A 57,369-nucleotide genomic window follows, 5' to 3' on the forward strand; every position below is an offset into this window, starting at 1 on the left:
CCGGTCGTCCTGCTCGACGAGATCGACAAGGTCGGCTCCGACTACCGGGGCGATCCGGCCGCCGCCCTGCTGGAGGTGCTGGACCCGGCGCAGAACCACACCTTCCGGGACCACTACCTGGAGGTCGAGCTCGACCTCTCCGACGTCGTCTTCCTCGCCACCGCCAACGTGCTGGAGTCCATCCCCGGGCCGCTGCTCGACCGGATGGAGCTGGTCCGGCTGGACGGCTACACCGAGGACGAGAAGGTCGTCATCGCCCGCGACCACCTGCTCCCGCGCCAGCTGGAGAAGGCCGGTCTGGGCGGCGGGCAGGTCACCGTGGACGAGCCGGCGCTGCGCAGGCTCGCCGGAGAGTACACCCGGGAGGCGGGCGTCCGCACCCTGGAGCGCTCGATCGCCCGGGTGCTGCGCAAGATCGCCGCACAGGCCGAGCTGGGCGAGCGCGAGCTGCCCGCCGCGGTCGGCGCCGAGGATCTGCGGGCCCTGATCGGCCGGCCGCACCACGTGCCGGAGTCCGCCCAGGAGCCGGCCGAGCGCCGTACCGCCGTCCCCGGCGTGGCCACCGGCCTCGCGGTGACCGGCGCCGGCGGCGACGTCCTCTACATCGAGGCCTCGCTGGCCGACGCCGAGACCGGCGGCACCGGGCTGACCCTCACCGGGCAGCTGGGCGACGTGATGAAGGAGTCCGCGCACATCGCGCTCTCCTACCTGCGCTCGCGCGGCGCCGAGCTGGAGCTGCCGGTCACCTCGCTGCGCGACCGCGGCGTGCACCTGCACATCCCGGCCGGGGCCATCCCCAAGGACGGGCCGAGCGCCGGCATCACCATGACCACGGCGCTGGCCTCGCTGCTCTCCGGGCGCAAGGTGCGCACCGACGTGGCGATGACCGGCGAGGTGTCGCTGACCGGGCGGGTGCTGCCGATCGGCGGGGTGAAGCAGAAGCTGCTCGCCGCCGACCGGGCCGGGGTCACCACGGTGATCATCCCCAGGCGCAACGAGGCCGACCTGGACGACGTCCCGGCCGAGGTGCTGGAGCGGCTCACCGTCCACCCGGTGGCGGACGTCCGGGAGGTGCTGGAGCTGGCGCTGGAGCCGGCCGGGGCCGCGGTGCTGGTCGCCGCCTGACCGGCTCGCCCCGGCCGCCGCTCCGACCGCCGCCCGGGCCGCCCGAGCGGCGGTCCGGGCGGCCCGTCGGCGCTCCGCGGGGGCCGCGGCGGTCTGCGGGGCCGACGGCACCCCCGCGTGCGAGACTGCGGAGATGCCGTCCCCCACGCAGCGGGCCCTGGCCCGGGTGCCCGCGCGGCTGCGCCCGTTCCTGGTGCGGCACCGCCGGCTGGTGAAGTTCCTGCTGGTCGGGAGCGGCTGCTTCGCGCTCACCACGGTGATCGACTTCGAGCTCAAGTTCACCGTGCTGGAGCACAAGCCGGTGGTCGCGCTGACCGTCGCGACGGTGATCGGCACCGTCGTCTCGTACGTGCTGAACCGCCGCTGGGCCTTCCGGGCCCTGCGGGCCGACGGCCGGCGGCGCGAGGTGCTGGTGTTCATCCTGGTCAGCGCGGTGGCGATCGCCGTCAACGACGTCCCGCTGGCGGTCTCCCGGTACCTCCTGGACCTGCGCGAGCCGTACGTCGACCCGCTCCGCCAGGAGGTCGCGGACTTCCTCAGCGGGATGGTCGTCGGCACCTTCGTGGCGATGCTGTTCCGCTACTGGGCGATCCGGCGGTGGGTCTTCCCGCCCGCCGGGACGGCCCCGGCCGAGCCCGTCCCGGTGCCGACGACGGTGCCCCCGGAACCCGGCTACGCTGCACCCGAGATGCCACGGGATGTGCCGTAAGGACGTAAAAGGGGCGAGGTGAGCCTTGTGCACGAGTCCGACCCCGCCCGGACCGGGCCCGCCAGCCAGCAGGGGATGCGCCGGGCCAACCTGGCCCTGGTGCTCGGGACGATCGCGAGCGGGCCGCGCTCGCGCGCCGAGGTGGCCGCCGGGACGGGGCTGACCAGGGCCGCCGTCTCCTCGCTGGCCGAACAGCTGATCGCCGCCGGCCTGGTGGTCGAGGAGGGCCCCGCCGCGCCCAGCGGCAAGGTCGGCCGCCCCGGCACCGCCCTCGGCCTCAACCCGGCCGGGCCCGGCGGCCTCGGCGCCGAGATCGGCGTGCGGCACCTGGGCGCCTGCGTGGTCGACCTGCGCGGGGAGGTCCGCGCCTGGCGGCGCCGGGAGGTCTCCAACCACGGCCGCGAGCCCGCCGCCGTGATGGCCGACCTCGCCCACCTGCTGCACGAGGCCGTCGCCGAGTCGGGGCTGCGCCCGGCCGCCCTCACCCTGGCCGTGCCCGGGCTGGTCGGCGGCTCCGGCGGGATGCTCCAGCGGGCCGCCAACCTGGGCTGGCAGGACGTCCCGCTGGCCGCCGCCCTGCGCCCCGCGCTGCGGACGGCCGGGGGCGGACTGGCCGACCTGCCGATCGAGGCGGACAACGAGGCCAACCTCGGCGGACTGGCCGAGCGCTGGCTGGGCGAGGGCCCGGAGGACTTCCTGTACGTCTCCGCCGAGGCCGGGGTCGGCGCGGCGATCGTGGTCGGCGGCCGGCTGCTGCGCGGGGCGGGCGGCTTCGCCGGCGAGTTCGGCCACGTGCCGGTCCACCCCGACGGGCTCCGCTGTGCCTGCGGGGCGCACGGCTGCCTGGAGCAGTACGCGGGCGAGGCGGCGGTGCTGCGGGCGGCCGGCCTGACCGGGGCCCGCGGCGACTGGGTGGCCCTGCTCGCCGACCGCGCCGGGGCCGGGGACCCGGCCGCCCGCGCGGCGCTGGCCGGGGCCGGTACGGCGCTCGGCACCGCGGCCGCCGGCGCGGTCAACCTGCTGGACCCGGCCGAGGTGGTGCTGGGCGGCGGCTACGCCCGGCTGGCGCCCTGGCTGCTGCCCGCGATGTGGGCCGAGCTGGCCGCCCGGGTGACGGTGCGGCCCTGGTCGGAGGAGCGGCTGACGGTCTCCCGGCTGGGCCGCCGGGGCCCGCTGCTGGGCGCGGCGGTGCGGGTCGTCCGGGCCGTCGTGGCCGACCCGGGCCCGGTCGGGTAGCGGCGCGCCCCGGCGGCGAACGCGCCCGAGCCCCCGGCCGTGGCGGCCGGGGGCTCGGTGACGATCAGGCGGGTGCGGGGCTCAGCCCTCGGCGGCGGCCAGTTCGCGGCCGCCGGAGCGCGGGCCGCGCAGCACGGCCAGCAGGGCGACGCCGATGCCGATCAGTGCCCAGACCACCATGACCAGGATCGGCAGCCCCAGGTTGGTGGAGCCGAAGTAGGCGACCGACTTGGTGGCGGTGGTACCGGCGCCGTTGGGGATCCAGGAGCCGATCGCCCGCCAGAACGGCGGCGTCATCGGCGCCGGGTAGACCCCGCCCGCGCTCGGGTTGCCGAGCACCACGAAGATCAGCACCGCGACGCCGATCCCGAGGATGTCGAACAGGCACTGCAGCGCCATGGTGAACGCGCCGACCGTGAACACCACCAGGGCGCCGATGGCGCTCAGTCCGAGGACCGAGCCCGGCAGGGCGTCCAGCACCGGCCCGGCGATCACCGTGCCGAGGACGCCGGCGCCGACCGAGTACACCGCGAGGACGCCGAGGCGGATCAGCAGGCGGTGGGTGTTGGCCGGCTTGGAGCCCGCGCTGATGCCCAGGATCGAGGCGACCAGGTAGCCGCCGACGCACCAGCCGATCACCAGGTAGAAGGCGGAGAGGCCGTTGGTGTCGCCCTTGGCGAGCGGCACCACGTCGTGGACCTTGACCGTACGGCCCTGGGACTGGTCGATCGCGGTGGTGATGGACTCGGCGGCCTTGGCGGCGGAGGTGCCGCGGGCGCTGCCGACCAGCAGGGTGTCCTGGGTGGAGGTCGGGTCCACGACCAGTGCGGCGTAGAGCTTCTGGTCCTTGATCAGCTGGGTCGCCGTCTCGGCGTCCGGCGCGGTGCTGGCGCGGACGGCGTCGTTCGGCACCGACTCCAGCGCGCCGACCAGCTTGGGGGCGACCTGCGGCGGGGCGACCACCGCGATGGAGAGGTTCTGCGGGGCGGGCTTGTGCAGCGCCCCGATGTAGGAGGTGATGAAGCCGAGCTGGAGCAGCAGCACGCCGATCACGAGCAGTGCCGCGCGCGGGGTGACCGCGCTCTTCAGTTCGGCGATGAAACCCTGCCCCGGGGCTGCCATCCACATCTCCTCGTGTAATGGGGAAAAACGGTACTTCCAGAACCGATACTTCATACCATGAAGTAGTTGGCTTGTCGCACCGGCCGCGCCGGGCCGCCGCCGGTGTCGCTGCGCGATACTGGCGCGGTGAGTGACGAGGAATCCCTGGTGGCGGTGGAGCGCGAGGTCGCGCTGATGTTCCGACGGGGCCGGGCCAGAGTGGCGGAACTCTCACGGCGGGTGCACCCCGGGCTGGAGGGGATGGCGTACAGCCTGCTCGGCTACATCGAGCAGGCCGGGCCGGTGCGGGTGACCGACGTCGGCGCGCACTTCTCGGTCGGCAAGGCGACGGTGAGCCGGCAGGTCCGGACGCTGGAGGAGCTGGGCCTGGTGGCCCGGGAGACGGACCCGCTGGACCGCCGGGCCGCGCTGGTCTCGCTCACCGAGGACGGGCGGCGGCGCTACCTGGCCGCGCAGGGCGTCCGGATGCGGCGGGTGCGCGAGGTGATGGGCGGCTGGTCGCCGGAGGACGTGACCCGTTTCGCGGAGCTGCTGCACCGCTTCAACGACGTGCTGGGGGAGTCGGCGGCCGACTGACCGGGCGGTCCCCGGCGGTGCGACAGGGCCCGTAGCTGCGGGTTTTACTTGCCCTTGAAGAAAGTTGCCTTATTCAACCATCTCGTTTTATGGTTGCTTACGGCAACGAAATTTCATGATCCGCGCATCCCGCCCGCCCGCCGAAGGACCCAGATGACCGTGACCACCGAGGCCGCGAGCGGAACCGCCGCCGCGGCCGACAGTCCCCAGATGACGCACCGGCAGGTGATGGAGGCGCTCTCCGGCCTGCTGCTCGGCCTGTTCGTGGCCGTGCTCTCCTCGACCGTCGTCTCCAACGCCCTGCCGCACATCCTGGCCGACCTGCACGGCGGCCAGTCCGCGTACACCTGGGTGATCACCGCGGCCCTGCTCACCCTCACCGCCTCCACCCCGATCTGGGGCAAGCTCTCCGACCTCGTCAGCAAGAAGCTGCTGCTCCAGATCGCCCTGCTGATCTACATCGGCACCTCGGCGCTGGCCGGCCTCTCGCAGAACACCGGCGAGCTGATCGCCTGCCGCGCGCTCCAGGGCGTCGGCGCCGGCGGTGTCGTGGCGCTCGGCCAGATCTGCCTGGCCGCGATGGTCCCGCCGCGCGAGCGCGGCCGGTACAGCGGCTACTTCGGCGCGGTCTTCGCGCTCGCCACCATCGGCGGGCCGCTGATCGGCGGCGTCATCGTGGACACCTCCTGGCTGGGCTGGCGCTGGTGCTTCTACGTCGGCATCCCGTTCGCGCTGGTCGCGATCCTGGTGGTGCAGCGCACCCTCAAGCTGCCGCTGGTCAAGCGCAAGGCGAAGATCGACTACCTGGGCGCGCTGGTCATCACCGCCTCGGTCAGCCTGCTGATGATCTGGATCACCCTGGCCGGAAAGAACTACGCCTGGCTGTCCTGGCAGACCGCGGCCATGGTCGGCGGCGGCCTGGTGCTGGGCGTCCTGGCCGTCGTGATCGAGCGCCGCGCCGCCGAGCCGATCATCCCGCCGAGCCTCTTCAAGTACCGCACCGTCACCCTGGCCGCCATCGCCAGCGTGCTGGTCGGCGTCGGGATGTACGGCGCGACCACCTTCCTCAGCCAGTACTTCCAGCTGGCCCGCGCCAAGTCCCCGACCATGGCCGGCCTGATGACCCTGCCGATGATCCTCGGCCTGGCGGTCTCCTCCGCGGTGGCCGGCCGGCTGATCACCAAGTACGGCAAGTGGAAGGCCTACCTGGTCTCCGGCACCGCGCTGCTCGCCATCGGCTTCGGCCTGCTGGGCACCGCCCGGGCCGACACGAACTACGCGCTGCTCTCCCTCTACATGGCGATCACCGGCGTCGGCCTCGGCCTGACCAGCCAGAACCTGGTGCTCGCGGTGCAGAACACGGTGCCCCGGCACGAGCTCGGCGCGGCCAGCTCGGTGGTCACCTTCTTCCGCACCATGGGCGGCGCGATGGGCGTCTCCGCGCTCGGCGCGCTGATGACCAACAAGGTCGGCCACTACCTGGCCGAGAACCTGGCCGCGGCGCACGTCCCGGCCTCGCCCGCGGCGACCGGCGGCGGCATCCCGGACCTGGCCAAGCTGCCGGCCCCGATCGTGCCGCTGGTGACGGACGCCTTCGGCCACGGCGTCGGCACCGTCTTCCTGTGGGCCGCCCCGTTCGCGGCGCTGGCCTTCGTCACCGTCCTCTTCATCCGGGAGACCGTGCTGAGGACCACCCAGGAGGGCTGACCGGCCGGCGGGACCGACCGCGGCAGGGATGCGCGAACGGGCCGGGGAGTGTGGAGACACTCCCCGGCCCGTTCCGTCGTGCGCGGTGCGTGCGGTGGCTAGTGGCCGGCGATCAGGGACAGCCCGTAGAGGACGACCCCGCCGCACAGGGCGAAGCAGACGTACGCGCCGGCCAGGGCCAGCCGCCCGCCGCCCGCGGCTCCGGCGGTGCCCTCGCCCGTACCGGCGGCGCTCACCGCGGCCTCGCGGCGGGACAGCGCCAGGATGCCGAGCGCGAAGACGGCGACCACGGCGACGGTGATGCCGAAGCTGAGACCGGCGGTCTGGGCCAGGGCGTTCCACTTGATGTGCATGGTGAGTGCTCCTCAGCCGGTGGCGCTCAGGCCGCGACGGTGGTCGAGGCGGGGGTGGGGGTGTTCGCGGTACCGGCCGGTGCGACCTCGACCGGGGTGACGTCGACGTCGTTGACGTTGTCCGCTCCGACCGGCTGGCGGCGGGAGATCACCCACATCGCGGCCGCGCCGGCCACCAGCACGGCACCGACCAGGGCGACGCCCCAGCTGCCCTGCTCGGCCAGCAGGGCGGCGCCGCCGGAGACCACCGCGGCGGCCGGCAGGGTCAGGCCCCAGGTGTAGACCATGCGGCGGACCAGGCTCCAGCGCAGCTCGCCCTTCGGGCCGCCGAGGCCGGCGCCCATGATGCCGCCGGAGCAGACCTGGGTGGTGGAGAGGCCGAAGCCCATGTGCGAGGAGGTCAGGATGACGGTCGCGGCGGCCGACTCGGAGGCGAAGCCCTGCGGCGGGCGGATGTCCGCCAGGCCCTTGCCCATCGAGCGGATGATCCGCCAGCCGCCCATGTAGGTGCCGAGCGCGATCGCCGCGCCGGCGGAGACGATCACCCAGGTGGGGGGCAGCGCGCCGTGCGGCAGGGCGCCGACCGAGACCAGGGTCAGGGTGATGATGCCCATCGTCTTCTGGGCGTCGTTGGTGCCGTGCGCGAGCGAGATCAGCGAGGAGGAGAAGACCTGGCCGGTCTTGAAGCCCTTCTCGGTGGTCGCGGTGTTGCCCTTGCGGGTGATCGCGTAGGCCAGCTTGGTGGCGCCCCAGGAGGCCAGTCCGGCGACGAAGGGGGACGCGACGGCCGGGATGAGGATCTTGGTGACCACGGTGTCGAAGTTGACGCCGCTCGTGCCGACGCCGACGATCGTGGCGCCGATCAGGCCGCCGTACAGGGCGTGCGAGGAGCTGGACGGCAGGCCGCGCAGCCAGGTCAGCAGGTTCCAGAGGATCGCGCCGGCCAGGGCGGCGAAGATGATCTCGGGATGGACGCCGGCCTTCTCGTTGACGATGCCGCCGGAGATGGTGGTGGCGACCTTCACGGACAGGAACGCGCCCGCGAAGTTGAGCAGGGCCGCGATGGTGACCGCGACCTTCGGACGAAGGGCCCCGGTCGCGATCGCGGTGGCGGCCGCGTTGGCGGTGTCGTGGAACCCGTTGGTGAAGTCGAAGGCGAGCGCCGTGATGATCACAACGGCTACCAGGAACGAGATGTGTTCCATACCCAAACAATCGTCGTAGTTGTCGCACGGACGTTGGTGACGTCGCGACCGTAGGTCTGCTTGGTAAACGGAAGGTGAACTGGGTCGGGAATCGTGGTTCCAATGGTTGACTCGCAGTGACCACTGGGTTTCGTCGGGGTGACATACGGCGCGCTGAACTGGACATTAGCGAAGAACGCGCCGGTTCGACCCGGTTTGCTGAGAGCTGTCTCACAGGTCAATCGAGAATTAACCTCCCAGTCCGCATGCGCCCTGTTTCCGGTGAGTAACCCGTGGGAGGATCTGCGGGATCCGGGAAGCCGGGACAGGGGCAGTGCGCGGCGGGGAGGACCAGCCATGGGCGGGGCGGGACAGAGAGCGGAGACGGCACGCGTACGGCCCTGGGTACGGGCGGCACTGCGCTGCGGAGCCGTCCTCGCGGCCGCGGCGCTCGCGCTGCCGGTCGGCGCGGCGGCCGCCTGGGCCGCACCCGACCCGGGGGCCGGGCAGGTCGTCGCCGGCGCGGACCCGCTCGCCGACGCCAAGGCCACCCTCGGCCCGCTGCTCGACCGGCTGCACGCGCTGTACCAGAGCGCCGAGGCCGCCACCGAGCAGTACAACGGCGCCGTCGCCAAGGCGGCGGAGCAGCAGACCTCGCTCACCGACCTCCAGGGCCGGCAGGACCGCCAGCAGAAGCAGGTCGACGCCGGCACCGACATCGCCTCCCAGCTCGCCGCCGCGCAGTACCGCAACGGGTCCGCCTCGGCCTACGCCGAGCTGCTGCTCTCCAAGGACCCGTACGAGGCGGTCGTCATCGCCGAGCTGCTCGCCTCGGCCAGCCGCTCGCAGTCGGAGTTCCTGGACAAGCTGAAGAGCGACCGGGACGCGCTGGACGGGCTGAAGAAGCAGACTGAGGAGGCGCTGAAGACCTCCCAGGCGCTGGTCGCCCAGCAGGACGCGGCCAAGGCCAAGGCCGCCTCCGACCTGGCCGCCGTCGAGCAGACGGTCGCCACCCTGACCGGCGCCCAGCGGGCCGAGCTGGAGCAGCTGGAGAAGGCCAAGGCGGACGAGGCGCAGCTCGCGTTCCTCGCCTCCGGGGCGCTCGGCAAGGGCGAGCGCACGCCCTCCCAGCAGGGGCGCGGGGCCATCGCCTTCGCGCTGGCGCAGGTGGGCAAGCCGTACCTGTGGGGCGGCACCGGCCCGGACGCCTACGACTGCTCGGGCCTCACCTCGCAGGCCTGGCTGCACGCCGGCCGGCCGATCCCGCGCACCAGCCAGGAGCAGTGGGCGCAGCTGCCGCACGTGGCGCTCAACCAGCTGCGGCCCGGCGACCTGGTGGTGTACTTCCAGGACGCCTCGCACATCGGGATGTACATCGGTGGCGGGCTGATCGTGCAGGCGCCGCGGCCCGGGGCGTTCATCAAGATCTCGCCGATCGGCTCGATGCCGATCCTCGGCGCCGTCCGGCCGGACCCGACCGGTGCGGCGGACGAGGCCGGCGGCGCCTGGAAGGTGCCCGACCTCCCGGCGAACTGGGACTCCGTGACGCCGATCGCGCCGAGCCCGGCCAACCAGGTGCCGGCCCCGCCGGCCACGGGCGGCACGGTGACGCCGCCGGCCGTGCCGGGCACGCCGACCGACCCGGGCACGCCGAGCACGCCGGGCGGGACCGGTACGCCGACCGACCCGGGGACGCCGTCGGGCGGCACGCCGACCACGACCCCGACCACGACCCCGACCGGGACGCCGACCGGGCCGGGCACCCCGAGCGGGACCGGCACGCCCACCCCGACCGGGACGGGCACCCCGACGGGGAGCCCGAGCGGCACCGGTTCGGCGACCGCCACGGCCGCGGGCAGTGCGACGGCGACGCTGCCGCTGGGCACCCCGACGCACTGACGCGCCGGACAGGCAACGAGGAGGCCGCCCCACGTCACCGGACGTGGGGCGGCCTCCGTGCTGTCCGGGACGGCTAGGCGCCGCTGTCGGGGGCGAAGCGGATCACGACCGCCTTGGAGGTCGGGGTGTTGCTGATGTCGGCGGTGGAGTCCAGCGGCACCAGCACGTTGGTCTCGGGGTAGTAGGCCGCCGCGCCGCCGCGGGCGACGGGGTAGTGGACGACCCGGAAGTGCGGGGCGCGGCGCTCCACGCCGTCGCTCCACTCGCCGACCAGGTCGACGTACCCGCCGTCGGTCAGCCCCAGCTCCTCGGCGTCCGCGGGGTTGACCAGGACCACCCGGCGGCCGCCCTTGATGCCGCGGTAGCGGTCGTCGAGGCCGTAGATCGTGGTGTTGTACTGGTCGTGCGAGCGCAGGGTCTGGAGCAGCAGCCGGCCCGGCGGGACCTCGGGGGCGGTCAGCGGGTTGACGGAGAAGTTGGCCTTCCCGGTCGCGGTCGGGAAGGTGCGGGTGTCCCGGGGGCCGTGCGGCAGGGTGAAGCCGCCGGGGCGGCGGACCTTCTCGTTGAAGTCCTCGAAGCCCGGGACGACGCGGGAGATCCGGTCCCGCAGGGTGTCGTAGTCGGTGGCGAAGTCCTCCCACGGCACGGTGTCCCGCGGCCCGAGCACGGTGCGGGCCAGCCGGCAGACGATCGCGGTCTCGGAGAGCAGGCCGGGGGCCGGCGGGCGCAGGCCGCCGCGCGAGGCGTGCACCTGGCCCATCGAGTCCTCGACGCTGACGAACTGGGCGCCGCGTGCGCTGACGTCCCGGTCGGTGCGGCCGAGGGTGGGCAGGATCAGGGCGCGGGCGCCGGTGACCACGTGCGAGCGGTTGAGCTTGGTGGAGACGTGGACGGTCAGCCGGCAGTTGCGCATCGCGGCCTCGGTGACCTCGGTGTCCGGGGTGGCCGCGACGAAGTTGCCGCCCATCGCGAAGAAGACCCCGATCCGGCCGTCGCGCATGGCGCGGATGGTGTCCACCGAGTCGAGGCCGTGCTCGCGCGGCGGCTCGAAGCCGAACTCCCGGCCCAGGGCGTCCAGGAAGGCGTCGCCGGGGCGCTCGAAGATGCCCATCGTCCGGTCGCCCTGGACGTTGCTGTGCCCGCGCACCGGGCAGACCCCGGCCCCGGGGCGGCCGACGTTGCCGCGCAGCAGCAGGAAGTTGACCACCTCGCGGATGGTCGGCACGGCGTGCTTGTGCTGGGTGAGGCCCATCGCCCAGCAGACGATGATCTTCTCGGACTTCAGCACCAGCCGGCCGAGCTCCTCGATCTGCTCCCAGGGCAGGCCGGTCGCGGCGAGCACCTCGGCGCGGTCGGTCCGCCGCGCCTGGGCCTCGAACTCCTCGAAGCCGTAGCAGTGTTCGGCGACGAAGTCGCGGTCGACGCCGTCCTGCTCCAGGACGATCCGGTTCAGCGCGCGGAACAGCGCGAGGTCCCCGCCGAGGCGGATCTGCAGGAAGAGGTCGGTCAGCTTGGTGCCGTGGCCGACCAGGCCGCGCGCGTGCTGCGGGTTCTTGAACCGCTCCAGGCCGGCCTCCGGCAGCGGGTTGACGCTGACGATCGTGGCGCCCGCCCGCTTGGCGCGCTCCAGCGCGGAGAGCATCCGGGGGTGGTTGGTGCCCGGGTTCTGGCCGGCCACGATGATCAGGTCGGCCTGGTAGAGGTCCTTCAGGCTGACGCTGCCCTTGCCGACGCCGAGCGTCTCGGTGAGCGCCGAGCCGGAGGACTCGTGGCACATGTTGGAGCAGTCCGGCAGGTTGTTGGTGCCGAGCCGGCGGGCGAACAGCTGGTACGCGAAGGCGGCCTCGTTGCTGGTCCGGCCGGAGGTGTAGAAGGCGGCGCCGTCCGGGGTGTCCAGGGCCTTCAGCTCCTCGGCGACGAGCGCGAAGGCGTCGTCCCAGGAGACCGGCGTGTAGTGGGTGGCGCCCTCGTCCAGCAGCATCGGCTGGGTGAGCCGGCCCTGTTGGCCCAGCCAGTAGCCGGAGCGCTCGGCCAGGTCGGCGACCGGGTGGGCGGCGAAGAACTCGGCGCGGACGCGGCGCTCGGTGGCCTCCTCGGCGACGGCCTTGGCGCCGTTCTCGCAGAACTCGGCGGTGTGCGGCTTGTCCGGCTCCGGCCAGGCGCAGCCGGGGCAGTCGAAGCCGTCCTGCTGGTTGACCTTGAGCAGGGTGGCCAGGGTGCGGCGGGCGCCCATCTGCTCGGCGGCCATCCGCAGGCTGTGGCCGACGGCGGGCAGCCCGGCGGCGGCGTGCTGGGGCGCGGACACCTCGGGGGCGTCCTGCGCCGGGTCGCTCTGCGGGGCCTGCTTGGCCATGGCCGCTCTCCTCGGGCTCTGCTGGTGCGTACCGCCGCCTTCGTGCGGGGGTTCGATTCCATCCTTCCACCTGGCCGGGGGCCGGGGGAGGGGCGGGCGGGGAGGGGCGACGGCGGGGCGAAGGGCGGCGGCCGGCGTCGGTAGAGTCTGGGCGTCATGGCGGGAGGGGAGCGCGCGTGCGAGTCGGGGACGTCCTGGACGGCCGGTACGAGCTGGTGGAGAAGCTCGGGCAGGGCGGGTTCGGGGTGGTGTGGCGGGCCGAGGACACCCGGATGGGGCGGCCGGTGGCGGTCAAGGTCATCGGGCACCACGGCGGCGACCGGGCGAAGGCCGCGCTGCGGTTCGTCCGGGAGGCCGGCGCGGCCGGCAACCTCTCGCACCCGCACATCGTCACGGTGCACGACCTCGGGCAGTGCGAGCTCGGCGGCGAGGAGGTCACCTACCTGGTGATGGAGCTGCTCACCGGCCGCACCCTCACCGAGGTGCTGGAGGCGGGGGTGCCCGAGCCCGGGCTCAGCCTGCGCTGGGGGCGGCAGATCAGCGGCGCGCTGGCGGCCGCGCACGACGCGGGCATGGTGCACCGGGACATCAAGCCGGACAACGTGATGATCACCGACGCCGGGCACCTGAAGGTGCTGGACTTCGGCATCGCCCAGCTGGACACCGGCGCGGGCGGGCTGACCACCACCGGGACGATCGTCGGCAGCCCGGCGTACATGGCGCCCGAGCGGTGGACCGGCGGCCGGGTGGACGGGCGGGCCGACCTGTACGCGCTGGGCTGCGTCCTGGTCGAACTCTTCACCGGGGCACGGCCGTTCGGCGGGGACTCGACGCCGGTGCTGATGTACCAGCACCTCAACGAGGTGCCCGCGCCGCTGGACCCGGCGCAGTTCGGGCTGCCGCCGCAGGTGGCCGGGCTGGTCGCGGAGCTGCTGGCGAAGGACCCGGCGGACCGGCCGGCCGACGCCCGTACGGTCGAGCGGCGGCTCGCCGAGCTGGCCGGGTGGGCGGGCGGCCGGGCGGGTGCGCCGGCGCCGGCACCGACGGTGGTGGAGCGGCCGGCGCCGGTGGAGCGTCCGACGCCGGTGGTGCCGCCTCCGCCGAGCGCCCCGCCGGTCGTCCCCGCGCCCGCCGTTCCCCCGCCTGCCGTTCCCGTTCCCGTTCCCGCCGCGCCGCCCGCCGTCCCGTCGGTGCTGCCGCCGCTGACCACGCCGCCGGTGACGGCCGCGCCGCCCTCCGAGGCCGTACGGGCCGGGCTGCGCGAGCGCCGGTCGGCCGCGTACCGGGCGGCGACGGCCGGCGAGTCGGCGATGCTCCTGCAGACCGTCGCCCAGGAGTGCGTGACCGTGCTCGGCGCGAGCGACCGGGACACCCTGTGCACCTGGCGGGACTTCGCGTGGTACCTCAGCCGGACCGGGGACCTGAACGGCGCGATCCGGCTGCTGACCGCCCTGGTGGGCGACATGCGCTCGGCGCTCGGCCCGCTCGACCCGGACACCCTCGGCGCCCGCTACCACCTGGTCTGGTGCGTCGGCGAGAGCGGTGCGCCGATCACCACGATCCGGCTGATGCACGAGCTGCTGCCCGACCTGCACGCCGCCTGGGGCCCGTACGACCCCCGGGTCCTGAAGGCCCGGCACGACCTCGCGCTGCACCAGGCCAACCGGGGCGACCCGCAGGGCGCGGTGATCCAGCTGCACGGGCTGCTGCCGGACCTCGCCCGGGTGCTGGGCGAGCAGCACCCGAGCACCGTGCAGGCCTGGCAGGACCTGGCCGGGTACCAGCGGCAGCTGGCCGAGGCCGGCCGCAAGGGGCCGGGGCCGCGCCGCCGGACGCCGCGGATGAGCCCGATGGAGGCGCTGGTGCTGGTGCGGCGGCTGCGGGTGTGGGACTTCGCCACCGACGAGCAGGCCCGGGCCTGCATGGACGCGCTGGACCGGGGGATCGGCCTGAAGGGCGTCGCGGACGTGGTGTTCGACGCGCCGGACCACGTCTCGGACGAGGACCTGGTGGAGGAGATCTTCGGGGCCTGAGCGCCGCCGCCACGGCGCCCAGGCCACGCCGGTGCCGTCGCCGCGGTGCTCAGGCCGATACCGCCGTCACCGTGCGCACGCCGCCAGCGCCGGGGCGGCCGCCGGGAGCGCGGCCAGGGCCCGGAGCAGGGCGCGGGCGGCGGCGTCGTTCTGCCGGAAGCCGGGGGCGTCGGTGCGGGGGCGGGCGAAGGCGGCGGCCGCGCGCAGGCTGGTGTGCGGGCCGAGGGCGGTGCGGCGCGGGTGCGGGGCGCCGCCGAGGGCCGGGTCCAGCAGCCGGCTGTCGGCGGCGGCGATGGTGACCAGGCCGGAGCGATGGGTGTAGTCCGGGTCGGTGACCACTTCCTCGACGATCCGTCCGGTGCGGTGCAGTTCGCCGAGCACCGGGTCCAGGGTGCGGGCCAGCGCGTGCTTGGGCAGGTACGCCTCGACCAGGGCCGTCGCGGTGACGTGGTGGCCGGGCACGGTGGCGCCGGAGGCCCGCCAGGTGCCGCTCGCCTCGTCCCGTTCGATCCGTACGTCCGCGCCGAGGAAGCGCACCACCCCGGCCTCGGAGAGGGCGAGCAGCTGGCGCAGCCGGAACCCGGGCGGGCCGGAGGCGAGGAAGCTGAAGTAGCCGAAGAACCACTCGTCCACCTCCTCGGCGAGGGAGCGGGCGGTGAGCCGGCCGCTGGCGACGACCCGGGGGAGCCGGCCGAACAGCGAGAGCAGGGCGAGGAAGGCGCCGAGGTCGGCGCTGTGCGCGGGGTCGGCGCGGCGGTCGGCGTCGGCGGTGACGTACCCGCGCAGGTGTGCCTGGAGCTCCTCGTCGGTGCCGAGTTCGAGCCCGGCCAGCGGGTGGTCGAGCCGTTCGAAGTCGATCCGGTCGGCCGGGTCGGGGACGGCCTCGGCGACCAGGGCGGCGAGTTCGGGGGAGTACCAGGCGTGCCGGTCGTAGCGGGCGAGGAACTCCGGCCAGGGCAGGGCGGTGCGCCCGGGGTGGGCGTGGAACAGCTCGTGGTAGTGCCCGAAGGCGATCTCCTTGGCCATCAACGGCCAGAAGTCGCGCCGCAGTTCGAGCTGTCCGCCGGTGGCGAGCACGGCGTCCACGGCGGCCTCGTCGAAGTACCGGGGGAGCGGGGCGGGCGGCCCCTGGAGCCGGTAGCCGGTCTTGGAGTGGTACGGGACGCCGCGCCGGGAGCCGAGGTGGAGCACCGGCTCGCGGCCGGAGGGGAGGTAGCGCAGCGCGGGCCCGTTCCCGGTGGGCTCGAAGCGGCCGCCGCGGCCCTCGGTGAGCAGGGCGACCAGGTCCACCGAGGCGAGGCCGAGGCCGCGCAGCACCACGTGTTCGCCGGGGGCGAGGGCGGCCAGGTCGTCGGCCGCGTCGGCGGAGTAGGCGGGCGGGAGGTGGAAGCGGCCGTGCCGGGCGGCGAACCGGGCGTCGGCGGCGTAGCGCGGGTGCGGGACGGAGTCGAGGTGGCCGAGGGTGAGCACGACGTGGTCGGCGGCGAGGGTCCGGTCGCCGAGGCGGACGGTCTGCGGGCCGTCGGCCGGGCCCTCGATCCGGTGGACGGTGTCGCGGTGGACGGTGACCGTCACGTGCGCCGGCAGTTCGGCGACGGCGCGGCGGAACACCCAGTCCAGGTAGGCGCTCTGGGCCCGGCGGGTGGGGAAGTCGGTGGGGGCGAGGGTGCGCAGCTCGGCCCGGACGGCCGGGTCGGCGACCTCCCGGTAGGGCGCGAACTCCTCCTGCCGGGGCGCCCATTCGGCGAGCGAGGGGCCGGGGCGGACCGGTCCGTCGAGGGTGGAGCGCTCGTCGGTGAACATGGTGACGTCCTCGGCCATCGAGTTCATCCGCAGCAGCGGGGACTGGTCGTGGCGCCAGATCCGGCCCGCGCCCGGCGGGTACGGGTCGACCAGGTGGATCGCCAACGGCCGGTCGGCGGGCAGGAGTTCGGCGGCGTTGGCGGCGATCCGCTCCAGCAGCCCGGTGCCGCGCGGGCCGGCGCCGACGATGACGAGCTCCGTCATGCCCGCACCACCTTGACGAGGGCCGCGCGGGCCCGCTGCAGCGGCGTGGGCGGCAGGCCGTCGCGGGTGGCGCCCCGGGCGAAGCGGCGCTCCACGTAGTACTGCCCGATGGACAGCAGGGTGGTGACCACCAGGTACCAGATGGTGGCGACCATCAGCATCGGGATGACCTGGTACGACTGGAGGTAGACCAGCTGCACCGAGTAGAGCAGGTCGGAGACGGCCAGCACGCTGACGATGCTGGTGCCCTTGAGCGCGCCGATCAGCATGTTCCCGGCGGTCGGCACGATCGCCCGCATCGCCTGCGGCACCACGATCCGGCGCAGCACCCGCCACCGGCCGAGCCCGAGCGCGGCCGCCGCCTCCAGCTGGCCGCGGTCGACGGAGAGGATGCCGCCGCGGATCACCTCGGCGGCGTACGCGGTCTCCAGCAGGGTGAGGCCGATGACGGCGGTGAGGGTGGGGCCCATCAGGTTGACGGTCTTGACCGTGACGAACTCGGGGCCGAACGGGATGCCCAGGCCGAGGGTCGGGTAGAGCGCGCCGATGTTGAAGAAGAACAGCAGCTGCACCAGTGGCGGGGTGGAGCGGAACACCCAGATGTAGCCCCAACTGAGCGTGCGCAGGACGGGGTTGTCGGACAGCCGCATGGTGGCGAGGACGGTGCCGAGCACGAAGCCGAGGGCGAGGGTGGCGGCGGTCAGCCAGAGGGTCAGGGCGAGGCCGTCGAGCACGGAGCGGGCGGTGAACCAGTCGGCGACCACGCTCCACTGGAAGGCCTTGTTGCGGACCACCGAGTTGACCGCCATCGCGGCCAGCAGCAGGGCGACGGCGGCCGCGGCCCACTGGCCGGGCTTGCGGCGGGCGACGATCCGGGCCTCGGGGGCGGGCGGCGCGTCGGGGCGGTCGAGGAGGGCGGGGGCGGGCAGGACGTCCTGCGGGGTGGCCATGGCGGCGGCTCCTGGGCGGAGTGCGGGCGGGGAGAGGTACGGCGGTGGTCACGTACGGGGGCGGCGGCCCGTGTCCCTCAACACGGCCGGCGCGTGGCACTGCACTCCGCGTCGATCGTACGCACGCGCGATCGACGGCTGTCAAGGGTGGTCGGGGGTGCCGGACGGCTTCGTCGAAGCGCGTCGAAAAACCGACAGGAGATCGCAACAGTGCGGCAATGATGGATGGTTGACGTACCGATCGGCCGACTGTTCAACTTGGGGCCATGTACGCCGAGCAGCCCCTGGTCACCCGCGACCACATCGACTTCGGTCGGGTGTGGTCCGCGGCGTGTCGCGGCTGACCCGGCAGCGGGCCGCCCGTCCGGCCTGATCCCCCGGCGGGGAGAGCCCTCCCTCGGACCGCCCCGTCGCGGCCGGATCCGTCGTCGACGACCGGCGACGCGTCAGGCCCCCGCTGCCGCCGATGACCCCGCACTGCGCTCCGGCCCTCCCGCGCTCCGGCCCTCCCGTCGTCCGGCACCTCCGCTCCCGCACCCCTCCCACCGTCACCCGCCCGACGGCCGCCCCGCCGCGGCCGCCTCCGGTGCCGCCCACCCGCGGTCCACCGGACCTCCACCCACCCCGAAAGGTTCCGCCATGCCCGTCGAATTCCTCGGAATCGCCGCCACCGGCGACGGTTCGGAGACCACCGCCCGCACCACCGCCGCCTTCGACCGCGACTACACCCTGCGGCTGGCCCGGGCGCACGAGGACCACGGCTGGGACCGGGTGCTCTTCGCGTACGGGGCCGGCGCCCCCGAGCCGGCGGCCGCGGCGGCCTTCCTCGCCTCGCACCTGGACCGCCTCCAGATCCTGCTGGCGCACCGGCCGAACGTCTCCTACCCGACCTTCGCGGCCAAGACCTTCGCGACGCTCGACCGGATCAGCGACGGCCGGCTGACCGTCCACTTCATCACCGGCGGCAACGACCACGAGCAGCAGCGCGAGGGCGACTTCCTGACCAAGGACCAGCGCTACGAGCGCACCCGCGAGTACATCGGCATCGTCAAGAAGGCCTGGACCAGCCGGGAGCCCTTCGACCACGAGGGCCCGCACTACCGCTTCAACGACTTCGTCTCGGACGTCTTCCCCGTGCAGCAGCCGCGCCCCGGGGTCTCCTTCGGCGGCTCCTCGGACGCGGCCTACGCGGCCGGCGGCGCCGAGGCGGACGTCTACTGCCTGTGGGGCGAGCCGCTGGCCCGCACCGCCGAGCAGATCGAGCGGGTGCGGGAGGCGGCCCGGGCCGCCGGGCGCACCGACGTGCCGCGGATCCAGGTGGCGTTCCGGCCGATCATCGCGCCGACCGAGGCGCTGGCCTGGGAGAAGGCGCACCGGACGGTGGCCGCGATCCGGGCCCGCCGGGGCGCCGACCGGCCGGGGACCACCCCCGAGGCCGTGACACCCGAGAACACCGGCTCCCGGCGGCTGATCGAGATCGCCGAGGCCGGCGAGCGCTACGACCGCGCGCTGTGGACCCCGACCGCCGCGGCCACCGGCGGGGCGGGCAACTCCAACGCGCTGGTCGGCACCCCGGAGACGGTCGCCCAGGCGCTGCTCGACTACTACGACCTCGGTGTGGACATCCTCTCCGCGCGCGGCTACCACCTGCTGGACGACGCGATCGACTTCGGCCGGTACGTCATCCCGATCGTCCGCGAGGAGGTCGCCAAGCGGGACGCCGCCAAGGCCGGGGCCGCCCGGGCCGAGCGCGCCGAGCGCGACCGCCACCAGCTGATCGCGGCGCAGGCGTGAGCGCGGCCGGCGGGTGGGAGTTCCGCAAGGCGTCCGTCGACGACCCCCTGGTCGAACCGCTGCTGCGCGAGCTCACCCACGAGTACGTCACCCGGTACGGCCCCGAGGCGCACCAGGAGATGACCCGCTACCCGGGCGAGGCCTTCGCCGAGCCGCACGGCGTGCTGCTGCTCCTGCTGGAGGACGGCGAACCGGTGGCCGGCGGCGCGTACAAGCGCTACGACGAGCGCACCGCCGAGGTGAAGCGGATGTGGACGCACTCCGCGCACCGCCGCCGGGGCCTGGCCCGCCGGGTGCTGGCCGAGCTGGAGCGGACGGCCGTCGCGGCCGGCTACAGCCGGTTCTACCTCACCACCGGGCCGCGCCAGCCCGAGGCCAGGAACCTCTACCTGGCGGCCGGCTACACCCCGCTGTTCGACGTCTCGGCCGATCCGCTGACCATCGGCCCGCTCCCCTTCGAGAAGCGGCTGCCGGTCCTCGGACCGCAGTCGCCCGTTCTGGCCCACACTCCCTGAAAGGCCCCCCGTGAGAACCAGCACCGTCCGCCGCCGCCTGCTCGCGACCGCCGCCCTGCTGCCGGTCCTGGCCCTGGCCGCCTGCGGCTCGGACCCGAAGATCGCGGGCGCGGCGGCGGGCGGTCCGTCCGCCGCCGCCACCGAGGACCTCGTCTCCGGCCTCAGGACCTCGCAGGCCGCCGCCGCGCTGCTGCCCGAGGACGTCCGCGCCGCCGGCACGATCAGGTTCGGCTCGTCCTTCGGCACGCCGCCCAGCGCCTTCTACACCGACCAGGCCGACCGGAGGCCCGCCGGGATCGACGTGGACTTCACCGACGCGGTGGCCAGGCTGCTCGGCCTGACCGTGCAGCGCGAGCAGGCCGCCTTCGAGACCATCCTGCCCGCCCTGGACAGCGGGAAGTACGACGTCGGCACCGGCAACTTCGGGGTCACCGCGGCCCGGCTGAAGACCATCGACTTCGTCACCTACATCGACGACGGCCAGGGCTTCGCGGTGAAGAAGGACAACACCGCGATCCAGCCGGTCACCGACCTGGTCCAGCTGTGCGGACTGACCATCGGCACCGGCGCCGGCACCACCTTCGAGACCACCCTCAACAGCCGGAAGAGCGTCTGCACCGACGCCGGGAAGAAGCCGTACGAGGTCAAGGCGTTCAGCGAGAGCGGCGCCCTGCTGACCAGCCTCCAGCAGGGCCGGGTGGACATCGAGATGTCCACCATCAACGGCCTGCGCCACCAGGTCGCGCAGGAGGCCTCCGGGACCCGCTTCCTCAACGAGTTCCACCGCCTCGACGTCGGCTTCGCCCTGAAGAAGGGCTCGAAGCTCGCCCCGGCCCTCCAGGCGGCGGTCAACCAGCTGATCAAGGACGGGACGTACGAGCGGATCCTGCGCAAGTGGGGGGTCGCCGAGTCGGCGATCAAGGAGTCGCAGATCAGCCCGCCCGAGCACGCCTGAGCGCCGGCCCGAGCGAAGGAGACCCCCGATGACCACCGCCACCACCGGGACCAGCGCGGCCCCGCCCAGCCGGCCGGCCCCGGCCGCCGCCCTCGACCTCGACCGGCTGGCCGGCCTGCGCACCGTCCCCGCCCGGCACCCCTGGCGCTGGGCCGCCGGGATCGCCGCGCTGGTCGTGCTCGCCCAGTTCGCCCACGGCCTGGCCACCAACCCCGGCTGGGACTGGGCCACCTTCCGGCTCTACTTCACCGCCGACACCATCCTCCGGGCGATCGGACGGACCCTCGAACTCACCGCCTACGGCACGGTGCTGGGCTTCCTGCTGGGCACCGTGGTGGCCGCGATGCGGCTGTCCCGCAGCGCGATCCTGCGCTCCATCGCCTGGGCCTACGTGTGGGTGTTCCGCTCGATCCCGCTGATCGTCCAGCTGGTGTTCTGGTTCAACCTCTCCTACCTGTACAAGCGGTTCGGGATCGGCATCCCGTTCGGCCCGACCTTCGGCGAGGTCGAGACGGTCGGGGTGCTCAGCGCGCTCGGCGCGGCGGTGCTCGGCCTCGGGCTGCACCAGGCCGCGTTCGCCGCCGAGATCATCCGCGGCGGCATCATCGCGGTGGACGCCGGCCAGCGCGAGGCCGCCGCCGCGCTCGGCATCCCGCGCTGGCGGCAGGGCCGGCGGATCGTGCTGCCGCAGGCCATGCGCGGCATCCTGCCGGCCGCCGCCAACGAGGTGATCTCGCTGCTCAAGGGCACCTCGGTGGTCTACGTGATGGCCATCGGCGAGCTCTTCTACCAGGCCCAGGTGGTCTACGGCCGCACCGGCCGGGTGGTGCCGCTGCTGATGGTCGCCACCGTCTGGTACGTGCTGCTGACCACCGTGCTCTCGGTCGGCCAGTACTACGTCGAGCGCCACTTCGCCCGCGGCGCCCAGCGCACCCCGCCGCCCACCCCGTGGCAGCGCGTCCGGGCCCTCGCCCGGAGCCTGCCGGACCGCACCCGGCCCGCCGCCGCCCGTACCCCCGGAGGACAGTCGTGACCACCCTGACGAAGCCCGAGCCGAGCCCGGCCGCCCCGAGCCCGGCCGCCCCGATGGTGCAGGTCCGCGGCCTGCACAAGAGCTTCGGCCGGCTGGAGGTGCTGCGCGGGGTCGACCTGGACGTCCCGGCCGGCTCGGTGACCGTGGTGCTCGGCCCGTCCGGCTCCGGCAAGTCCACCCTGCTGCGCGCGATCAACCACCTGGAGAAGCTGGACCGCGGCCACGTCGCCATCGACGGCGAGCTGATCGGCTACCGCCGCTCCGGCGACCGGCTGTACGAGCTCAAGGAGCGCGAGGTGCTGCGCCAGCGCACCGGCATCGGCTTCGTGTTCCAGAACTTCAACCTGTTCCCGCACCTCACCGTGCTGGAGAACCTGGTCGAGGCGCCGGTCTCCGCGCTGCGCCGCCCCCGGGCCGAGGCCAGGGCGACGGCGCTGGCGCTGCTGGAGCGGGTCGGGCTGGCCGACAAGGCCGCCGCCTACCCCCGGCAGCTGTCCGGCGGGCAGCAGCAGCGGGTGGCGATCGCCCGGGCGCTGGCGCTGGAGCCGAAGGTGCTGCTGTTCGACGAGCCGACCTCGGCGCTCGACCCGGAGCTGGTCGGCGAGGTGCTGGACGTCATCAAGGACCTGGCCCGCAGCGGCACCACGATGATCGTGGTCACCCACGAGATCGGCTTCGCCCGCGAGGTCGCCGACACCGTGGTCTTCATGGACGGCGGCGTGGTGGTCGAGCAGGGCCCGCCCGCCGAGGTCCTGGACCGGCCGCGGCACGAGCGCACCCGGGCCTTCCTGGCCAAGGTCCTCTGACCTTCCCCTTCCCCAACCCCCCTTCACCGAGCAGGAGTTCCGCCATGTCCCTACCCCGTCGCGCCCTCGTGACCGCCGCCGCGCTCACCGCAGCCCTCGTCCTGGCCGGCTGCGGCAGCGGCGCCACGGGCGCGGCGGGGGAGCTCGCCCCGGCCAAGGGCAGCACCGCGCCGGACGGCACGGTGGTGAACCTGTCGCCGAACCAGGAACGGGTCACCACGCCCAAGGTCGACGCGATCGCCGCGCTGGTCCCGGAGGAGATCAGACGGAAGGGGGCGCTGAGCGTCGTCGACTCCATCGGCTCCACCCCGCCGCTGGACTTCTACGCCAACGACGACAAGACGATCATCGGCGTCGAACCGGACCTCGCCCTCCTGATCGGCAACGTGCTCGGCCTCAAGGTCGAGTTCAACCCGGTCTCCTGGGAGAACATCTTCGTCGGCCTGGACAGCGGCAAGTACGACGTGGGCCTGTCCAACATCACCGTCACCGAGGCGCGCAAGGAGAAGTACGACTTCGCCACCTACCGGCTGGACGTCCTGGGCTTCGAGGCGAAGAAGGGCGGCGGCCTCAAGGTCACCGGCCCCAGGGACCTCGCGGGCAAGACGGTCGGCGTCGCCACCGGCACCAACCAGGAGAAGCTGCTGGTCTCCTGGAGCGAGGAGAACATCAGGAACGGCCTCAAGCCGATCGACATCAAGTACTTCCAGGGCACCGAGTACTACCTGGCGCTCTCCTCCGGCCGGATCGAGGTCTACACCGGCCCCAACCCCAGCCTGGCCTTCCACGCCGTGCAGACCGGCGAGACCGAGGTCGTCGGCACCTACTCGGGCGGCGGCGCGGACGTCCTCGGCAAGATCGCGGCGACCACCCGGAAGGACAACGGCCTGGTCAAGGCGTTGAACGGGGCGATCGACGAGGTGATCAGGAACGGCACGTACGGGCAGGTGCTCAAGCGCTGGGGCCTGGACAACGAGGCCGTGAAGAGCTCCGAGATCAACCCGCCCGGGCTGCCCAAGCCGTAGCTGCCGGAAGTGGGCCCGGCTCGTTCACCCGTTCGTCCCCGCCCGCCGCTATGGTGACCCCTCCGACCCCTCCGGCGGCGAACGCCGAGCGGGCGCGGTCGGGTTGGGGGAGGGAATGGAGAAGGGCGAGGTGCTCGGCGGCCGCTTCCGGCTGGAGCAGGAGCTGGGCCGGGGCGGCTTCGGCGTGGTCTGGCGGGCGACCGACACGACCATCGACCGGCCGGTCGCGGTCAAGGTGCTGCTCGCCGAGCACGCCACCGACCGGGAGGCGGTCAGCCGGTTCGTCCGCGAGGCCCGGACGGCCGGCGGCCTCAACAACCCGCACATCGTCACCGTGTACGACTACGGGTGGACGGAGTCCGGCTCCGGGAAGATCCCGTACCTGGTGATGGAGCTGGTCCGCGGCCGGGCGCTGTCCGAGGTGCTCAAGGACGGCCGGCCGGACCACAAGCAGGGGCTGCGCTGGATGCGGCACGTGTGCAAGGCGCTGGACGCCGCGCACCGCTCGGGGATCGTCCACCGGGACATCAAGCCCGAGAACGTGATGATCGTGGAGGACGGGGAGCGGGCCAAGGTCCTGGACTTCGGCATCGCCCGACTGGTCACCCAGACCGTCCGGCTCACCTCCACCGGCAACGTGGTCGGCACCGTCCCGTACCTGGCGCCCGAGTGCTGGTCCGGCGGCCCGGTGGACGGCCGGGCCGACCTCTACGCGCTCGGCATCATGCTGTACGAGGTCTGCACCGGCACCCGCCCGTTCCGCGCCGCCTCGGCCGCCGAGTACATGTACAAGCACCTGGAGGAGGTCCCGCCCCGGGTGCGCGGCAAGGACCCGGCCCTGGCCGGGCTGGTCGCCGAACTGCTCGCCAAGCGGCCCGGACAACGGCCGGCCGGCGCCGCCGAGGTGCTGGAGCGGCTGCGCGCCATCCGGCCCGGGATGCTGCGCCCGGACGACCCCAGCCCGGAGCAGCTGCGCCGGCGGGCCGACCGGGCCTGGCGGCACGGGGAGGCCGGCGAGGCCGCGGAGGCGGTGGAGATCCTCACCGCGCTCGTCCCCGACTTCGCCCGGATCTGCGGCCCGGAGGACCCGCGCACCCTGCGCACCTGCCACGACCTGGCCCTCTGGCTGGCCCGGGACGGCAGCCCGGGCGCGGCCGCCGCCCTGCTGGACGAACTGGCCCAGATGCCCGGCGCCACCCCGGAGGCCCGGGCGGACGCCCGGCGCGACCTCGCGCACTGGCAGCGGGAGGCCGCCCGGCTCGGCCCGGGCCGGCCGCGGGCCGTCGCCCTGGCGGCGCTGCTCGGCGGCGGCGCGCAGGACGGCTGAGCCGCCTCCGCACGGTCGGCCCCCGGGGTGTCAACCGTGCGGGCCGCCGAGCCGGGGCGGCGGCCGGAGCGCCAACCGGGAGGATTTCGCCCATCGGGACGGTCTGGCCCGCCGCCCCGGCGCGTTGGTATACCTCGTTGCCGGACTCGGGAGCGGCCTCCGGGCCGCCCCGGTGAGCTGCGACGAAAGGCTGGTGACGGATCGATGAAGCTCCTGCGCGTCGGACCCGCGGGCGCCGAGCGCCCGGTCGTCCTGGGCGAGGACGGCACCGCGTACGACCTCTCGGGGCGGACCCGCGACCTCGACGGGGCCTTCCTGGCCGGGCTGGACCCGGCCGCACTGGCCCGGGACGCGGCCGCCGGCGTCCTGCCGGTGCTGGACCTCGACGGCCTGCGGGTGGGCGCACCGGTGCCCCGGCCGGGCAAGGTGGTCGGCATCGGGCTCAACTACCGCGACCACGCGGCCGAGGCCGGGGCCGCGATCCCGGCCGAGCCGGTCATCTTCCTCAAGCCGGGCTCCACCGTGGTCGGCCCGTACGACGAGGTGCTGGTGCCGCGCGGCGGCGAGAAGACCGACTACGAGGCCGAGCTGGCCGTCGTGATCGGCCGCACCGCCCGCTACCTGGACTCGCACGCCGAGGCGGCCGGGGTGATCGCCGGGTACACGATCGCCAACGACGTCACCGAGCGGGCCTTCCAGTTCGAGCGCGGCGGCCAGTGGGACAAGGGCAAGTCGGCGGAGACCTTCACCCCGCTCGGGCCCTGGCTGGTCACCCCCGACGAGGTGGCCGACCCGCAGGCGCTGACCCTGCGGCTGTGGGTCAACGGCGAGCGGCGGCAGCACGGCAGCACCGCGGAGATGGTCTTCCCGGTGCTCGAACTGGTCCGCTACGCGAGCCGGTTCATGGTGCTGGAGCCCGGCGACGTGGTCATCACCGGCACCCCGGCGGGGGTCACCCTGGGCCGCCCCGGCACGCCGTACCTCGCCCCGGGCGACGTGGTCGAGATCGAGGTCGACGGGCTCGGCCGCCAGCGCCAGGTGCTCGGCAAGGCGTAACGGCGCGGGCCGCCCGACCCTTGGCACGGGGGTCGGGAGGGGCGCCGGGACCGCTCGGGTGCGGCCGCGCCGCCTAGGAGCCGCCGCCCAGCACCGCCCGCAGCCGCTCCGCCCGCTCCGGCCGCGGCCCCTCCAGCGCCAGCACCCCCGCCAGCACCTCGGCCGTCTGCGGGTCGTGCAGCGCCGTCGCCGCCGCCATCGCCGTGAACTGGTCCACCAGCCAGTCGCGCAGCTCCGCCACCGGCAGCGCGCGCCCCTCGTCCAGCCAGCTCAGCGACGCGCCCTCGACCACCGCGATCCAGGAGCGCACCAGCAGCGTCAGCCGCGGCCCGGCCTCCCGCACGCCCAGGTGGCGCAGCGTCCGGCGCAGCGCCTCCCGCCGGACGTCGTCCACGATCGCCGAGGTGCGGGCCGTCTCCACCACCGAACCGCCGCGCAGCAGCGCCGAGTAGCCCGCGTCGTGCTCGGCCACGAAGGCGAAGTAGCCGTCCAGCACCGCCGACAGCTGCTCGGACGGCGTCCCGCTCAGCCGTACCGCGAAGCGGCTGCTCAGCTCGTCCGCCGCGGTGCGCAGCGCGGCCTCGTACAACTGCTGCTTGCCGCCCGCGAAGTAGCGGTACACCAGCGGGCGGGAGGCCCCGGCGGCCTCGGCGACGTCGTCCAGGCCCACCTCCTCGGGCGGCCGGGAGGCGAACAGCTCCAGGGCGACCGCGATCAGCTGCTCGCGCCGCTGCTGGACCGGCAGCCGCCGGTAGCCGGTGCGGCGCGGGCGCGGCTCGGGTGCGGCCGGGGCGGGGCTGGCTTCCATGGCGGCCAAGCGTAATGGGCGCCGGACGGATCGGATCCGGTCGCGCCGAACGGATTTTCGCAGGCGAACCCGGCTCGCAAAGGGGTTGCAAAGCTGCCGCGCCACGAAATGATGTCCGAATGCGTGAAGAACTGATCACCGCCGACGGCGCCACCCCTCGCCGCATCGCCGACGACCACGTCCGCGAACTGGCCGAGCTCGACCCGCTGACCGCGGTGTACCTCGGTCTCAACCTTGACGACGACCGGCTTCCCGACCTCTCCCCGGCCGGTCCCGAGGCCGTCGCCGACCTCGCCCGCCGCACCCTGGCGAAGCTCGACGAGGCCGAGCGGGCCGGTGCCGCCGACGACGAGGCGGAGCGCCGCTGCGCCCGGCTGCTGCGCGAGCGGCTGACCGCCGAACTCGCCGTCCACGAGGCGGGGGAGAACTTCCGCTCGCTGCGCAACCTGGGCTCCCCGGTGCACGACGTGCGGGAGTCCTTCACCCTGATGGGCACCGACACCGAGGCCGAGTGGCAGGTGATCGGCCGCCGGATGGCGCGGCTCCCGGAGGCGTTCGCGCAGTACCGGCGCACGTTGACGGAGGGCGTCGAGCGCGGCCTGCTGTCCGGCCCGCGCCAGGTGGCCACGGTGCTCGGGCAGTTCGCCGAGTGGCTGGGCGAGGACGCGCCCGCCGCCGAGCGGGTGCCCGGCGCCTGGTTCGGCACCTTCGTCCAGGGCGCGCCGGAGGGCCTGCACCCCGAGCTGTCGAAGCACGCGGTGGCCGCCGCCGAGGCGCTGGCGGAGCTGCGGGACTGGCTGCGCGACGTGTACGGCCCGGCCGCGGCCGGCGCCCCGGACACCGCGGGCCGGGAGCGCTACGTCCGCTGGGTGCGCTACTGGACCGGTGCCGACCTGGACCTCGACGAGGCCTACGCCTGGGCCTGGAGCGAGTTCCACGACCTGCTGGCGCAGATGGAGACCGAGGCCGAGAAGGTCCTGCCGGGCGCGGGTCCGCTCGCGGCGATGCGCTGGCTGGAGTCGGACGGCCCGGCGATCGAGGGCGCCGAGGCCGCCCGGGAGTACCTCCAGGGCCTGATGGACCAGGCCGTCCGGGACCTCCAGGGCACCCACTTCGACCTGGCCGAGCCGGTCACCCGGGTCGAGTCGAGGATCGCCCCGGCGGGCAGCGCCGCCGCGCCGTACTACACCGCGCCCTCGCTGGACTTCAGCCGCCCCGGGCGGACCTGGCTGCCGCTGGTCGGCCGGGACCGCTTCCCGGTCTGGGACCTGGTCTCCACCTGGTACCACGAGGGCGTCCCGGGCCACCACCTCCAGCTCGCGCAGTGGAACTACGTCGCCGACCGGCTCTCCACCTACCAGGTGAGCCTCGGCGGGGTCAGCGCCAACCTGGAGGGCTGGGCGCTGTACGCCGAGCGCCTGATGGACGAGCTCGGCTACCTCACCGACCCGGGCCACCGCCTGGGCTACCTCAACGCGCAGATGATGCGCGCGCTGCGGGTCATCGTCGACATCGGCATGCACGTGGGCCTGGACTTCCCGGCGGACTCCCCGTACCGGCCGGGCGAGCCGGTCGCACCGGAGCACGCCCGGGAGTTCTTCGGCCTGTACTGCGGCCTGTCCGCCGACTTCCTGGACAGCGAGCTGGTCCGCTACCTGGGCCTGCCCGGCCAGGCGATCGGCTACAAGCTGGGCGAGCGCGCCTGGCTGCGCGGCCGGGCGGCGGCGAAGGCGGCGCACGAGGCGCGTGGCGAGGAGTTCGACCTCAAGGCCTGGCACATGGCGGCGCTCTCGCAGGGCTCGCTGGGGCTGGACGACCTGGTCGAGGAGCTCTCGGCGCTCTGAGCCACCACGCGGCGCGAGCCGTGGAACCAGGCCCCCGGGACTCGGTCCGCAGTCCCGGGGGCCTGGTTCTTTTGTTCCGAAGGTCTGATTTGGTGAGGTTTTTCCTTGCCATCCGTCCGGAGCGGGGTTTGGCTGGAAGGCGACTGCGTGACCTCTCCGCCCCACTCCGGAAGGCTCGACCAGTGACTGCGAGAACCGTCGCCGGTCATGAGGACGCGGACCGCCGCCGCTGGTGGGCGCTGGCCGTCATCGCCACCGCCCAGCTCATGATCGTGCTCGACATCACCATCGTGAACATCGCACTGCCGTCCGCCCAGCGGGACCTGGGCATCTCGGACGCCGACCGGCAGTGGGTGATCACCGCCTACACGCTGGCCTTCGGCGGCCTGCTGCTGCTCGGCGGCCGGCTGGGCGACCTCTTCGGCCGCAAGCGCGTCTTCACCGTCGGCCTGCTGGGCTTCGCCCTCGCCTCCGCCCTCGGCGGCGCGGCGGTCGGCCCCGCCATGCTCTTCGGCGCCCGCGCCCTCCAGGGCGCGTTCGGCGCCCTGCTCGCCCCCTCCGCGCTGGGGCTGCTCTCCACCACCTTCTCCGATCCGCGGGAGCGCAGTACGGCCTTCGGCATCTTCGGCGCGATCGCCGGCGGCGGCTCCGCGATCGGCTTCATCGCCGGCGGCCTGCTGACCGAGTACCTGGACTGGCGCTGGTGCCTGTTCGTCAACGTGCCGATCGCCGCCGTCACCGCCTTCGCGGCCTTCAACGTGCTGAAGCGCGACCACGTCGGGAAGGGCCGCCGGCTGCGGCTGGACCTGCCCGGGGCGCTGCTCGGCTGCGGCGGCCTGCTGGCGATCGTCTACGGCACCTCCGAGGCCGTGACCAGGGGCTGGGGCGACGGCCTGGTGATCGGCCCGCTGGTCCTGGGCGTGGCGCTGCTCGCGGCGTTCGTCCTGGTCGAACGGCGCACCGCGCACCCGCTGCTGCCGCTGCACATCGTCGCCGACCGCAACCGCGGCGGCGGCGCGCTCTCGGTGGGCCTGGCGATGGTCGGCATGTTCGGCCTCTTCCTGTTCCTGACCTACTACCTCCAGGCCATCAAGCACTTCTCGCCGATCGTGTCCGGCCTGTCCTTCCTGCCCATGACGGTCGCCATCGTGCTGAGTTCGACGGGCTTCGCGGCCCGGATGATGACCAGGGTGCCGTCCCGGAACCTGATCGGCCCCGGCCTGCTGCTCGCCGCGGGCGGCATGGCCTGGCTGACCCAGATGCGGGTGGACAGCCCGTGGGCCGGCATGGTGCTGCCCGCCGAGCTGCTGATCGGCTTCGGCATGGGCCTGGTGTTCATGCCGGCCATGAGCCTGGCCACCCTCGGGGTCGCCCCGAACGAGGCCGGCGCGGCCTCGGCCACCATCAACTCGGCGCAGCAGGTGGGCGGTTCGGTCGGCACCGCGCTGCTGAACACGGTCGCCGCGAGTGCCACCGCGAGCTTCCTGGCCACCCGGATCGCCGCCGACCCGGCGGTGCGCGCCCAGGGCGCGGTGCACGGCTACGTGGTCGCGACCTGGGTGGCGATGGGCGTGCTGCTGGCGGCCGCGCTGGTCGCGGTGCTGATGATCGACCACCGGCCGACGCCGGTCGCGGCCACCGCCGTCGAGGGCGGGGCGGCATCGGCGTCCGCCGTACGGGCGGTGGACGGGCGGCCGAGCCCGCGGGCCGTGGCCCGGGCCGACGTCCGGGCGAACGTCGAGACCGGGGCCGAGGTCCGGGCCGAGGCGGGTCCGGAGCGGCCACCGGCCGATTGAAATTTGCAGCAAGTCCTTGCAGTCAACCTCCGGCGCCTGCTTGACTCCTGGGCACTGCCCAGGGACCAAGGAGGCGCCGCCGTGCTGCCCGAGACCGTGCCGTCCAGCGCCACAGCGCCCGAGTTCGACCTGCTCGTCGTCGGCGGCAGCGGCGTGGACACCATCGTCCGGGTCGAGCGGCTGGAACTCCCGCCCGGCGACTCGCGGTTCGTCGAGCCGGTGCGGGACTACGTCGGCCACACCGGCAACGGCGTCGCCCTCGGCGCCCACCACCTCGGCCTGCGCACCGCGTTCATCGACTTCCTCGGCGACGACCCCCAGGGCGACCTGGTCCGCGCCCACTACGCGCGCCACGGACTGCACTTCGCGCACCTGGTGAGCCCGTACGGCACCCCGCGCGGGGTCAACCTGGTGGACCCGGCCGGCCGCCGGTTCTCCTTCTTCGACGGCCGCCACCCCGCCGACCTGCGGCTGCCGCGCGACTTCTGGCTGCCGTACGCCGAGCGCAGCCGGCACGTCCACCTGTCCATCACCGGCGTCAACCGGGACATGTACGGCGACCTGCACCGCCTCGGCCGCACCACCTCCACCGACCTGCACGACTGGGACGGCGCCGACCCGCACCACCGCGACTACGCGCTCGGCTCCGACCTGGTCTTCCTCTCGGTGGCCGGCTGCCGCGGCCGGCACGAGGAGGTGATGCGCGCGATCCTCGCCGAGGGGCGCGCGCGGGTGGTCGTCGCCACCGCCGGTGCCGGGGGCTGCCACCTGCTCACCCGGGACGACCCGGCGCCGCGCCGGCTGCCGGCCGTCGACCCGGGCCGTCCGGTGGTGGACACCAACGGCGCCGGGGACGCCTTCGTGTCCGGCTTCCTGTACGCCTGGTTCCAGGGCCGCCCGCCATTGGACTGCGCCCGGGCCGGTACGGTGGCCGGGGCCTTCGCCTGCACCGCCGCCGGGACGCACACCGCTTTCGTCGGAGCCGCAGAACTGGACGCGGTGCTGACGCGCTGACGGTATTTCTCATCGAGCTCCAAGGAGCCGGTCACGCCCTTTCCAGGCTGAGGCGCCATAGTCGTTCACCGAACGACGCCACCGACCGCCCCGGCAGGAGAGACAGGCATGGGCAAGCACCGCCGCGAGGGCTCGCGCCGCCGCAGACTCCTGGCCCCGTCCCTGTTCACCGCGCTGTCCGCGGTGGCGGTCGCTGCCGTGCTGACCGGGACGCACGGGCTGGACCTGTCCGACACGACGGCCGCCGGGAAGGCGGCCCGCAGCACCCGTGCCGCCGTGCCCGTCCCGGCCACCGACCCGGCGGCGGTCGCCCCGCCCGCCCCGGTCGCGGCCCCCACGCCCTCCGCGGCCCCGACCGCCGACCCGACGGCCACCGCGACGGCCACTCCCGCCGCCGCGCCGGCCGCCCCGACCACCACCGCCGCCGACGTCGCGCTCGGCACCACCGCCCCGGCGCCGGCCGGCGACCGCGAGACCGGGACGGTCGGCGCGCTGTTCAGCGGCACGCCGACGGCCGGCGACCACTTCTGCACCGCCAGCGTGCTGCACAGCGCCACCGGCAACCTGCTGCTGACCGCCGCGCACTGCCTCAGCAGCACCGACGGCGTCACCTTCGCCCCCGGCTACCGCGACGGCTCCGCCCCGTACGGCACCTGGCGGGTGACCGCGATCCACACCACCGCCGGCTGGTCCCAGAAGGGCGACGAGGACGAGGACTTCGCGATCCTGGAGACCGCCCCCAGCAACGGCCGCAACGTCGAGGACGTGGTCGGCGGCAACCGGCTGGGCACCGACGAGCCGTTCGGCGCCACCGTCCGCCTCTACGGCTACCCCGCCGACGCCGAGGCGCCCGTCCTGTGCACCAACACCACCGGGCAGCAGAGCGCCTACCAGCGGGTCGTCCACTGCCCGGCCTACCCGGGCGGCACCAGCGGCGGCCCGTGGATCAACACCGCCACCGGCGACGTGATCGGCGCGATCGGCGGCTACCAGCAGGGCGGCGACACCGACGACATCTCGTACAGCGCCCTCTTCGACCACACCATCGCGGACCTGTACACCCAGGCCGAGGCGGCCGCCTCCTGAGGCACCGGGTCCGGACCCGGCTTCACCCGGGCCCGGACCCGGTCGCGCGTCCGCATACGACAAAGGCCCAGATCCGTGGATCAACTCCACTGATCTGGGCCTGACTTGCACTTCCTGCGAAGTGCCCCCGGTAGGATTCGAACCTACGCACCCGCCTCCGGAGGGCGGTGCTCTATCCCCTGAGCTACGGGGGCCTGTTGGCCTGTCGGTCGCTCGCGCTTCCGACGTGAGAACAGTACCAGGCTCCGGCGGTGGTCCGTGCACGGGTTTCCCCGAAGATCGTCCGGCCCGCGGATCGGGCCGCGAATCGGGCGGCGGATCGCCCCGGGGATCGGCCCGCGGATCGGGCCGTGTGCCGGGTGGGGGCGGAAGTGCCCAAAGGCCGGACGGGGCGGCGGGGCCGCCGATACCCTCGGTGAGGTGTCGGGAGTGTCCGGGCGGGTCCTCGTGGTGGACGACAGCGAGGTGATCCGCCAGCTGATCAGGGTCAACCTGGAGCTCGAGGGCTTCGAGGTGGTGACCGCCGCCGACGGCGCCGAGTGCCTGGAGGTCGTCCGCCGGGTGCGGCCCGACGTGGTGACGCTGGACGTGGTGATGCCGAGGCTGGACGGCCTGCGGACGGCGGCCCGGCTGCGCGCGACCCCGGACACCAGCCGGCTGCCGATCGCGATCGTGAGCGCCTGCACCCCGGCGGACCTCGACCTGGGGGAGACGGTCGGGGTGGACGGCTACCTCGGCAAGCCCTTCGACCCGGCCGACCTGGTGGCCCTGGTCCGGCGCCTGATGGGGCTCGCGGAACAGTCCGCCGGGCCGTCCGGCGGGCGCCGTGCCGGCCCGTCCGACGCAGTTCGCCCTGAGCGAACAGAGCGGACGGATCGCGGCTGAGACCCGGTAACCACGGCGCACCGGCGTCTCAACCGGTAAACCGGGTGGCGGGCGGGCACCCCGTCTCGCCTACGCTTGGCGTCGTGACCCCCGCAGACCTTTCCCAGGCAATCCAGGCCGCAGTGAGCTCCGCCGTCGAGGCGGGCGAGCTGGCCGTCGCCGTGCCCGAGCACGTGACGGTCGAACGGCCCAAGAACAGGGACCACGGCGACTACGCGACCAACGTGGCCCTCCAGCTCGCCAAGGCGGCCGGCAAGCCGCCGCGAGCCGTTGCCGAGCTGCTTGCCGACCGCCTGCGAGGGATCACCGGCGTCGCCAAGGTCGACATCGCCGGTCCGGGCTTCCTGAACATCACCCTGGACACCGCCACCGCCGGCGCGCTGGCGCGCACCGTCGTCGAGGCGGGCGAGGCCTACGGCCGCAACGAGGCCCTCAAGGGCCTGAGGATCAACCTGGAGTTCGTCTCCGCCAACCCGACCGGCCCGATCCACATCGGCGGCGTCCGCTGGGCCGCCGTCGGCGACTCGATGGCGCGCGTGCTGCGGGCCTCCGGCGCCGACGTCACCACCGAGTACTACCTCAACGACGCCGGCGTGCAGATCGGCAAGTTCGCCGCCTCGCTGCAGGCCGCCGCGAACGGCCGCCCGGCGCCCGAGGACGGCTACGTCGGCGAGTACATCGTCGACATCGCCAAGGCGCTCACCGACGCGATCCCCGGCGTGCTCGACCTCTCCGAGGAGGAGCAGCTCCAGGTCTTCCGCACCGAGGGCCTCAAGCTCATGGTCGCCGAGATCAAGCGCTCGATGGACGAGTTCGGCACCCACTTCGACGTGTGGTTCTCGGAGAAGACGCTGCACGACTCCGGCGCGGTCGAGAAGGCCATCGACCGGCTGCGCGAGCAGGGCCACGTCTTCGAGCAGGACGACGCGGTCTTCCTGCGCACCACCGACTTCGGCGACGACAAGGACCGCGTCCTGGTCAAGGCCGACGGCGACAAGACCTACTTCGCCGCCGACGCCGCGTACTACCTGTCCAAGCGGGACCGCGGCGCCGAGGTCGCGCTCTACATGCTGGGCGCCGACCACCACGGCTACGTCAACCGCCTCAAGGCCATCGCGGCCTGCGCGGGCGACGACATGGACCACAACATCGAGGTGAAGATCGGCCAGTTCGTGAAGATGCTTCGCGACGGCGAAGAGGTCCGCATGTCGAAGCGGGCCGGCAACATCATCACGATCGACGACGTGATCGAGTGGATCGGCGTGGACGCCGCCCGCTACACCCTGGCGCGCTCCTCCACGGACTCGACGATCACGCTGGACATCAACCTGCTGACCAGCCAGACCAACGAGAACCCGGTCTTCTACGTCCAGTACGCGCACACCCGGATGTGCGGCGTGGCCCGCAAGGCCGCCGAGCTGGGCGTGGACAAGGGCACGGTCGAGCAGTTCAAGCCCGAGCTGCTCGCCACCGAGTGGGAGTCCGACGTGCTCGGCCACCTCGCGGAGTTCCCGCGGGTGCTGGCCACGGCCGGCGAGCTGCGCGAGCCGCACCGGGTCGCGCGCTACCTGGAGGACCTCGCGGGCAAGTACCACCGCCTGTACGAGAACTGCATGTTCCTGCCCAAGGGCGACGAGGAGCTCTCCGACACGCACCGCGCCCGCCTCTGGCTGGTCGAGGCGACGCGCACCGTGCTCGCCAACGGACTCACGCTCCTGGGCGTGACGGCGCCCGAGCGGATGTAGGCACCACCCCCAAGCGCACGGCGGGGGCGGCTGACGGTCAACGTGGACCGTCGCCGCCCCTCGCCATAGGTCTCGAAGGATCTCCGAAGATGAGTCGCTCCGCACACCCGGCAGGCCCCCGTCACGGCGACGTCCTGCCCGAGGGCCACTACCAGGCCCCGCCCGCCGACCTGAACGCGCTCGACCCCAAGGTCTGGTCGCGCACCGTCGCCCGGAACGCCGAGGGCGTGGCGACCGTCGGCGGCATCGACGTCAGGCGGCTGGCCGCCGAGTTCGGCACCCCCGCCTACGTGCTGGACGAGGAGGACTTCCGGTCCCGGGCGCGTGCCTGGCGGGACGCCTTCGGCACCGGCGCGGACGTCTACTACGCCGGGAAGGCGTTCCTCTCCAAGGCCGTCGTGCGCTGGCTGCACGAGGAGGGCCTCAACCTCGACGTGTGCAGCCCGGGCGAGCTGGCGGTCGCCCTGGCCGCCGGGATGCCGCCGGAGCGGATCGCGCTGCACGGCAACAACAAGTCGGCGGACGAGCTCGAGCACGCGGTGAAGACCGGCGTCGGGCACATCGTGGTCGACTCCTACGAGGAGATCGGGCGCCTGGCCGCGATCGCCGCCCGCCAGGGCGTGCGCCAGCAGGTGCTGATCCGGATCACCGTCGGCGTCGAGGCGCACACCCACGAGTTCATCGCCACCGCGCACGAGGACCAGAAGTTCGGGCTGTCGCTCACCGGGGGAGCGGCCGCCGAGGCGGTGCGCCGGGTGCTCGGCCACGACAGCCTGGAGCTGCGCGGCATCCACTCGCACATCGGCTCGCAGATCTTCGACATGGCGGGCTTCGAGGTGGCCGCCCGCCGGGTGGTCGGCCTGCTGGCCGGGATCCGCGACGAGCACGGCGTCCAGCTGCCCGAGATCGACCTCGGCGGCGGCCTCGGCATCGCGTACACCAGCGAGGACGACCCGCGCGAGCCGGCCGAGATCGCGGCCGCGCTGGCCGACATCGTCCGCCGCGAGTGCGCCGCCGCGAACCTGGACGCCCCCCGGCTGAGCGTGGAGCCGGGCCGGGCGATCGTCGGCCCGACGGCGTTCACGCTGTACGAGGTCGGCACCGTCAAGCCGCTGGAGGGCCTGCGGACCTACGTCAGCGTGGACGGCGGGATGTCCGACAACATCCGCACCGCGCTGTACGACGCCGAGTACTCGGTGGCCCTGGTGTCGCGCACCAGCGACGCGGAGCCGATGCTGGTGCGGGTGGTCGGCAAGCACTGCGAGTCCGGCGACATCGTCGTCCGGGACGCCTTCCTGCCGGCCGACCTGGCCCCGGGCGACCTGATCGCGGTGCCCGCCACCGGCGCCTACTGCCGGTCGATGGCGAGCAATTACAACCACGCCCTCAAGCCCCCCGTGCTCGCCGTCAGGGACGGTGCGGCGCGGGTGATCGTCCGGCGCGAGACGGAGGAGGATCTCCTGCGTCTGGATATCGGATGACGAAATCCTCGTCTCAGATCATGGAACGACCGTAGATCCGTACGGAAAGTCCCGGAGACTGGTAGAGACCGAAGTTCCCGGCGGTCCAGGAAAACCCGCCGGAAATTACCGAAGCAGAAGAATGCAGAGCGGAGTCGGATGATGCGTACGCGCCCGCTGAAGGTGGCGTTGCTGGGTTGTGGTGTGGTGGGCTCCGAGGTGGCGCGCATCATGACGACGACGGCCGACGACCTCGCCGCTCGCATCGGCGCTCCGGTCGAGTTGGCCGGGATCGCGGTCCGCCGGGCCGGGCGGACCCGCCCGGGCGTCCCCGAGCACCTGATCACCACCGACGCCGAGGCCCTGGTCAACCGGGGCGACATCGACGTGGTGGTCGAGGTGGTGGGCGGCATCGAGCCCTCCAAATCGCTGATCCTGTCCGCCTTCCGGCAGGGCGCCTCGGTGGTCAGCGCCAACAAGGCGCTGCTCGCCAAGGACGGCACCGAGCTGCACGCCGCGGCCGCCGAGGCCGGGGTGGACCTGTACTACGAGGCCGCGGTGGCGGGCGCGATCCCGCTGCTGCGCCCGCTGCGCGAGTCCCTCGCGGGGGACAAGGTCAACCGGGTGCTGGGGATCGTCAACGGCACCACCAACTTCATCCTCGACAAGATGGACACCACCGGCGCCGGCTACTCGGAGGCGCTGGAGGAGGCCACCGCGCTGGGCTACGCCGAGGCCGACCCGACGGCCGACGTGGAGGGCTTCGACGCCGCCGCCAAGGCCGCGATCCTGGCCGGCATCGCCTTCCACACCAAGGTCACCGCGGCGGACGTCTACCGCGAGGGCATCACCGAGGTGACGGCGGCCGACATCGCCTCCGCCAAGGAGATGGGCTGCGTGGTCAAGCTGCTCGCGATCTGCGAGCGGGCCGCGGACGGCGAGTCCGTCACCGCGCGCGTCCACCCGGCGATGATCCCGCTGTCGCACCCGCTGGCCTCCGTCCGCGAGGCGTACAACGCGGTGTTCGTCGAGGCCGAGGCGGCCGGCCGGCTGATGTTCTACGGCCCCGGCGCGGGCGGCTCGCCGACCGCCTCCGCGGTGCTCGGCGACCTGGTCGCGGTCTGCCGCAACAAGCTCGCCGGCGCCACCGGCCCCGGTGACTCGGTGTACACGCGGCTGCCGGCCAAGCCGATGGACGAGGTGGTCACCCGCTACCACGTCAGCCTCGACGTGGACGACCGCGCGGGCGTGCTCGCCCAGGTGGCATCCGTCTTCGCCGAGCACGGCGTCTCCATCGACACCGTGCGCCAGCAGGGCCGCGACGGCGACGCCTCGCTCGTCGTGGTCACCCACCGTGCCACCGACGCCGCGCTGTCGGCGACGGTCGACAAGCTCCGCGCGCTGGACAGCGTGCGGGACGTGGCCAGCATCATGCGGGTCGAAGGGGAATAAGGAACCAGCCATGAACGCCGTTGCCGAGAACGTCGTCCGAGGCGCGCACACCCACCAGTGGCGCGGCCTGATCGAGGAGTACCGGGACCGCCTGCCGGTCACCGCGGCCACCCCGGTGGTCACCCTGTTGGAGGGCGGCACGCCCCTGGTCCCCGCCCAGGTGCTCTCCGAGCGCACGGGCTGCGAGGTCTACCTCAAGGTCGAGGGCGCCAACCCGACCGGCTCCTTCAAGGACCGCGGGATGACGATGGCCATCTCCAAGGCCAAGGAGGAGGGCGCACAGGCGGTCATCTGCGCCTCCACCGGCAACACCTCGGCCTCCGCCGCCGCGTACGCGGTGCGGGCCGGGATGGTCTCCGCGGTGCTCGTCCCGCAGGGCAAGATCGCCCTCGGCAAGATGGGCCAGGCGCTGGTGCACGGCGCCAGGATCCTCCAGGTCGACGGGAACTTCGACGACTGCCTCACCCTTGCGCGTGAACTGTCCGAGAAGTACCCGGTGGCGCTGGTCAACTCGGTCAACCCGGTGCGGATCGAGGGCCAGAAGACCGCGGCCTTCGAGATCGTCGACATGCTCGGCGACGCCCCGGACATCCACGTCCTGCCGGTCGGCAACGCGGGCAACATCACCGCGTACTGGAAGGGCTACCGCGAGTACTCCCGCCCGTCTCCCGCCGCCACCCTTGACGGAGGCGCTTCGCGCCGCATCCTCCCTGGCCTCGCCACCCGCACCCCGCGGATGTGGGGCTTCCAGGCCTCCGGCTCGGCCCCGATCGTGGACGGCGCGCCGGTGCTCAAGCCGCAGACCATCGCCACCGCGATCCGGATCGGCAACCCGGCCTCCTGGGACTTCGCGCTCGCCGCGCGGGACGAGTCCGGCGGCCTCATCGACAAGGTGACGGACCGTCAGATCCTGTCCGCCTACCGGCTGTTGGCCTCGCAGGAGGGCGTCTTCGTGGAGCCCGCCTCGGCCGCCTCGGTGGCCGGTCTGCTGGCCAAGGCGGAGGCCGGCCTGGTCGACCCGGGCCAGCGGATCGTCTGCACCGTGACCGGCAACGGCCTGAAGGACCCGGACTGGGCGGTGGCCGGCGCGCCGCAGCCGCAGATCGTCCCGATCGACCCGGAGGCGGCCGCCCGCAGCCTCGGACTGCTCGACCGGTAAAGGGTCCTGACGCCCCGACGGGCCGACCCTTTCGAGGGTCGGCCCGTCGGAGTTCCCCCCTGACACTTTTGTGTCCATTGGGTTCCGCATTGCGATCCTTTTCCACCCCTCCCGTCGACGGGGAGGGGTGAGCATTTCCGGCCAGAACGGCAACACACCAGATCGAAGGCCCACGGGGTGTACCGCTCGGGAACCTCTCTTCGATACTCTGGCTTCGGCCGTGTGGCACATGCCCCGGGCCCGGCGGGTCCGGGCCGCGCCGACACCGCGACCGCCCGCCCCCCGGAGGGGCCGCGGTCCGTTCCCACCCTCGCACCGACGACGCGCTCCGCGCCGCCCGATTTACCCCAGGAGAGTCCACCGTATGGCCGGTCCCGCGTTCCGTGCCGCCGCCGTCCGGGTCAGGGTTCCCGCGACCAGCGCCAACCTCGGCCCGGGCTTCGACGCCTTCGGGCTCGCGCTGGGTCTGTACGACGACGTGGTCGTCCGGGTCGCCGACTCCGGCCTCTCCGTCGACATCGCCGGTGAGGGCGCCGAGACGCTGCCGCGCGACGAGCGCCACCTGCTGGTCCGCTCGATGCGCGCCGCCTTCGACCGGCTCGGCGGCCAGCCCCGCGGCCTCGAAGTGGTCTGCGCCAACCGGATACCGCACGGCCGCGGCCTCGGCTCCTCCTCGGCCGCCATCTGCGCCGGCATCATGGCCGCCCGCGCGGTGACCATCGGCGGCCGGTCCGCGCTGGACGACGACGCGCTGCTGGCCCTCGCCTCCGAGCTGGAGGGCCACCCCGACAACGTCGCGGCCTGCCTGCGCGGCAACTTCACCATCGCCTGGACCGACGAGGAGTCGGCCAAGGCGGTCGTGCTGGAGCCGTCCGAGCAGGTCGTCCCGGTGGTGTTCGTGCCGGCCGGCGAGGTGCTCACCGAGACCGCGCGCGGACTGCTGCCGAAGACCGTCCCGCTGGCCGACGCGGCCGTCAACGCGGGCCGTTCCGCACTGCTGGTGGAGGCGCTGACCAGGCGCCCCGAACTGCTCCTCGCCGCCACCGAGGACCGGCTGCACCAGGACTACCGCGCCTCCGCCATGCCGGACAGCGCCGCGCTGGTCGGCGCCCTGCGCGCCGAGGGCTTCCCGGCGGTCGTCTCCGGCGCCGGCCCGACCGTCCTGGCCCTCACCGACGAGGCGGGCGCCGACAAGGTGCTCTCCTTCGCCGGACACCACGGCCACGGCGGCGACCCGGCGTTCGCCGCGCACCGGCTGGACGTCGACCGCACCGGGGCCGTCGTGCTCCCGTTGGACGTCTGAGCAGCCCGAACGGGCCGCTCGGGACCCGGCGCCGGCACCCTGCCGAGCCGGGTCCGACGGACACGATTGGCAAGCGCAAGGCTGGGGAATGTCTGAGGGGGTCGGTAGTGTTAACCTCATTGCTGCACCAGGTGCCCTCCGGGGCTAGGTGCGCCGCGTCCCGATCCCAGCGCTCCACGGCAGTGGAGTCCCGGCGATGCACGGGGCGACGATTCTCCGGGAGCCCACCGCAGCGCGTACGCAGCCTGCCTGCGCGACATGCGGCCGCATCCCGAAGCCGTGACGGCACCTGACTCCCACCCGCAGCCTCCCACCTGAGGCCAGGACGGGCGGAGCACGGGCCACCGTCACGCGACGGGGGCCCGGGATTCGCAGGAAGCGTGGGGGTTACGCCCTCAGGGGAGGTCGACACACGACCGGCCCACGCGCCACTCAGCACCACCGTGCTTCACGCACCGCACCTCGCACGTAACCCTCTCTCGACAGGCTCCCGCCATTCGAGGGATCACCGCCTCGGACCGACGCAGTCGAGCGTTGGTCAGGACAGCACAACCGGTCGCCGAGCCAGACAGGCCGACGTCCGCTCCAGGGAAGGACCCTTAGTGAGCGACTCCACCGATCTGATGGGCGCGCGCCCGGACGCAGAGGCGTCGGACGCAGCCGCCGCCCCCGCTGCTCCGGCGCGGCGCCGCCGCAGTGCCGCCGCGGGCCTGGACGGCATGGTCCTGGCCGAGCTCCAGAAGCTCGCCGCGGACCTTGGCATCACCGGTACCGGACGCATGCGCAAGAGCCAGCTGATCGAGACCATCAAGGAGAAGAGCGGCGGGGACCCGCTGCTCGCCGCCGGCGGCACCGCCCCGGCCGCCAAGCGCACCGCCGCCAAGGCGGACGCCGAGGCCCCGGCCGAGAAGCCGGCCCGCCGCACCAAGGCCGCCGCCGCCAAGGCCGAGGCCCCGGCCGCCGCCGAGCCGCAGGCCCAGATCGAGATCCCGGTCCAGGCCGCCGCGGAGACCGCCGCGCCCGCCCGTACCGAGCGCACCCGCCGCCGGGCCACCTCGGCCGCCGGCGCGCCCGTCGCCCCGGTCGCCGAGGCCGCCGCCGAGCCCGCCACCGTCGCGGTCGCCGAGCCGAAGCAGGCCGAGGCCCGCCCGGCCGAGACCCGCGGCTTCGAGGGCCGCGAGGACGGCCGCGAGTCGCGTCGCGACCGCCGTGAGCGCCGTGACCGCCGCGAGGGCACCGAGCGCACCGAGCGCACCGACCGCCAGGAGGGCGGCGAGGCCCAGGACGGCGACAGCCGCGAGTCGCGCCGCGACCGCCGCAACCGCCGCGAGCGCGCCGACCGCCAGCCCCAGCAGGGCGGCGGCCAGCAGCAGGGCGGCCAGGCCGAGCAGCAGGGCCGTCAGGGCCAGCAGACCCAGCAGCCGCAGGCCCAGCAGCAGGGCGGCTACGAGGACGACGAGTTCGGCGAGGGCCGCCGCGGCCGGCGCGGGCGCTACCGCGACCGCCGCGGCCGTCGTGGCCGTGACGGCTTCGAGGCCGCCGGCGTGGCCGAGCCGCAGGTCGGCGAGGACGACGTCCTGATCCCGGTCGCGGGCATCCTCGACATCCTCGACAACTACGCGTTCGTGCGCACCTCCGGCTACCTGCCGGGCCAGAACGACGTCTACGTCTCGCTCGCCCAGGTCCGCAAGAACGGCCTGCGCAAGGGTGACGCCATCACCGGTGCGGTGCGCCAGCCGCGCGAGGGCGAGCGCCGCGAGAAGTTCAACGCCATGGTGCGCCTGGACTCCGTCAACGGCATGGACCCGGAGAGCGGCCGCGGCCGCCCCGAGTTCAACAAGCTCACCCCGCTCTACCCGCAGGAGCGGCTGCGCCTGGAGACCGACCCGGGCGTGCTGACCACCCGGATCATCGACCTGGTGTCGCCGATCGGCAAGGGCCAGCGCGGTCTGATCGTCGCGCCGCCGAAGACCGGCAAGACCATGGTGCTCCAGGCGGTCGCCAACGCGATCACCCACAACAACCCCGAGTGCCACCTGATGGTCGTCCTGGTCGACGAGCGTCCGGAAGAGGTCACCGACATGCAGCGGTCGGTGAAGGGCGAGGTCATCTCCTCGACCTTCGACCGCCCGGCCGAGGACCACACCACCGTCGCCGAGCTGGCCATCGAGCGCGCCAAGCGCCTGGTGGAGCTGGGCCACGACGTGGTCATCCTGCTGGACTCGATCACCCGCCTCGGCCGCGCCTACAACCTGGCGGCGCCGGCCTCCGGCCGCATCCTGTCCGGTGGTGTCGACTCGACCGCGCTGTACCCGCCGAAGAAGTTCTTCGGCGCCGCGCGCAACATCGAGAACGGCGGCTCGCTGACCATCCTGGCCACCGCGCTGGTCGAGACCGGCTCGCGCATGGACGAGGTGATCTTCGAGGAGTTCAAGGGCACCGGCAACATGGAGCTCAAGCTCGACCGGAAGCTCTCGGACAAGCGCATCTTCCCGGCCGTCGACGTGGACGCCTCCAGCACCCGCAAGGAGGAGATCCTGCTCGGCAGCGAGGAGTTGGCCATCGTCTGGAAGCTCCGCCGGGTGCTGCACGCGCTCGACTCGCAGCAGGCGATCGAGCTGCTCCTGGACAAGATGAAGCAGACCAAGAGCAACGCCGAGTTCCTGATGCAGATCGCCAAGACCACCCCCGGCTCCGGCGACTGACCGTAGCCGGACGGCTGTCGAAGCACGGAACCCCGGATCGCGCGAGCGGTCCGGGGTTCCGTGCGTCCTGGCCGCTTTGTTCCAGAGTCGGGACACCTTGGGGGCGTTTGGATCATGTTGTCCGATTTACTCTGGACCGTATGGCCGAGCACAAGAGGGTCCTGAGTCGCCGCCGCAGAATCCTGCGGACGGCCGCCTGCGCGTTCGCCGCGCTCGTCGTCCTCGGCGCCGGCGCGGGCCTCTTCGCCTACTTCAGGCTCAACGGGAACATCACGAGCGTCGACATCGACGCCCGGCTCGGCGACGCCCGGCCGCCGGCCGCCACCGACGGCTCCTTCAACATCCTGGTGCTCGGCTCCGATTCGCGGTCCGGCGACAACGGCTCGGTCGCCGGCGGGGACACCGGCGGCACCGCCCGCTCGGACACCGCGATGGTGGTGCACGTCAACCAGGCCCACTCCGGCGCCCAGATCGTCTCGATCCCGCGCGACACCCTGGTCGCCCGCCCCGACTGCGTCGACGCGAACGGCAAGCCGGTGCCCGGCGCCAAGCGCGCGATGTACAACAGCGCCTTCGAGAGCGGCGGCGCGGCCTGCGCGGTCAAGACCACCGAGCAGCTCACCGGGCTGCGGATGGACCACTACCTGCAGGTCGACTTCGCCGGCTTCGCCCGGGTCGTGGACGCGATAGGCGGGGCCACCGTGACCACCACGGTGGCCATCCACGACAAGGACAGCGGGCTCGACCTGCCGCCCGGCGAGCACCACCTGGACGGACAGCAGGCGCTGGCCTTCGTGCGCACCCGGCACGGCGTCGGCGACGGCAGCGACCTCGGCCGGATCGAGCTCCAGAAGCAGATGGTGAAGTCGCTGCTGCAGCAGGTCGGGGGGAGCGGGATGCTCACCAACCCGGTCAAGCTGTGGTCGGTCGGCGACACCGTGACCAGGAGCATCACCACCGACTCCGCGCTCGGCTCGGTGAACTCGCTGGTGGGGCTTGCCCAGGAGCTCAAGGGGATAGGCCCGGACCAGCTGAGCATGGTCACCCTGCCGGTGGAGACGGCCCCCAGCGACCCGAACCGGGTGGTCCCGCTGCAGCCGCAGGCGGGGCAGGTCTGGGCGGCGCTCAAGGCCGACCAGCCGTTCCCCTCCGCGATCGTCTCCGAACAGCCGGAGAACCCCGCCCAGGCGGCCCCCACGGCCCCCGCGCCGGCCGCGGGGAAGCCGTCCGCGAAGGCCACCGCCACGCGCTGAGGGGGGTCCGGAATATCCCGGAACGCGACCCGGTTTGGGAAGATGCGGCCGGTCCTGGCAGACTGGTCCGTCGGTCCCGGTTCACGTGCGGCGCCCCAGCCGCCGACCCGGTACCCTCCCGAAACCTAGGAGAACCCCTTGAAGCCCAACGTTCACCCCGAGTACGTGGTCACGCGCGTGACCTGCACCTGCGGCGCCGAGTTCACCACCCGCTCGACCGAGACCAGTGGCGAGATCCGCGCCGAGGTCTGCTCGCAGTGCCACCCGTTCTACACCGGCAAGCAGAAGATCCTCGACACCGGTGGCCGCGTGGCCCGCTTCGAGGCCCGCTTCGGCAAGCAGCACAGCGCGAAGGCCTAGCGCTCCCTCGGCGCCGGTTCCCGGTGCCCCTGTACTCGTTGTCGGGGGCGCTGGGGGCCGGCGCCGTTCGCGTCCCCCCGCGAATTCCCCACCCCCCACACGTTTCCGAGTCACCGGGAAGAAGGCCACCCCATGTTCGAGGCAGTCGAAGAGCTCCTCGTCGAGCACGCCGACCTCGAGACGAGGCTGGCCGACCCGTCCGTCCACGCCGACCAGGCCAACGCCCGCAAGCTGGCCAAGCGGTACGCCGAGCTGACCCCGATCACCCGGGTCTACCGGCAGTGGCGGCAGGCCGGCGAGGACATCGAGGCCGCGCGCGAACTCGCCGCGGAGGACCCGGAGTTCATCGCCGAGGCGAAGGCCTCCGAGGCCCGCCGGGACGAGCTCACGGAGGAGCTGCGGCTGCTGCTGGTGCCGCGCGACCCGAGTGACGACAAGGACGTCATCCTGGAGATCAAGGCGGGCGAGGGCGGCGAGGAGTCCGCGCTGTTCGCCGGCGACCTGCTCCGGATGTACCTGCGCTACGCGGAGCGGATCGGCTGGAAGACCGAGATCATCGACTCCAACGAGTCCGACCTCGGCGGCTACAAGGACGTCTCGGTGGCCGTGAAGACCAAGGGCAACGCCGAGCCCGGCCAGGGCGTCTGGGCCCGGCTGAAGTACGAGGGCGGCGTGCACCGCGTGCAGCGCGTCCCCGCCACCGAGTCCCAGGGCCGCATCCACACCTCCGCGGCGGGCGTGCTGGTCACCCCCGAGGCGGAGGAGGTCGAGGTCGAGATCGTCGCCAACGACCTGCGGATCGACGTCTACCGCTCCTCCGGCCCCGGCGGCCAGTCGGTCAACACCACCGACTCCGCGGTCCGGATCACCCACCTGCCGACCGGTATCGTGGCGTCCTGCCAGAACGAGAAGAGCCAGCTCCAGAACAAGGAGCAGGCGATGCGCATCCTGCGTTCGCGGCTGCTGGCCGCCGCGCAGGAGGAGGCCGAGCGGGAGGCCTCGGACGCGCGCCGCAGCCAGGTCCGTACGGTCGACCGCTCGGAGCGGATCCGCACGTACAACTACCCCGAGAACCGCATCTCGGACCACCGCACCGGATTCAAGGCGTACAACCTGGACCAGGTCCTGGACGGCGAACTGAACGCGGTGATCCAGTCCTGCGTCGACAAGGACGCGGAGGCCAAGCTCGCCGCCGCGGCCCAAGAGAACTGAGACCGGCGCGCCCCAGCCCGCGCTTCGCCCGAAGCCGGAGCGCAGAAACAAGAGGTCGTACGGATGAACCTGCTGCTCGCCGAGGTGGCCCAGGCCACCCAGCGGTTGGCCGCGGCCGGCGTGCCGTCGCCGCGCTTCGACGCGGAGGAGCTCGCCGCCTACGTCCACCGCGTCAAGCGCAGCCAGCTGCACACGGTGAAGGACGCCGACTTCGACGCCCGCTACTGGGAGGCGGTCTCCCGCCGCGAGGCGCGCGAGCCGCTCCAGCACATCACCGGGCGGGCGTTCTTCCGCTACCTCGAACTGGAGGTCGGCCCCGGGGTGTTCGTGCCCCGGCCGGAGACCGAGACGGTCGTCGAGTGGGCGATAGACGCGGTGCGCGACATGGACGTGGCCGAGCCGCTGGTGGTGGACCTGTGCTCCGGCTCCGGCGCGATCGCCCTCGCCCTGGCCCAGGAACTGCCGCGCTCCACCGTGCACGCCTTCGAACTGGACGAGGGGGCGCTGGAGTACACCCGGCGCAACATCGAGGCCAGCCCGGACCGCGCCCGGGTCACCCTGCACGCCGGTGACGCCACCAAGGCCTTCGAGGACGACCGCTCCTGGGACGGCCGCTTCGACCTGGTCATCTCCAACCCGCCGTACATCCCGCTCACCGAGTGGGAGTACGTCGCGCCGGAGGCCCGCGACCACGACCCGCAGATGTCCCTGTTCTCCGGCGAGGACGGCCTGGACACCATCCGCGGCATCGAGCGGGTGGCGGCCCGACTGCTGCGCCCGGGCGGCGCGGTGGTGATCGAGCACGCCGACCAGCAGGGCGGCCAGGTGCCGTGGATCTTCAACGAGGAACACGGCTGGACGGACACCGCCGACCACCGCGACCTGAACAACCGGCCCCGTTTCACGACCGCCCGGAGGGTCGGGTCGTGAACAGTCGGGCACAGGACGACCGCCCGGAGGGTCGGGTCGTGAACAGTCGGGCACAGGACGACCGCCCGGAGGGTCGGGTCGTGAACAGTCGGGCACAGGACGACGGCCTGGAGGGTCGGGTCGTGACCACCGAGCACCGTACGACGGCGCGCAAGGCTGCGCTGTAACGCCATGAGCCACTCCGGAAGGGGACCGCACCGATGAGCCGCCGTTACGACTGTGCCGATGCCGGGGACCGCGCCACCGGTCTGCGCGAGGCCGCCTCGGCCATCCGCCGCGGCGAACTCGTCGTGCTGCCCACCGACACCCTGTACGGGGTCGGTGCGGACGCCTTCTCCCCGGAGGCGGTCGGCGAGCTGATGGCCGCCCGCGGCCGCGGCCGCAACACGCCCTCGCCGGTGCTGGTCGGCTCGCCGACCACCCTGCACGGCCTGGTCACCGACTTCTCCGAGCAGGCCTGGGAGCTGGTCGACGCCTTCTGGCCGGGCGGGCTCACCCTGGTCGCCCGGCACCAGCCCTCACTGCGCTGGGACCTCGGCGACACCCGCGGCACCGTCGCGGTCCGGATGCCGCTGCACCCGGTCGCCATCGAGCTGCTGAACAGCACCGGCCCGCTGGCCGTCTCCAGTGCCAACCGGATCGGCGGGGTCTCCCCGCTGACCTGTGACGAGGCACAGGCCCAGCTCGGCGACGCGGTCTCGGTCTACCTGGACGGCGGGGCGGCCGAGGACTCCGCCACCTCGTCGATCGTGGACGTCACCGGCAAGGTCCCGGTCCTGCTGCGGGCCGGTGCGATCAGCGTCGAGCAGCTGAGGGAGGTCGTCCCCGACCTGGAGGCCGGCAGTTGACGCCCACCGCCTCGCTGCACGCCGGGCCGGGCATAGCGCCGTACCTGAGCGTGGGCCCCAGGCCGCTGGACCACTTCCGGATCCTGTTCGTCTGCACGGGGAACATCTGCCGATCGCCGATCGCCGAGCGGCTGACCCGGCGTGAGCTGGACACCCGGCTGAGCCCCCGGGTGGCCGGCCGGATCCTGGTGGAGAGCGCCGGCACCTGGGGCCACGAGGGCGCGCCGATGGAGGACCACGCCGCGACCGTGCTCGACGAGTACGGCGCCGACAGCGGCGGCTTCACCGGCCGAGAGCTGCTGGACGAGCACGTGGTCGAGGCCGACCTGGTGCTCACGGCGACGCTGGACCACCGCGCCCAGGTGATCTCGATGGGCCACGAGGCGGGGCTGCGCACCTTCACGCTGAAGGAGTTCACCCGCCTGGTGCGGACGATAGACCCGGGCACCCTGCCGGACCCGAGGCGCGGCGCCGACGTCACCGAGCGGGCCCGCGCGCTGGTCCGGGCCGCCGCCGCGCTGCGCGGCTGGCTGCTGGCCGCCACGCCGGAGTCGGACGAGGTGGACGACCCGTACGGGGCGCCGATCGGCATGTTCCGCAACTGCGGCGAGGAGATATTCCACGCGGTCGACCCGGTGGTCACCGCGCTGACCGGCGTCCCCGCGCCGCGCTGACGGGCCGGGCCCGGGCAGGGCGCCGCACGGGGCCGTTCGGCCGCGGCCCGGCGGGCCGGGTGGCGGGAGCGGTCCTACGCTGGGTGACACAGTCCCCGCAGCGCCCGGGAGCCCCGCCATGACCGTCACCGATGCCGCGTCCGGCCCGACCGCCACGACCGGGCGCCCCTGGGCGTCCGAGGCGCTGCACCGGGCCGATCCGCAGCTGGCCGACCTGCTGGCCGCGGAGGCCGAGCGGCGCGCCGAGACGATCCAGCTGCTGGCGGGGGAGAACCTGACCACCCCCGCCGTCCTGGCGGCGCTCACCGGCCCGCTGATCGACAAGTACGCCGAGGGCTACCCGGGCCGCCGGCACCACACCGGCTGTGCGCTGGCGGACGCCGCCGAGCTGCTGGCGATCGACCGGGCCCGCGAGCTGTTCGCCGCCCCGCACGCCAACGTCCAGCCGCGGTCGGCGACTTCGGCGATGCTGGCGGCGTACGCGGCGCTGCTGCGGCCCGGCGACGGGGTGCTGGCGATGTCGCTGGAGCACGGCGGCCACCTCAGCTGCGGCTCGCGCGCCAACTTCTCCGGGCGCTGGTTCGACTTCACCGGCTACGGCGTGCGCGAGTCCGACGGGCTGATCGACCTCGACCAGGTCCGCGACCTGGCCCGGCAGCACCGCCCCAAGGCCATCGTGGCGGGTTCGATCTCGCACCCCCGGCACCCGGACTGGGCGGCGTTCCGCGAGATCGCCGACGAGGTGGACGCCTACCTGATCGCCTCCGCCGCGCAGACCACCGGGCTGATCGCGGCCGGGGTGGCGCCCTCCCCGGTGCCGTACGCGGACGTCACGGTGGCGGCCACCCACAAGCTGCTGCGCGGCCCGCGCGGCGGGCTGCTGCTGTGCACCGCGGAGCTGGCCGAGCGGATCGACCGGGCGGTGTTCCCGTTCAGCCAGGGCGGCGCGGCGATGAACGAGGTGGCCGGCAAGGCGGTGGCCCTCGCGGAGGCCTCGAAGCCCGCGTACCGGGCGTACGCGGAGCGGACGGTGTCCGGGGCGCGGGCGCTCGCCGCAGGGCTCGCAGAGGCCGGAATGCGCCCCCTGACGGGCGGTACCGACACCCATCTGGTGACCGCCGACGTGAGCCCGCTCGGCGTGACCGGCGCGGAGGCCGAGCGGCGCTGCGCGGCGGCCGGGCTGCTGCTCGGCAAGTGCGCGCTGCCGTACGACCCGGCGCCGGCCGCCGAGACCTCCGGCATCCGGCTGGGCACGGGCACGGTCACCAGCCAGGGGATGGGGGAGCCGGAGCTGGCGGAGATCGCCGGGCTGATCGCGCGGGTGCTCGCCGGGGACGCGGTCGTCCCGGCCGCGGCGCGGGTCCGGGAGCTGGCGGCGGCCTTCGCCGACCGGGCCTGACGGCGGCCTTCCGCGGGTATCCGGATCTCCTACCCGGGAGGGCGAACCGCGATGCACGGTCCGGGCGTCCGACTCAATAAGGTGTGTGCCGTGGCGACGCACCTCGAACCCCGGGAAGGCAGGGGAGTACCTTCGGTACTTCCCCGTTCGACAGTGATGCAGGAGGCCAGTGGTGCGTGAGTATCTGCTGGTGCTGTTCTGCACCGCCGCCGTCACCTACCTGTTGACGGGCCCGGTCCGGAAGTTCGCCATCGCGGCCGGCGCCATGCCGCCGGTGCGCGCCCGTGACGTGCACCGCGAACCCACGCCGCGGCTCGGCGGCATCGCGATGTTCGGCGGACTGTGCGCGGGCATCCTGGTCGCCTCGCAGCTGGACAACCTGAGCAAGGTGTTCTCCCAGGGCACCGACATCCGCGCGCTGCTGTCCGGGGCCGGGATCATGTTCCTGCTCGGGGTGCTCGACGACAAGTGGGGCGTGGACGCGCTGGTGAAGCTCGGCGGCCAGATGATCGCCGCCGGCGTGATGGTCTGGCAGGGCGTCACGGTGATCACCCTCCCGGTGCCCGGTGTCGGCCCGGTCGCGGTGAGCCCGACCCAGGGCATGGTCATCTCGGTCACCCTGGTCGTCGTCATGGTCAACGCGGTGAACTTCATCGACGGACTGGACGGCCTGGCCGGCGGCATGGTGTGCATCGCCGCGATGGCCTTCTTCCTGTACAGCTACCGGCTCTGGTACGGCTACACGATCTCCGACGCGGCCCCCGCCGTGCTGTTCAGCGTGCTGCTGATCGGCATGTGCCTGGGCTTCCTGGCGCACAACATGCACCCCGCGCGGATCTTCATGGGCGACTCCGGCTCGATGATGCTGGGCCTGATGCTGGCCGTCGCCGCGATCTCCATCACCGGCCGGGTCGACCCGGACCTGATCAGCAACGAGGCCGGCTCGCAGACCGCCGCCGTGCACGCCCTGGTGCCGATCTACATCCCGCTGCTGCTGCCGCTGACGGTCATCGCGCTGCCGCTGGCCGACCTGCTGCTCGCGGTGGTGCGCCGCACCTGGGCGGGCCAGTCCCCGTTCGCCGCGGACAAGCGCCACCTGCACCACCGGCTGCTCCAGGTGGGGCACTCGCACAGCCGCGCCGTGATGATCATGTACTTCTGGGCCGCGCTGATCGCCTTCGGCTCGGTCGCCTTCTCGGTGACCAACACCGGCCGCACCGTCGTCCTGACGCTCGCCGGGCTCTGCCTGGTCGGCCTGGTGGTGCTGCTCACCCCGCGGTTCCGGCCGCGCGCCCCGCGGGCGGTGCAGTCCTTCGTCCCCCCGCGCTACCGCCGGCAGCAGAGCGGTCCGATGGCTGAACTGTCGGCCAAGGACAAGGAACTCCTGGGTGAAGCCGGGCGGGAGTCCGGCGTGGGCTCCACCGCGGTCGGCTCCCACCCCAAGGCCACCGGCCGCCACTGACAAGGGAGTTGATGCCACGACAGGTGGCCGTCACCCGAACGGCGGAATCGTTGCGCCGTTGGTGTGACAGGTGCCACACATTCATGGTAAAGCTCTCATCAAATAGTTTGTGATACCGTTCACGAGTATCGAGAACACGCCGAAAGACCTGACAGGTGGATGACTTCCGTCCCTGTCGGTCTCCCTCACCGGGCCCGTCGCTCACATGGCGGCCCGCGGCGATGCCTCGGTCCGGTGTCACCCGCCACCGCAGTGCCCGTCCCCCGCCACATCGACATGCCGCCGGAGCTGCCGACATGCCGTCCACCGACGCCCGGATCCTCCGAGGCGCCGCGATTCCCACTGCGGTCGCCGGAATCATCGCCATGGTGATCTCCTTTGCCGTTGCCGGTGGGAAGGGGCTGCTCGGCGCCCTCTTCGGCGCGCTCCTCGTGATGGCCTTCTTCAGCTTCGGCCAGGTCGCGCTCGACCGGCTGACCAGGTCGAACCCGCAGATCATGATGGCCGCGGCGCTGCTGGTGTACACCACGCAGATCCTGCTGGTCGGCATCGTGCTCGCGGTCTTCAAGGACACCGAGCTGTTCAACCGGCAGGCCTTCGCGTTCACCCTGCTCGGCTGCGCCCTGATCTGGACGGGCTTCCAGGTGCGCGGTGCGCTCAAGGCCAAAACCTTCTACGTCGACCCCGACGCCTCCGAAAAGAAGGGCGACAAGCCCTCCGACAAGGGGCGTCAACAGTGACGAGGCCCAACTGTCCCCCCAACGAGGGGGGCGGTGTTTATGCCGCACTGACGGGCTGCTATCGTCCGTCGCAACAACGGAGTACGGGAAGAGGCCTGGTCTGTCCGGAGAGCGGACGGATCGCCCCCCTGATCCGCGCAGTCTTCGATGATCCCGCTGTGGTGCCGTGCACCGGCGCGCGGGGTCGGCGAGAAACCCATCAAGTTCCAGTGCCGCTCCGTGGTCGCAGGCCACGCCGACACACCGAGGTTGCCGTAACCATGCGTCACGACGAAGGAGTCCGCGGTGAGTGCTGAACTCACGTCCCTCGCCTCAGGCAGTTGCCACTTCGGGGACGCTGGCTGTGGCTTCCCGGCCCCGGGTCTGAACGAGTTCCAGTTCAAGCCGATCTTCTCGATCGGCAGCATCGAGTTCAACAAGCCGATGCTGCTGTCGATCATCGTCGCGCTCCTGGTCGTCGTGTTCTTCTGGGCCGCCTTCGCCAAGCCGCGCCTCGTCCCCGGCAAGCTGCAGCTGGTCGGTGAGATCGGCTACGACTTCGTCAAGCGCTCCATCGTGCTGGAGACGATCGGCAAGAAGGGCGAGAAGTACGTCCCGATGCTGGTCTCGATGTTCTTCTTCATCTGGTTGATGAACATCATGTCGATCATCCCGTTCGCACAGTTCCCGGTGTCGGCGGCGATCGCGTTCCCGGCCGGCCTCGCTGCGGTCGTGTGGATCACCTACATGACGCTGACCTTCAAGAAGCACGGCTTCGTCGGCGGTCTCAAGAACCTCTGCTGGCCGTCGGGCATCCCCGGCTGGGTCATGTTCATCCTGGTGCCGATCGAGTTCTTCTCGAACATCTTCGTGCGCCCCTTCACGCTCGCGGTCCGAGCCTTCGCGAACATGTTCGCCGGCCACCTGCTGATCGTGATGTTCTCCATCGCCTCCTGGTACCTGCTCAGCCCGTCCCTGGGCGCGCTGTACGGCTCGGCCTCGTTCATCGTGGCCGTCGGCCTGACCGCCTTCGAGCTGCTGGTCCAGTTCCTGCAGGCCTACATCTTCGTGATGCTGGCCAGCAGCTACATCGCCGGTGCCCTGGAAGAGGCGCACTGAGCCCCGGGGCCCCGGCCCCGCCGAGAACCACTTCCCGTCCCGGATCGCCCGGTGGCCAATCACCACCGGTTCACCACCCTGCAAAGGACAACGTCAATGAGCATCCTCGCTGAGGGCACTGTCTACGGTTCCGTCGCCTCCCTGGGCTACGGCCTCGCCGCCATCGGCCCCGGCATCGGCGTCGGTCTGATCTTCGGTAACGGTGTCCAGGCCATGGCCCGCCAGCCCGAGGCTGCCGGTCTCATCCGTTCCAACATGTTCATCGGCTTCGCGCTGACCGAGGCGCTCGCCCTCATCGGCATCGTCATGCCGTTCGTCTTCGGCAACAAGTAATCCCGCCGTAGACCCTTTCTGAGGAAGGTCCAGATATGAGCATGGCGATCGTCCAGCTCGCGGCCGAGGAGAAGATGAACCCTCTCCTCCCCGCGTGGCCCGAGATCATCATCGGCCTGCTCTGCTTCTTCATCGTCTTCGGTCTGCTCGGCAAGAAGCTCCTCCCCAGCATCGAGAAGGTGCTGTCGGAGCGCCGGGACGCGATCGAGGGCGGGATGGAGCGCGCCGAGGCCGCCCAGGTGGAGGCCCAGGCCCTGCTTGAGCAGTACCGCGCCGAGCTCGCCGAGGCGCGCCACGAGGCTGCCCGCATCGTCGAGCAGGCTCGCGAGCAGGGTGCCGCCCAGCTCGCCGAGATGCGCGAGGAGGGCCAGCGCCAGCGCGAGGCCATCGTCGCCGCCGGTCACGCCCAGATCGAGGCGGACAAGAAGCAGGCCACTGCCGCCCTGCGTCAGGACGTGGGCTCGCTGGCCACCCAGCTGGCGTCCCGCATCGTGGGTGAGTCCCTCGAGGACCACACCCGGCAGAGCGGCGTCATCGACCGCTTCCTGGACGAGCTGGAGGCCAAGGCCGCCGTTGCTCAGGGTGCGGCCAAGTGATCGGCGCCAGCCGTGAGGCCCTCGTCGCCGGCCGGCAGAACCTGGAGAGCCTGACCGACTCCACCTCGGTGGACGCGGCCAAGCTCGCCGAGGAGCTCACCGCCGTCACGGCCGTGCTGGACCGCGAGGTGTCGCTGCGCCGCGTCCTGACCGACCCCTCGCGGTCGGGCCAGGACAAGGCCCAGCTGGTCACCTCGCTGCTGACCGGCCAGGTCTCCGGCGAGGCCGTCGACCTGGTCTCCGGCCTGGTCCGCTCCCGCTGGTCGGGCTCGCGCGACCTGGTGGACGCGACCGAGGAGCTCGCCGCCTACGCGGAGATCATCGCCGCGGACAAGGCCGGCGCCCTGGACGACGTCGAGGACGAGCTCTTCCGCTTCGGCCGGGTGGTGAGCGGCTCGCACGAGCTGCGCGCCGCGCTGACCGAGCCGAAGGCCGGTGCCGTCGCGAAGGCCGGGCTGATCGGCAAGCTGCTCGGCGGCCGCGCCAACGCCGGTACCGTCCGGCTGGTCACCGCCCTCGTCAACGTGCCGCGTGGCCGTAGCCTGGAGCAGGGCCTGGAGTCCTACTCGAAGCTCGCCGCCGCGCGCCGCGGCCGCGTGGTGGCCCTGGTCACCACCGCGGTGCCGCTGTCGGACACCCAGAAGGAGCGCCTGTCCGGTGCTCTGGCCCGGATGTACGGCCGCCAGGTCCACCTGAACATCGACGTCGACCCCGAGGTCGTCGGCGGCGTCCGGGTGCAGATCGGCGACGAGATCATCAACGGCACCGTGTCGAGCCGCCTCGAGGGCGCTCGCCAGTCGCTCGAAGGCTGAGCACCCAAGCAGCACATCCGACCCTCGGTCGGGAAACCGGCTCCCCAAGGAGCCGGCACATCGTACGGCCGGTTCGGAAGACCCGGCCGAGAGTCGAATACTTGCGGCCCTCAATGGCGGGCCGAGGATCGCAAACTAGGAGAGCAGGGAAGCCTGATGGCGGAGCTTACGATCCGTCCGGAGGAGATCCGGGACGCGCTGGCCGACTTTGTCCAGTCGTACCAGCCGGACGCCGCTTCTGTGGAAGAGGTCGGCAAGGTCACTGACGCGGCGGACGGCATCGCGCATGTCGAGGGCCTGCCCTCGGTCATGGCGAACGAGCTGCTGAAGTTCGAGGACGGCACGCTCGGCCTCGCGCTGAACCTCGACACCCGCGAGATCGGTGTCGTCGTCCTCGGTGAGTTCGGCGGCATCGAAGAGGGCCAGACCGTGCGCCGCACCGGCGAGGTCCTCTCGGTTCCGGTCGGCGACGGCTACCTCGGCCGCGTCGTGGACCCGCTGGGCAACCCGATCGACGGCCTGGGCGACATCGCCGCCACCGGTCGCCGTGCCCTGGAGCTGCAGGCCCCCGGCGTCATGGCCCGCAAGTCGGTCAAGCAGCCGCTGCAGACCGGTATCAAGGCCATCGACGCGATGACCCCGATCGGCCGCGGCCAGCGCCAGCTGATCATCGGCGACCGCCAGACCGGCAAGACCGCGGTGGCCGTCGACACGATCATCAACCAGCGTGACAACTGGCGCTCGGGCGACCCGGAGAAGCAGGTCCGCTGCATCTACGTCGCCGTGGGCCAGAAGGGCTCCACCATCGCGTCCGTCCGCGGCGCCCTGGAGGAGGCCGGCGCGCTGGAGTACACCACCATCGTGGCCGCTCCCGCCTCCGACCCGGCCGGCTTCAAGTACCTCGCCCCGTACACCGGTTCGGCCATCGGCCAGGAGTGGATGTACGACGGCAAGCACGTCCTGATCATCTTCGACGACCTGTCGAAGCAGGCCGAGGCCTACCGTTCCGTCTCCCTGCTGCTGCGCCGCCCGCCGGGCCGCGAGGCCTACCCGGGTGACGTCTTCTACCTGCACTCCCGCCTGCTGGAGCGCTGCGCGAAGCTGAACGACGCCCTGGGCGGCGGCTCGATGACCGGTCTGCCGATCATCGAGACCAAGGCCAACGACGTCTCGGCGTACATCCCGACCAACGTCATCTCCATCACCGACGGCCAGTGCTTCCTGGAGTCCGACCTGTTCAACGCCGGCATCCGCCCGGCCGTGAACGTCGGTATCTCGGTCTCCCGCGTCGGTGGCTCCGCCCAGATCAAGGCCATGCGCTCGGTCGCCGGCCGCCTGCGTCTGGACCTCGCCCAGTACCGTGAGCTGGAGGCCTTCGCCGCCTTCGGTTCCGACCTGGACGCGGCCTCCAAGGCCCAGCTGGAGCGCGGTGCGCGCATGGTCGAGCTGCTGAAGCAGGGCCAGTACCAGCCGTTCCCGGTCGAGGAGCAGGTCGTCTCCATCTGGGCCGGCACCACCGGCAAGCTGGACGACGTCCCGGTCGCCGAGATCCGCCGCTTCGAGCGCGAGTTCCTGGACCACGTCCGCCTCCAGCACAAGGACCTGCTGGCCGGCATCGTGGAGACCGGCCTGCTGGCCGACGGCACCGTCGACGCTCTGACCAGCGCCGTCGAGGCCTTCAAGCAGGGGTACCAGACCGCTGACGGCAAGCTGCTCTCCGAGCAGGCCTGAGTCCGGTAGCGAGGGAAAGGACGTAACGACCCATGGGAGCACAGCTTCGGGTCTACAAGCGCCGGATCCGCTCTGTCACCGCGACGAAGAAGATCACCAAGGCGATGGAGATGATCTCCGCGTCGCGCATCGTCAAGGCGCAGCGCGCGGTGGCCGCCTCCACTCCGTACGCCGATGAGCTCACCCGGGCGGTGACGGCGGTGGCCACCCGGTCCAACGCCAAGCACCCGCTCACCACCGAGAACCCGGCCGCCAAGCGCGCCGCGGTCCTGCTGATCACGGCGGACCGCGGCCTGGCGGGCGGCTACTCGACCAACGCCATCAAGGCCGCCCAGGTGCTCAGCGAGCGCCTGCGGTCCGAGGGCAAGGACGTGGTGACGTACATCATCGGCCGCAAGGGCGTCTCGTACTACACGTTCCGCGGCCTGACGGTGGCGGACTCGTGGACGGGGTTCTCGGACAAGCCGACCTACGGTGACGCGAAGACCGTGGCGGCCGACCTGATCGAGGCCTTCACGGCCGAGACCGGCGGCGTGGACGAGCTGCACCTGGTCTCCACCGAGTTCGTGTCGATGCTGACGCAGAACGCGGTCGAGGCGCGGCTGCTGCCGCTGAAGCTGGACGAGGTCCAGCTCAGCGACCAGTCGCCGGCCAAGTCGGAGATCTTCCCGCTGTACGACTTCGAGCCGTCGGCGGAGGGCGTCCTGGACGCGCTCCTGCCGCGGTACGTCGAGAGCCGGATCTACAACGCGCTGCTGCAGTCGGCCGCTTCCGAGCACGCCGCCCGCCGCCGCGCGATGAAGAGCGCGACGGACAACGCCGGCGAGCTCATCAAGTCGCTCACGCGGCTTGCCAACTCGGCCCGTCAGGCCGAGATCACCCAGGAAATCAGCGAGATC

The 57,369-nt window shown here is 73.0% G+C and carries 48 protein-coding genes and 1 tRNA gene (2 of these 49 running past the window's edge); 41 read left to right on the top strand and 8 right to left on the bottom strand.

Going from position 1 to position 57,369, the window contains the following annotated elements; all coding sequences use genetic code 11:
* The 3 genes from lon to ACWDCZ_RS02760 form a co-directional block, all read left to right on the top strand.
* A protein-coding gene (gene lon, locus ACWDCZ_RS02750) for an endopeptidase La (protein WP_449815056.1) crosses the window boundary here: on the top strand, positions 1-1,125 show its 3' end. Its footprint begins 1,275 nt before the window's first position; only the last 1,125 of its 2,400 coding nucleotides appear in the window; its start codon lies off the left edge, out of view; it ends in the stop codon at positions 1,123-1,125.
* Positions 1,126-1,258: 133 nt separating this feature from the next.
* Positions 1,259-1,834, top strand: a complete 576-nt coding sequence (locus tag ACWDCZ_RS02755) for a GtrA family protein (RefSeq protein ID WP_449815057.1) — start codon at positions 1,259-1,261, stop codon at positions 1,832-1,834.
* Between the two features lie 75 nt (positions 1,835-1,909).
* Complete coding sequence (locus ACWDCZ_RS02760) at positions 1,910-3,070, top strand: ROK family transcriptional regulator (protein WP_449815073.1); 1,161 nt, start codon at positions 1,910-1,912, stop codon at positions 3,068-3,070.
* Positions 3,071-3,151: 81 nt separating this feature from the next.
* Here the strand turns inward: ACWDCZ_RS02760 and ACWDCZ_RS02765 are convergent, their stop codons facing one another.
* The gene (locus ACWDCZ_RS02765; RefSeq protein WP_449815058.1) at positions 3,152-4,192 is read right to left on the bottom strand and encodes a DUF3533 domain-containing protein; all 1,041 of its coding nucleotides are present in this window, start codon (positions 4,190-4,192) and stop codon (positions 3,152-3,154) included.
* A gap of 126 nt (positions 4,193-4,318) precedes the next feature.
* Here ACWDCZ_RS02765 and ACWDCZ_RS02770 point away from each other — a divergent pair, with 126 nt between their 5' ends.
* Both ACWDCZ_RS02770 and ACWDCZ_RS02775 read left to right on the top strand, forming a co-directional pair.
* On the top strand, positions 4,319-4,768 hold the full coding sequence (locus tag ACWDCZ_RS02770; RefSeq protein ID WP_234348623.1) for a MarR family winged helix-turn-helix transcriptional regulator: 450 nt from the start codon (positions 4,319-4,321) through the stop codon (positions 4,766-4,768).
* Between the two features lie 153 nt (positions 4,769-4,921).
* Positions 4,922-6,475 carry an MDR family MFS transporter gene (locus tag ACWDCZ_RS02775; protein WP_049658083.1) on the top strand — a complete coding sequence of 518 codons (1,554 nt, stop codon included), beginning with the start codon at positions 4,922-4,924 and terminating at the stop codon, positions 6,473-6,475.
* Between the two features lie 98 nt (positions 6,476-6,573).
* Here the strand turns inward: ACWDCZ_RS02775 and ACWDCZ_RS02780 are convergent, their stop codons facing one another.
* Positions 6,574-6,828 carry a hypothetical protein gene (locus ACWDCZ_RS02780; RefSeq protein WP_049658085.1) on the bottom strand — a complete coding sequence of 85 codons (255 nt, stop codon included), beginning with the start codon at positions 6,826-6,828 and terminating at the stop codon, positions 6,574-6,576.
* A 26-nt stretch (positions 6,829-6,854) separates the two neighbouring features.
* A complete protein-coding gene (locus ACWDCZ_RS02785; RefSeq protein WP_049658086.1) occupies positions 6,855-8,033 on the bottom strand; it encodes an inorganic phosphate transporter in 1,179 nt (392 codons plus the stop codon).
* Between the two features lie 336 nt (positions 8,034-8,369).
* Between ACWDCZ_RS02785 and ACWDCZ_RS02790 the strand changes: the two genes are divergently transcribed.
* Positions 8,370-9,911, top strand: coding sequence for an NlpC/P60 family protein (locus ACWDCZ_RS02790; protein WP_449815059.1), 1,542 nt, complete (start codon positions 8,370-8,372; stop codon positions 9,909-9,911).
* Between the two features lie 73 nt (positions 9,912-9,984).
* Here the strand turns inward: ACWDCZ_RS02790 and ACWDCZ_RS02795 are convergent, their stop codons facing one another.
* Positions 9,985-12,264 carry an FdhF/YdeP family oxidoreductase gene (locus tag ACWDCZ_RS02795; protein WP_449815060.1) on the bottom strand — a complete coding sequence of 760 codons (2,280 nt, stop codon included), beginning with the start codon at positions 12,262-12,264 and terminating at the stop codon, positions 9,985-9,987.
* 176 nt (positions 12,265-12,440) lie between these two features.
* Here ACWDCZ_RS02795 and ACWDCZ_RS02800 point away from each other — a divergent pair, with 176 nt between their 5' ends.
* Positions 12,441-14,297 (top strand): protein kinase domain-containing protein, encoded by a 1,857-nt coding sequence (locus tag ACWDCZ_RS02800; protein ID WP_449815061.1) that lies wholly within the window; start codon positions 12,441-12,443, stop codon positions 14,295-14,297.
* A 66-nt stretch (positions 14,298-14,363) separates the two neighbouring features.
* On the opposite strand, the gene ACWDCZ_RS02805 is transcribed toward ACWDCZ_RS02800, so the two are convergent.
* Entirely contained in the window at positions 14,364-16,304 is a 1,941-nt protein-coding gene (locus tag ACWDCZ_RS02805; protein WP_449815062.1) for an FAD/NAD(P)-binding protein, read from the bottom strand.
* Positions 16,301-17,254, bottom strand: coding sequence for an amino acid ABC transporter permease (locus ACWDCZ_RS02810; protein WP_049655456.1), 954 nt, complete (start codon positions 17,252-17,254; stop codon positions 16,301-16,303). The genes ACWDCZ_RS02805 and ACWDCZ_RS02810 overlap by 4 nt, the downstream gene beginning before the upstream one ends.
* A gap of 639 nt (positions 17,255-17,893) precedes the next feature.
* Here ACWDCZ_RS02810 and ACWDCZ_RS02815 point away from each other — a divergent pair.
* The 8 genes from ACWDCZ_RS02815 to ACWDCZ_RS02850 all read left to right on the top strand — a co-directional run bounded on the left by ACWDCZ_RS02815 (position 17,894) and on the right by ACWDCZ_RS02850 (position 25,765).
* Positions 17,894-19,048: an LLM class flavin-dependent oxidoreductase gene (locus tag ACWDCZ_RS02815; RefSeq protein ID WP_117489518.1), complete on the top strand. Its 1,155-nt coding sequence runs from the start codon at positions 17,894-17,896 to the stop codon at positions 19,046-19,048.
* Positions 19,045-19,563: a GNAT family N-acetyltransferase gene (locus ACWDCZ_RS02820; RefSeq protein WP_049655459.1), complete on the top strand. Its 519-nt coding sequence runs from the start codon at positions 19,045-19,047 to the stop codon at positions 19,561-19,563. The genes ACWDCZ_RS02815 and ACWDCZ_RS02820 overlap by 4 nt, the downstream gene beginning before the upstream one ends.
* 10 nt (positions 19,564-19,573) lie before the next feature.
* Positions 19,574-20,518: an ABC transporter substrate-binding protein gene (locus ACWDCZ_RS02825; RefSeq protein WP_049655460.1), complete on the top strand. Its 945-nt coding sequence runs from the start codon at positions 19,574-19,576 to the stop codon at positions 20,516-20,518.
* 28 nt (positions 20,519-20,546) lie between these two features.
* Positions 20,547-21,551, top strand: coding sequence for an amino acid ABC transporter permease (locus ACWDCZ_RS02830; protein WP_449815063.1), 1,005 nt, complete (start codon positions 20,547-20,549; stop codon positions 21,549-21,551).
* 53 nt (positions 21,552-21,604) lie between these two features.
* The gene (locus ACWDCZ_RS02835) at positions 21,605-22,357 is read left to right on the top strand and encodes an amino acid ABC transporter ATP-binding protein (RefSeq protein ID WP_049655467.1); all 753 of its coding nucleotides are present in this window, start codon (positions 21,605-21,607) and stop codon (positions 22,355-22,357) included.
* A 44-nt stretch (positions 22,358-22,401) separates the two neighbouring features.
* Entirely contained in the window at positions 22,402-23,382 is a 981-nt protein-coding gene (locus tag ACWDCZ_RS02840; RefSeq protein WP_449815064.1) for an ABC transporter substrate-binding protein, read from the top strand.
* A 115-nt stretch (positions 23,383-23,497) separates the two neighbouring features.
* Positions 23,498-24,709 (top strand): serine/threonine-protein kinase, encoded by a 1,212-nt coding sequence (locus ACWDCZ_RS02845; RefSeq protein WP_449815065.1) that lies wholly within the window; start codon positions 23,498-23,500, stop codon positions 24,707-24,709.
* A 204-nt stretch (positions 24,710-24,913) separates the two neighbouring features.
* Entirely contained in the window at positions 24,914-25,765 is an 852-nt protein-coding gene (locus tag ACWDCZ_RS02850; protein ID WP_375876482.1) for a fumarylacetoacetate hydrolase family protein, read from the top strand.
* A 73-nt stretch (positions 25,766-25,838) separates the two neighbouring features.
* Here the strand turns inward: ACWDCZ_RS02850 and ACWDCZ_RS02855 are convergent, their stop codons facing one another.
* The gene (locus ACWDCZ_RS02855; RefSeq protein WP_380740226.1) at positions 25,839-26,573 is read right to left on the bottom strand and encodes a TetR/AcrR family transcriptional regulator; all 735 of its coding nucleotides are present in this window, start codon (positions 26,571-26,573) and stop codon (positions 25,839-25,841) included.
* 119 nt (positions 26,574-26,692) lie between these two features.
* Here ACWDCZ_RS02855 and ACWDCZ_RS02860 point away from each other — a divergent pair, with 119 nt between their 5' ends.
* The 4 genes from ACWDCZ_RS02860 to ACWDCZ_RS02875 all read left to right on the top strand — a co-directional run bounded on the left by ACWDCZ_RS02860 (position 26,693) and on the right by ACWDCZ_RS02875 (position 32,313).
* Positions 26,693-28,417: a DUF885 domain-containing protein gene (locus ACWDCZ_RS02860; protein WP_049657741.1), complete on the top strand. Its 1,725-nt coding sequence runs from the start codon at positions 26,693-26,695 to the stop codon at positions 28,415-28,417.
* A 182-nt stretch (positions 28,418-28,599) separates the two neighbouring features.
* A complete protein-coding gene (locus tag ACWDCZ_RS02865; RefSeq protein WP_074001445.1) occupies positions 28,600-30,213 on the top strand; it encodes an MFS transporter in 1,614 nt (537 codons plus the stop codon).
* Between the two features lie 81 nt (positions 30,214-30,294).
* On the top strand, positions 30,295-31,227 hold the full coding sequence (locus tag ACWDCZ_RS02870; RefSeq protein WP_449815066.1) for a carbohydrate kinase family protein: 933 nt from the start codon (positions 30,295-30,297) through the stop codon (positions 31,225-31,227).
* A gap of 108 nt (positions 31,228-31,335) precedes the next feature.
* Positions 31,336-32,313, top strand: a complete 978-nt coding sequence (locus tag ACWDCZ_RS02875; protein ID WP_449815067.1) for a trypsin-like serine peptidase — start codon at positions 31,336-31,338, stop codon at positions 32,311-32,313.
* A 122-nt stretch (positions 32,314-32,435) separates the two neighbouring features.
* On the opposite strand, the gene ACWDCZ_RS02880 is transcribed toward ACWDCZ_RS02875, so the two are convergent.
* A tRNA-Arg gene (locus tag ACWDCZ_RS02880) sits at positions 32,436-32,507 on the bottom strand.
* A gap of 235 nt (positions 32,508-32,742) precedes the next feature.
* Between ACWDCZ_RS02880 and ACWDCZ_RS02885 the strand changes: the two genes are divergently transcribed.
* From ACWDCZ_RS02885 to ACWDCZ_RS02990, 22 genes are all read left to right on the top strand, one after another.
* Complete coding sequence (locus ACWDCZ_RS02885; protein WP_049655897.1) at positions 32,743-33,198, top strand: response regulator; 456 nt, start codon at positions 32,743-32,745, stop codon at positions 33,196-33,198.
* Positions 33,199-33,281: 83 nt separating this feature from the next.
* Complete coding sequence (gene argS / locus ACWDCZ_RS02890) at positions 33,282-34,943, top strand: arginine--tRNA ligase (protein WP_049655895.1); 1,662 nt, start codon at positions 33,282-33,284, stop codon at positions 34,941-34,943.
* A gap of 89 nt (positions 34,944-35,032) precedes the next feature.
* A complete protein-coding gene (gene lysA / locus ACWDCZ_RS02895) occupies positions 35,033-36,424 on the top strand; it encodes a diaminopimelate decarboxylase (protein ID WP_117489540.1) in 1,392 nt (463 codons plus the stop codon).
* 138 nt (positions 36,425-36,562) lie between these two features.
* The gene (locus ACWDCZ_RS02900) at positions 36,563-37,855 is read left to right on the top strand and encodes a homoserine dehydrogenase (protein ID WP_049655891.1); all 1,293 of its coding nucleotides are present in this window, start codon (positions 36,563-36,565) and stop codon (positions 37,853-37,855) included.
* 10 nt (positions 37,856-37,865) lie between these two features.
* Positions 37,866-39,014: a threonine synthase gene (gene thrC / locus ACWDCZ_RS02905; RefSeq protein WP_449815068.1), complete on the top strand. Its 1,149-nt coding sequence runs from the start codon at positions 37,866-37,868 to the stop codon at positions 39,012-39,014.
* 364 nt (positions 39,015-39,378) lie between these two features.
* Positions 39,379-40,317 carry a homoserine kinase gene (gene thrB, locus ACWDCZ_RS02910; RefSeq protein ID WP_449815069.1) on the top strand — a complete coding sequence of 313 codons (939 nt, stop codon included), beginning with the start codon at positions 39,379-39,381 and terminating at the stop codon, positions 40,315-40,317.
* Positions 40,318-40,919: 602 nt separating this feature from the next.
* Positions 40,920-43,022, top strand: a complete 2,103-nt coding sequence (rho, locus tag ACWDCZ_RS02915) for a transcription termination factor Rho (RefSeq protein WP_181970680.1) — start codon at positions 40,920-40,922, stop codon at positions 43,020-43,022.
* Positions 43,023-43,162: 140 nt separating this feature from the next.
* On the top strand, positions 43,163-44,275 hold the full coding sequence (locus ACWDCZ_RS02920) for an LCP family protein (RefSeq protein ID WP_074001450.1): 1,113 nt from the start codon (positions 43,163-43,165) through the stop codon (positions 44,273-44,275).
* 138 nt (positions 44,276-44,413) lie between these two features.
* A complete protein-coding gene (gene rpmE / locus ACWDCZ_RS02925; RefSeq protein ID WP_030057539.1) occupies positions 44,414-44,635 on the top strand; it encodes a 50S ribosomal protein L31 in 222 nt (73 codons plus the stop codon).
* A gap of 132 nt (positions 44,636-44,767) precedes the next feature.
* Entirely contained in the window at positions 44,768-45,847 is a 1,080-nt protein-coding gene (gene prfA / locus ACWDCZ_RS02930) for a peptide chain release factor 1 (RefSeq protein ID WP_049658075.1), read from the top strand.
* A gap of 63 nt (positions 45,848-45,910) precedes the next feature.
* The gene (gene prmC, locus ACWDCZ_RS02935; protein WP_049658073.1) at positions 45,911-46,777 is read left to right on the top strand and encodes a peptide chain release factor N(5)-glutamine methyltransferase; all 867 of its coding nucleotides are present in this window, start codon (positions 45,911-45,913) and stop codon (positions 46,775-46,777) included.
* A gap of 200 nt (positions 46,778-46,977) precedes the next feature.
* Entirely contained in the window at positions 46,978-47,625 is a 648-nt protein-coding gene (locus tag ACWDCZ_RS02940; protein ID WP_049658072.1) for an L-threonylcarbamoyladenylate synthase, read from the top strand.
* A 14-nt stretch (positions 47,626-47,639) separates the two neighbouring features.
* A complete protein-coding gene (locus tag ACWDCZ_RS02945; RefSeq protein WP_369808349.1) occupies positions 47,640-48,299 on the top strand; it encodes an arsenate reductase/protein-tyrosine-phosphatase family protein in 660 nt (219 codons plus the stop codon).
* A 118-nt stretch (positions 48,300-48,417) separates the two neighbouring features.
* On the top strand, positions 48,418-49,698 hold the full coding sequence (locus ACWDCZ_RS02950; RefSeq protein WP_049651808.1) for a serine hydroxymethyltransferase: 1,281 nt from the start codon (positions 48,418-48,420) through the stop codon (positions 49,696-49,698).
* Positions 49,699-49,870: 172 nt separating this feature from the next.
* Positions 49,871-51,160, top strand: coding sequence for an MraY family glycosyltransferase (locus ACWDCZ_RS02955; RefSeq protein ID WP_049651812.1), 1,290 nt, complete (start codon positions 49,871-49,873; stop codon positions 51,158-51,160).
* Between the two features lie 296 nt (positions 51,161-51,456).
* Entirely contained in the window at positions 51,457-51,900 is a 444-nt protein-coding gene (locus ACWDCZ_RS02960; RefSeq protein ID WP_049651807.1) for a hypothetical protein, read from the top strand.
* Positions 51,901-52,185: 285 nt separating this feature from the next.
* A complete protein-coding gene (gene atpB / locus ACWDCZ_RS02965; RefSeq protein ID WP_049651806.1) occupies positions 52,186-52,998 on the top strand; it encodes a F0F1 ATP synthase subunit A in 813 nt (270 codons plus the stop codon).
* A 96-nt stretch (positions 52,999-53,094) separates the two neighbouring features.
* Positions 53,095-53,331: an ATP synthase F0 subunit C gene (atpE, locus tag ACWDCZ_RS02970; RefSeq protein WP_031074289.1), complete on the top strand. Its 237-nt coding sequence runs from the start codon at positions 53,095-53,097 to the stop codon at positions 53,329-53,331.
* A 35-nt stretch (positions 53,332-53,366) separates the two neighbouring features.
* Positions 53,367-53,927, top strand: a complete 561-nt coding sequence (locus ACWDCZ_RS02975; protein ID WP_107086439.1) for a F0F1 ATP synthase subunit B — start codon at positions 53,367-53,369, stop codon at positions 53,925-53,927.
* Positions 53,924-54,739: a F0F1 ATP synthase subunit delta gene (locus ACWDCZ_RS02980; protein WP_049651805.1), complete on the top strand. Its 816-nt coding sequence runs from the start codon at positions 53,924-53,926 to the stop codon at positions 54,737-54,739. Before ACWDCZ_RS02975 ends, ACWDCZ_RS02980 begins: the two co-directional genes overlap by 4 nt.
* A gap of 156 nt (positions 54,740-54,895) precedes the next feature.
* Positions 54,896-56,470 carry a F0F1 ATP synthase subunit alpha gene (atpA, locus tag ACWDCZ_RS02985; protein ID WP_049651804.1) on the top strand — a complete coding sequence of 525 codons (1,575 nt, stop codon included), beginning with the start codon at positions 54,896-54,898 and terminating at the stop codon, positions 56,468-56,470.
* A 32-nt stretch (positions 56,471-56,502) separates the two neighbouring features.
* On the top strand, positions 56,503-57,369 hold the 5' portion of the coding sequence (locus ACWDCZ_RS02990) for a F0F1 ATP synthase subunit gamma (protein WP_049651803.1). It continues 48 nt past the right edge of the window; the window shows 867 of its 915 coding nt (coding positions 1-867); its start codon is at positions 56,503-56,505; the stop codon falls past the right edge of the window.

The organism is Kitasatospora sp. NPDC001225 (assembly GCF_053597855.1).

Bases quoted from the DNA above. Each gene is read 5' to 3' on its own strand.
- ACWDCZ_RS02755 (WP_449815057.1), top strand. From the start codon at position 1,259: ATGCCGTCCCCCACGCAGCGGGCCCTGGCCCGGGTGCCCGCGCGGCTG.
- ACWDCZ_RS02760 (WP_449815073.1), top strand. From the start codon at position 1,910: ATGCGCCGGGCCAACCTGGCCCTGGTGCTCGGGACGATCGCGAGCGGG.
- ACWDCZ_RS02765 (WP_449815058.1), bottom strand. From the start codon at position 4,192: ATGGCAGCCCCGGGGCAGGGTTTCATCGCCGAACTGAAGAGCGCGGTC.
- ACWDCZ_RS02775 (WP_049658083.1), top strand. From the start codon at position 4,922: ATGACCGTGACCACCGAGGCCGCGAGCGGAACCGCCGCCGCGGCCGAC.
- ACWDCZ_RS02780 (WP_049658085.1), bottom strand. From the start codon at position 6,828: ATGCACATCAAGTGGAACGCCCTGGCCCAGACCGCCGGTCTCAGCTTC.
- ACWDCZ_RS02785 (WP_049658086.1), bottom strand. From the start codon at position 8,033: ATGGAACACATCTCGTTCCTGGTAGCCGTTGTGATCATCACGGCGCTC.
- ACWDCZ_RS02790 (WP_449815059.1), top strand. From the start codon at position 8,370: ATGGGCGGGGCGGGACAGAGAGCGGAGACGGCACGCGTACGGCCCTGG.
- ACWDCZ_RS02795 (WP_449815060.1), bottom strand. From the start codon at position 12,264: ATGGCCAAGCAGGCCCCGCAGAGCGACCCGGCGCAGGACGCCCCCGAG.
- ACWDCZ_RS02805 (WP_449815062.1), bottom strand. From the start codon at position 16,304: ATGACGGAGCTCGTCATCGTCGGCGCCGGCCCGCGCGGCACCGGGCTG.
- ACWDCZ_RS02810 (WP_049655456.1), bottom strand. From the start codon at position 17,254: ATGGCCACCCCGCAGGACGTCCTGCCCGCCCCCGCCCTCCTCGACCGC.
- ACWDCZ_RS02815 (WP_117489518.1), top strand. From the start codon at position 17,894: ATGCCCGTCGAATTCCTCGGAATCGCCGCCACCGGCGACGGTTCGGAG.
- ACWDCZ_RS02830 (WP_449815063.1), top strand. From the start codon at position 20,547: ATGACCACCGCCACCACCGGGACCAGCGCGGCCCCGCCCAGCCGGCCG.
- ACWDCZ_RS02835 (WP_049655467.1), top strand. From the start codon at position 21,605: ATGGTGCAGGTCCGCGGCCTGCACAAGAGCTTCGGCCGGCTGGAGGTG.
- ACWDCZ_RS02840 (WP_449815064.1), top strand. From the start codon at position 22,402: ATGTCCCTACCCCGTCGCGCCCTCGTGACCGCCGCCGCGCTCACCGCA.
- ACWDCZ_RS02845 (WP_449815065.1), top strand. From the start codon at position 23,498: ATGGAGAAGGGCGAGGTGCTCGGCGGCCGCTTCCGGCTGGAGCAGGAG.
- ACWDCZ_RS02850 (WP_375876482.1), top strand. From the start codon at position 24,914: ATGAAGCTCCTGCGCGTCGGACCCGCGGGCGCCGAGCGCCCGGTCGTC.
- ACWDCZ_RS02855 (WP_380740226.1), bottom strand. From the start codon at position 26,573: ATGGAAGCCAGCCCCGCCCCGGCCGCACCCGAGCCGCGCCCGCGCCGC.
- ACWDCZ_RS02860 (WP_049657741.1), top strand. From the start codon at position 26,693: ATGCGTGAAGAACTGATCACCGCCGACGGCGCCACCCCTCGCCGCATC.
- ACWDCZ_RS02875 (WP_449815067.1), top strand. From the start codon at position 31,336: ATGGGCAAGCACCGCCGCGAGGGCTCGCGCCGCCGCAGACTCCTGGCC.
- lysA (WP_117489540.1), top strand. From the start codon at position 35,033: ATGAGTCGCTCCGCACACCCGGCAGGCCCCCGTCACGGCGACGTCCTG.
- ACWDCZ_RS02900 (WP_049655891.1), top strand. From the start codon at position 36,563: ATGATGCGTACGCGCCCGCTGAAGGTGGCGTTGCTGGGTTGTGGTGTG.
- thrC (WP_449815068.1), top strand. From the start codon at position 37,866: ATGAACGCCGTTGCCGAGAACGTCGTCCGAGGCGCGCACACCCACCAG.
- thrB (WP_449815069.1), top strand. From the start codon at position 39,379: ATGGCCGGTCCCGCGTTCCGTGCCGCCGCCGTCCGGGTCAGGGTTCCC.
- ACWDCZ_RS02920 (WP_074001450.1), top strand. From the start codon at position 43,163: ATGGCCGAGCACAAGAGGGTCCTGAGTCGCCGCCGCAGAATCCTGCGG.
- prfA (WP_049658075.1), top strand. From the start codon at position 44,768: ATGTTCGAGGCAGTCGAAGAGCTCCTCGTCGAGCACGCCGACCTCGAG.
- prmC (WP_049658073.1), top strand. From the start codon at position 45,911: ATGAACCTGCTGCTCGCCGAGGTGGCCCAGGCCACCCAGCGGTTGGCC.
- ACWDCZ_RS02940 (WP_049658072.1), top strand. From the start codon at position 46,978: ATGAGCCGCCGTTACGACTGTGCCGATGCCGGGGACCGCGCCACCGGT.
- ACWDCZ_RS02950 (WP_049651808.1), top strand. From the start codon at position 48,418: ATGACCGTCACCGATGCCGCGTCCGGCCCGACCGCCACGACCGGGCGC.
- ACWDCZ_RS02960 (WP_049651807.1), top strand. From the start codon at position 51,457: ATGCCGTCCACCGACGCCCGGATCCTCCGAGGCGCCGCGATTCCCACT.
- atpE (WP_031074289.1), top strand. From the start codon at position 53,095: ATGAGCATCCTCGCTGAGGGCACTGTCTACGGTTCCGTCGCCTCCCTG.
- ACWDCZ_RS02975 (WP_107086439.1), top strand. From the start codon at position 53,367: ATGAGCATGGCGATCGTCCAGCTCGCGGCCGAGGAGAAGATGAACCCT.
- atpA (WP_049651804.1), top strand. From the start codon at position 54,896: ATGGCGGAGCTTACGATCCGTCCGGAGGAGATCCGGGACGCGCTGGCC.